The sequence below is a fragment of the Pseudoalteromonas sp. SWXJZ94C genome (genome assembly GCF_015864385.1).
GTDB lineage: Bacteria > Pseudomonadota > Gammaproteobacteria > Enterobacterales > Alteromonadaceae > Pseudoalteromonas.
The window spans coordinates 115,344-173,014 of record NZ_JADYXF010000001.1; the positions used below are offsets into that span (position 1 = coordinate 115,344).

48 protein-coding genes (2 of these 48 cut by a window edge) are annotated in these 57,671 nt (G+C 36.8%); 24 read left to right on the forward strand and 24 right to left on the reverse strand.

Annotated features, from left to right (window positions below):
• A protein-coding gene (locus tag I6F65_RS00525) for a sulfotransferase (RefSeq protein WP_197110992.1) crosses the window boundary here: on the reverse strand, nucleotides 1-1,112 show its 5' portion. 466 nt of this gene lie to the left of the window's left edge; 1,112 of the gene's 1,578 nt are visible here — the first part of the coding sequence; it begins with the start codon at nucleotides 1,110-1,112; the stop codon falls past the left edge of the window.
• A 95-nt stretch (nucleotides 1,113-1,207) separates the two neighbouring features.
• On the reverse strand, nucleotides 1,208-3,625 hold the full coding sequence (locus I6F65_RS00530) for a TonB-dependent receptor (protein ID WP_197110994.1): 2,418 nt from the start codon (nucleotides 3,623-3,625) through the stop codon (nucleotides 1,208-1,210).
• A 479-nt stretch (nucleotides 3,626-4,104) separates the two neighbouring features.
• Between I6F65_RS00530 and I6F65_RS00535 the strand changes: the two genes are divergently transcribed.
• Both I6F65_RS00535 and I6F65_RS00540 read left to right on the forward strand, forming a co-directional pair.
• Nucleotides 4,105-5,199, forward strand: a complete 1,095-nt coding sequence (locus I6F65_RS00535) for an NADH:flavin oxidoreductase/NADH oxidase (RefSeq protein ID WP_197110996.1) — start codon at nucleotides 4,105-4,107, stop codon at nucleotides 5,197-5,199.
• Nucleotides 5,200-5,273: 74 nt separating this feature from the next.
• Nucleotides 5,274-6,470 (forward strand): MFS transporter, encoded by a 1,197-nt coding sequence (locus tag I6F65_RS00540; RefSeq protein WP_197110998.1) that lies wholly within the window; start codon nucleotides 5,274-5,276, stop codon nucleotides 6,468-6,470.
• 69 nt (nucleotides 6,471-6,539) lie between these two features.
• Here the strand turns inward: I6F65_RS00540 and I6F65_RS00545 are convergent, their stop codons facing one another.
• A complete protein-coding gene (locus tag I6F65_RS00545) occupies nucleotides 6,540-7,406 on the reverse strand; it encodes a DMT family transporter (protein ID WP_197111000.1) in 867 nt (288 codons plus the stop codon).
• Nucleotides 7,407-7,830: 424 nt separating this feature from the next.
• Between I6F65_RS00545 and I6F65_RS00550 the strand changes: the two genes are divergently transcribed.
• The gene (locus tag I6F65_RS00550) at nucleotides 7,831-9,018 is read left to right on the forward strand and encodes an iron-containing alcohol dehydrogenase (protein WP_197111002.1); all 1,188 of its coding nucleotides are present in this window, start codon (nucleotides 7,831-7,833) and stop codon (nucleotides 9,016-9,018) included.
• 603 nt (nucleotides 9,019-9,621) lie between these two features.
• Here I6F65_RS00550 and I6F65_RS00555 read toward each other — a convergent pair.
• On the reverse strand, nucleotides 9,622-10,362 hold the full coding sequence (locus I6F65_RS00555; protein WP_024612115.1) for a FadR/GntR family transcriptional regulator: 741 nt from the start codon (nucleotides 10,360-10,362) through the stop codon (nucleotides 9,622-9,624).
• Nucleotides 10,363-11,052: 690 nt separating this feature from the next.
• Here I6F65_RS00555 and eda point away from each other — a divergent pair.
• Nucleotides 11,053-11,670: a bifunctional 4-hydroxy-2-oxoglutarate aldolase/2-dehydro-3-deoxy-phosphogluconate aldolase gene (gene eda / locus I6F65_RS00560; RefSeq protein WP_024612114.1), complete on the forward strand. Its 618-nt coding sequence runs from the start codon at nucleotides 11,053-11,055 to the stop codon at nucleotides 11,668-11,670.
• A gap of 81 nt (nucleotides 11,671-11,751) precedes the next feature.
• Here the strand turns inward: eda and I6F65_RS00565 are convergent, their stop codons facing one another.
• Together I6F65_RS00565 and I6F65_RS00570 are read right to left on the reverse strand one after the other, a co-directional pair.
• Entirely contained in the window at nucleotides 11,752-12,747 is a 996-nt protein-coding gene (locus I6F65_RS00565) for a Gfo/Idh/MocA family protein (protein ID WP_024612113.1), read from the reverse strand.
• Between the two features lie 28 nt (nucleotides 12,748-12,775).
• Nucleotides 12,776-13,783: an AraC family transcriptional regulator gene (locus I6F65_RS00570; RefSeq protein WP_197111010.1), complete on the reverse strand. Its 1,008-nt coding sequence runs from the start codon at nucleotides 13,781-13,783 to the stop codon at nucleotides 12,776-12,778.
• 216 nt (nucleotides 13,784-13,999) lie between these two features.
• Here I6F65_RS00570 and I6F65_RS00575 point away from each other — a divergent pair, with 216 nt between their 5' ends.
• A complete protein-coding gene (locus tag I6F65_RS00575; protein ID WP_197111012.1) occupies nucleotides 14,000-15,604 on the forward strand; it encodes a GMC family oxidoreductase in 1,605 nt (534 codons plus the stop codon).
• Nucleotides 15,605-15,631: 27 nt separating this feature from the next.
• Here I6F65_RS00575 and I6F65_RS00580 read toward each other — a convergent pair whose 3' ends face one another.
• The 3 genes from I6F65_RS00580 to I6F65_RS00590 form a co-directional block, all read right to left on the reverse strand.
• Complete coding sequence (locus I6F65_RS00580; protein ID WP_024612110.1) at nucleotides 15,632-16,447, reverse strand: class I SAM-dependent methyltransferase; 816 nt, start codon at nucleotides 16,445-16,447, stop codon at nucleotides 15,632-15,634.
• Between the two features lie 3 nt (nucleotides 16,448-16,450).
• A complete protein-coding gene (locus I6F65_RS00585) occupies nucleotides 16,451-16,852 on the reverse strand; it encodes a hypothetical protein (protein WP_024612109.1) in 402 nt (133 codons plus the stop codon).
• A 67-nt stretch (nucleotides 16,853-16,919) separates the two neighbouring features.
• The gene (locus I6F65_RS00590) at nucleotides 16,920-17,339 is read right to left on the reverse strand and encodes a DUF3429 domain-containing protein (RefSeq protein WP_166109241.1); all 420 of its coding nucleotides are present in this window, start codon (nucleotides 17,337-17,339) and stop codon (nucleotides 16,920-16,922) included.
• A gap of 281 nt (nucleotides 17,340-17,620) precedes the next feature.
• Between I6F65_RS00590 and ahpC the strand changes: the two genes are divergently transcribed.
• Nucleotides 17,621-18,190, forward strand: a complete 570-nt coding sequence (ahpC, locus tag I6F65_RS00595; protein WP_010555287.1) for an alkyl hydroperoxide reductase subunit C — start codon at nucleotides 17,621-17,623, stop codon at nucleotides 18,188-18,190.
• 138 nt (nucleotides 18,191-18,328) lie between these two features.
• Nucleotides 18,329-19,912 carry an alkyl hydroperoxide reductase subunit F gene (gene ahpF / locus I6F65_RS00600; RefSeq protein ID WP_197111014.1) on the forward strand — a complete coding sequence of 528 codons (1,584 nt, stop codon included), beginning with the start codon at nucleotides 18,329-18,331 and terminating at the stop codon, nucleotides 19,910-19,912.
• A 248-nt stretch (nucleotides 19,913-20,160) separates the two neighbouring features.
• On the opposite strand, the gene I6F65_RS21955 is transcribed toward ahpF, so the two are convergent.
• The 4 genes from I6F65_RS21955 to I6F65_RS00620 form a co-directional block, all read right to left on the reverse strand.
• Nucleotides 20,161-20,295, reverse strand: coding sequence for a hypothetical protein (locus I6F65_RS21955; protein WP_269435948.1), 135 nt, complete (start codon nucleotides 20,293-20,295; stop codon nucleotides 20,161-20,163).
• Between the two features lie 39 nt (nucleotides 20,296-20,334).
• Nucleotides 20,335-22,362, reverse strand: coding sequence for an ATP-binding protein (locus I6F65_RS00610; RefSeq protein ID WP_197111016.1), 2,028 nt, complete (start codon nucleotides 22,360-22,362; stop codon nucleotides 20,335-20,337).
• Nucleotides 22,363-22,564: 202 nt separating this feature from the next.
• On the reverse strand, nucleotides 22,565-22,786 hold the full coding sequence (locus I6F65_RS00615) for a hypothetical protein (RefSeq protein WP_024609595.1): 222 nt from the start codon (nucleotides 22,784-22,786) through the stop codon (nucleotides 22,565-22,567).
• Between the two features lie 9 nt (nucleotides 22,787-22,795).
• Nucleotides 22,796-23,566 (reverse strand): undecaprenyl-diphosphate phosphatase, encoded by a 771-nt coding sequence (locus I6F65_RS00620; protein ID WP_197111018.1) that lies wholly within the window; start codon nucleotides 23,564-23,566, stop codon nucleotides 22,796-22,798.
• Between the two features lie 216 nt (nucleotides 23,567-23,782).
• On the opposite strand from I6F65_RS00620, the gene I6F65_RS00625 reads away from it, so the two are divergent.
• The 3 genes from I6F65_RS00625 to I6F65_RS00635 are packed head-to-tail and all read left to right on the forward strand — an operon-like array spanning nucleotide 23,783 to nucleotide 25,904.
• Nucleotides 23,783-24,070: a hypothetical protein gene (locus I6F65_RS00625; RefSeq protein ID WP_024609597.1), complete on the forward strand. Its 288-nt coding sequence runs from the start codon at nucleotides 23,783-23,785 to the stop codon at nucleotides 24,068-24,070.
• Nucleotides 24,067-25,662 carry a PepSY domain-containing protein gene (locus tag I6F65_RS00630; RefSeq protein ID WP_197111020.1) on the forward strand — a complete coding sequence of 532 codons (1,596 nt, stop codon included), beginning with the start codon at nucleotides 24,067-24,069 and terminating at the stop codon, nucleotides 25,660-25,662. Before I6F65_RS00625 ends, I6F65_RS00630 begins: the two co-directional genes overlap by 4 nt.
• Nucleotides 25,659-25,904, forward strand: coding sequence for a hypothetical protein (locus I6F65_RS00635; RefSeq protein WP_024609599.1), 246 nt, complete (start codon nucleotides 25,659-25,661; stop codon nucleotides 25,902-25,904). Before I6F65_RS00630 ends, I6F65_RS00635 begins: the two co-directional genes overlap by 4 nt.
• A gap of 20 nt (nucleotides 25,905-25,924) precedes the next feature.
• On the opposite strand, the gene I6F65_RS00640 is transcribed toward I6F65_RS00635, so the two are convergent.
• Nucleotides 25,925-26,758, reverse strand: coding sequence for a patatin family protein (locus I6F65_RS00640; protein WP_197111022.1), 834 nt, complete (start codon nucleotides 26,756-26,758; stop codon nucleotides 25,925-25,927).
• A 298-nt stretch (nucleotides 26,759-27,056) separates the two neighbouring features.
• On the opposite strand from I6F65_RS00640, the gene I6F65_RS00645 reads away from it, so the two are divergent.
• Entirely contained in the window at nucleotides 27,057-27,989 is a 933-nt protein-coding gene (locus I6F65_RS00645) for an SMP-30/gluconolactonase/LRE family protein (RefSeq protein WP_197111024.1), read from the forward strand.
• Between the two features lie 46 nt (nucleotides 27,990-28,035).
• On the opposite strand, the gene I6F65_RS00650 is transcribed toward I6F65_RS00645, so the two are convergent.
• Nucleotides 28,036-29,499, reverse strand: a complete 1,464-nt coding sequence (locus I6F65_RS00650) for a diguanylate cyclase (RefSeq protein WP_331461326.1) — start codon at nucleotides 29,497-29,499, stop codon at nucleotides 28,036-28,038.
• A 225-nt stretch (nucleotides 29,500-29,724) separates the two neighbouring features.
• Here I6F65_RS00650 and I6F65_RS00655 point away from each other — a divergent pair, with 225 nt between their 5' ends.
• Nucleotides 29,725-30,621 (forward strand): cation diffusion facilitator family transporter, encoded by an 897-nt coding sequence (locus I6F65_RS00655; protein WP_024609603.1) that lies wholly within the window; start codon nucleotides 29,725-29,727, stop codon nucleotides 30,619-30,621.
• Between the two features lie 65 nt (nucleotides 30,622-30,686).
• On the opposite strand, the gene I6F65_RS00660 is transcribed toward I6F65_RS00655, so the two are convergent.
• A complete protein-coding gene (locus I6F65_RS00660) occupies nucleotides 30,687-35,198 on the reverse strand; it encodes an EAL domain-containing protein (RefSeq protein ID WP_197111026.1) in 4,512 nt (1,503 codons plus the stop codon).
• A 348-nt stretch (nucleotides 35,199-35,546) separates the two neighbouring features.
• Here I6F65_RS00660 and I6F65_RS00665 point away from each other — a divergent pair, with 348 nt between their 5' ends.
• From I6F65_RS00665 to I6F65_RS00675, 3 genes are all read left to right on the forward strand, one after another.
• Nucleotides 35,547-36,101 carry a hydrolase gene (locus tag I6F65_RS00665; RefSeq protein WP_197111027.1) on the forward strand — a complete coding sequence of 185 codons (555 nt, stop codon included), beginning with the start codon at nucleotides 35,547-35,549 and terminating at the stop codon, nucleotides 36,099-36,101.
• 139 nt (nucleotides 36,102-36,240) lie between these two features.
• A complete protein-coding gene (locus I6F65_RS00670; protein ID WP_197111028.1) occupies nucleotides 36,241-37,707 on the forward strand; it encodes a methyl-accepting chemotaxis protein in 1,467 nt (488 codons plus the stop codon).
• A complete protein-coding gene (locus tag I6F65_RS00675; RefSeq protein ID WP_197111029.1) occupies nucleotides 37,691-38,212 on the forward strand; it encodes a DUF6436 domain-containing protein in 522 nt (173 codons plus the stop codon). Before I6F65_RS00670 ends, I6F65_RS00675 begins: the two co-directional genes overlap by 17 nt.
• A 653-nt stretch (nucleotides 38,213-38,865) precedes the next feature.
• Here I6F65_RS00675 and I6F65_RS00680 read toward each other — a convergent pair.
• Nucleotides 38,866-39,993 (reverse strand): zinc-binding dehydrogenase, encoded by a 1,128-nt coding sequence (locus I6F65_RS00680; protein ID WP_197111030.1) that lies wholly within the window; start codon nucleotides 39,991-39,993, stop codon nucleotides 38,866-38,868.
• Nucleotides 39,994-40,075: 82 nt separating this feature from the next.
• Nucleotides 40,076-40,753, reverse strand: coding sequence for a glutathione S-transferase family protein (locus I6F65_RS00685; RefSeq protein WP_166109253.1), 678 nt, complete (start codon nucleotides 40,751-40,753; stop codon nucleotides 40,076-40,078).
• Nucleotides 40,754-40,977: 224 nt separating this feature from the next.
• Between I6F65_RS00685 and I6F65_RS00690 the strand changes: the two genes are divergently transcribed.
• Together I6F65_RS00690 and I6F65_RS00695 are read left to right on the forward strand one after the other, a co-directional pair.
• Nucleotides 40,978-41,901 (forward strand): LysR family transcriptional regulator, encoded by a 924-nt coding sequence (locus tag I6F65_RS00690; RefSeq protein WP_197111031.1) that lies wholly within the window; start codon nucleotides 40,978-40,980, stop codon nucleotides 41,899-41,901.
• Nucleotides 41,902-42,131: 230 nt separating this feature from the next.
• The gene (locus I6F65_RS00695) at nucleotides 42,132-42,326 is read left to right on the forward strand and encodes a (2Fe-2S)-binding protein (RefSeq protein WP_002960627.1); all 195 of its coding nucleotides are present in this window, start codon (nucleotides 42,132-42,134) and stop codon (nucleotides 42,324-42,326) included.
• A 64-nt stretch (nucleotides 42,327-42,390) separates the two neighbouring features.
• Here the strand turns inward: I6F65_RS00695 and bfr (I6F65_RS00700) are convergent, their stop codons facing one another.
• The 5 genes from bfr (I6F65_RS00700) to I6F65_RS00720 all read right to left on the reverse strand — a co-directional run bounded on the left by bfr (I6F65_RS00700) (nucleotide 42,391) and on the right by I6F65_RS00720 (nucleotide 47,843).
• Nucleotides 42,391-42,855, reverse strand: a complete 465-nt coding sequence (gene bfr / locus I6F65_RS00700; protein WP_024609513.1) for a bacterioferritin — start codon at nucleotides 42,853-42,855, stop codon at nucleotides 42,391-42,393.
• A 14-nt stretch (nucleotides 42,856-42,869) separates the two neighbouring features.
• A complete protein-coding gene (gene bfr, locus I6F65_RS00705; protein ID WP_024609514.1) occupies nucleotides 42,870-43,340 on the reverse strand; it encodes a bacterioferritin in 471 nt (156 codons plus the stop codon).
• A 265-nt stretch (nucleotides 43,341-43,605) separates the two neighbouring features.
• Complete coding sequence (locus I6F65_RS00710; protein WP_197111032.1) at nucleotides 43,606-45,741, reverse strand: TonB-dependent receptor; 2,136 nt, start codon at nucleotides 45,739-45,741, stop codon at nucleotides 43,606-43,608.
• 72 nt (nucleotides 45,742-45,813) lie between these two features.
• Nucleotides 45,814-46,884, reverse strand: coding sequence for a PepSY domain-containing protein (locus tag I6F65_RS00715; RefSeq protein ID WP_197111033.1), 1,071 nt, complete (start codon nucleotides 46,882-46,884; stop codon nucleotides 45,814-45,816).
• Between the two features lie 98 nt (nucleotides 46,885-46,982).
• On the reverse strand, nucleotides 46,983-47,843 hold the full coding sequence (locus tag I6F65_RS00720; protein ID WP_197111034.1) for a cation diffusion facilitator family transporter: 861 nt from the start codon (nucleotides 47,841-47,843) through the stop codon (nucleotides 46,983-46,985).
• A gap of 261 nt (nucleotides 47,844-48,104) precedes the next feature.
• On the opposite strand from I6F65_RS00720, the gene I6F65_RS00725 reads away from it, so the two are divergent.
• The 7 genes from I6F65_RS00725 (at nucleotide 48,105) to I6F65_RS00755 (ending at nucleotide 57,409) form a co-directional block, all read left to right on the forward strand.
• The gene (locus I6F65_RS00725; protein WP_197111041.1) at nucleotides 48,105-52,868 is read left to right on the forward strand and encodes a PAS domain-containing protein; all 4,764 of its coding nucleotides are present in this window, start codon (nucleotides 48,105-48,107) and stop codon (nucleotides 52,866-52,868) included.
• 10 nt (nucleotides 52,869-52,878) lie between these two features.
• Nucleotides 52,879-53,361, forward strand: a complete 483-nt coding sequence (locus I6F65_RS00730; protein WP_024610388.1) for a GNAT family N-acetyltransferase — start codon at nucleotides 52,879-52,881, stop codon at nucleotides 53,359-53,361.
• A gap of 76 nt (nucleotides 53,362-53,437) precedes the next feature.
• Nucleotides 53,438-53,944, forward strand: a complete 507-nt coding sequence (locus I6F65_RS00735; protein WP_024610387.1) for a hypothetical protein — start codon at nucleotides 53,438-53,440, stop codon at nucleotides 53,942-53,944.
• 12 nt (nucleotides 53,945-53,956) lie between these two features.
• Complete coding sequence (locus I6F65_RS00740) at nucleotides 53,957-54,568, forward strand: superoxide dismutase (RefSeq protein WP_024610386.1); 612 nt, start codon at nucleotides 53,957-53,959, stop codon at nucleotides 54,566-54,568.
• A gap of 74 nt (nucleotides 54,569-54,642) precedes the next feature.
• The gene (locus tag I6F65_RS00745; protein ID WP_197111043.1) at nucleotides 54,643-55,995 is read left to right on the forward strand and encodes a DNA-3-methyladenine glycosylase 2 family protein; all 1,353 of its coding nucleotides are present in this window, start codon (nucleotides 54,643-54,645) and stop codon (nucleotides 55,993-55,995) included.
• Nucleotides 55,995-56,465: a methylated-DNA--[protein]-cysteine S-methyltransferase gene (locus I6F65_RS00750; RefSeq protein WP_024610384.1), complete on the forward strand. Its 471-nt coding sequence runs from the start codon at nucleotides 55,995-55,997 to the stop codon at nucleotides 56,463-56,465. The genes I6F65_RS00745 and I6F65_RS00750 overlap by 1 nt, the downstream gene beginning before the upstream one ends.
• Before the next feature lie 359 nt (nucleotides 56,466-56,824).
• Nucleotides 56,825-57,409, forward strand: coding sequence for a thymidine kinase (locus I6F65_RS00755; RefSeq protein WP_024610383.1), 585 nt, complete (start codon nucleotides 56,825-56,827; stop codon nucleotides 57,407-57,409).
• Here I6F65_RS00755 and ltaE read toward each other — a convergent pair.
• Nucleotides 57,392-57,671 carry the final stretch of a low-specificity L-threonine aldolase gene (gene ltaE / locus I6F65_RS00760; RefSeq protein ID WP_197111045.1) on the reverse strand. Its footprint extends 725 nt past the window's final position, so the window shows 280 of its 1,005 coding nt (coding positions 726-1,005); its start codon lies off the right edge, out of view; it ends in the stop codon at nucleotides 57,392-57,394. The genes I6F65_RS00755 and ltaE overlap by 18 nt on opposite strands.

Here is a 57,671-nt window from a genome sequence, read left to right on the forward strand (position 1 = left end):
AACGGGAGCTTATCAATAAAGTGTTTATGGCTGCCCGTTATTACACGCGTTGCGTTTAAATACGTGCTGCCAAGCTGATTAAAATCAAGCTCGTACGCTTTACTGAGTGTTTGGTTGTCGAGTACATGGGGTGTTTGTGTTTGGCTGAGCTTTTTAACACTTAAGCCAAAGTCTTGTAATTCACCTGCCGACTGCACGTCGCTGTGGCTCGATAAAATACGTTCAACCAATGTGGTGCCAGAGCGGGGCATGCCTAATACAAAAATAGGTTCTGCCGTTGGGTTACCTTGTACTCGCGCTTGTGTGTGCTGTTCACTTAAGCGTTTAATATGTTCAAATAACGCAGTTGAGCTTTTATGATCAAACGGCTGCACAGCACGTTTTGTTGCTTTACCTTGTTCTAACGCGTTAAAAGCCTCTGAAAACTCACCTAAGTCTTGGTATTCTTTTGCTAAAGCATGGCCAATATGTAGTTTTGCATCGGGGTGTGTTACTTGCTCAAATACATTTTTTAAGCGTTTTATATGGCTGTTTTGTGCGGTTGCTCTAGTTAAGTCGCTTAGTGCAAAATGACTTTGATGATGAAGTGGGCTAATCGCTATAGCATGTTCGAACGCATCTTGTGCTTTATCAAATAATCCTAAAAACTTAGCGCTTACGCCGTAGTTATAATAAAACTGGGGCTGGGCTTTGTTAGCTGCTTTAGCCAGTTTAATAGCGCATTCAAAATAGTTAATTGCGTGTTCGTGCAAGCCTGCTTGAGTAAGGGCTACGCCTAGGGTGTCGGCATCAAGCGGTTTTTGTATTTGTTGAATGGGTATAGTTAAGGCGGTGTTTTTTGCTTTTTGTAATTCGCCCGTTAGTGCGTAACACTTTGCAAGTTGCGCGGTGTATTCAATGCTTTTGCCAAGCGTTAGGGCTTTTTCGATGAGCTTAATTGCTTTGTGTATTTGCCCAACAGTTAAATTAACCATCGCTAGCAAAAAATACCCATCAGCAAAGTCGGGCTTTTGCGTAACCAAGTCTACCAAGGTTTTATGGGCTTGTTGTATTTTACCTTGGTTTAAAGAGTAAATAGCGCTTTGATGAAGTTGCTTTAAGTTTGGTTGCATAGTTTTTGGTAATTATTATTGTTTAGTTACGCGTTAATAAAGTAAAAAGGCTCAAATAAATTTGAGCCTAAAACATTGCTTAAAAGTCGCTTAAATTATATTTCAAATTTATAGTTAAATTTAACACCTACCGTAAGTGGGCGGTTAATATAATAGCCATAGTTACGTTGTATTTCGGCGCCATTAGCTGATGTTATGTCCTCATCTGAACGACGAACTGAGGTAACTGCGTATTTATTGAATAGGTTATCAACATATAGTGTAGTTGACCATGCATCGGCTGTTAATTTAGCTGATATATTGCTTAAACTGTAACCCGGTAATGTTTCGCCGTTATCATGAAGTCCTACTCTTGAAAGTACATCGCTTTGCGCAGTTAAACCGTAGTTAATATCAAGGGTTTTATCGCTTAGGACTTCTGTTTGATAGTTTACACCCATCGAAAATTGATTTTCAGGCGAGCCTGGTAAACGGTCGCCGTCTTCTGCGCCATCGGTACCGTCGGCATTAAACAAAAATGGTGCATCTGATGTTAGCTCTGCTTTTGTATAAGCGTAGGTTGCATACACTGAAAACGAGTCAGATAAAATTGCACGAGTTGATATTTCTATCCCTTTTGCATTAGCACTGCCGGCGTTTGAAAGGTATGGCAATTGCCCAACTTCGGTTGCACCTGTTATTTGTGCATCATCCCAATCTATATTAAATAACGCGGCGTTAAAGTGTAGTTGGCTTCTAAACCACGTGCTTTTAAAGCCTAGCTCGTAGTTTGTAGTGGTATCGGCATCAAATAACAATTCGTCAGGTTGACCACAGCCAGTTTGTTGATCCGCAGGTAGTGGATCAGGGCAAGACACTAACCCATTTGAACCACCAATTCTAAAACCTTCGCTTACCGTTACATAGCCCATTACTGAATCAGTGAACTGATACTTAGCATTAAATTTAAATAAGTTACCGTTATCGCTGGCTTCATCTTTTTCAAATGCAACAGTGATTTCATCAGGACCCGCGCCACCATACAATGTATTTGCTAGTGGGAAGTCAAAAGCCGCTTGCGATTCTACATCGTATTCGTAAAAACGCGCGCCAATTGTGATATCTAACTTATCAGTAACTTGGTAGCCAACTTCACCAAATAGTGCAGACTCAGTGACGGTGCTTTTTGTAAGCTCTAAGTATTCTAATGAGTCAGGTCTTAGTTGTTCGCCACCAAAGTTGTCTATGGCAAATTGATCAAAGCCAGGCGTAAACTCTCTGCTTGATGCTTCGGTTTCTGTTTTGTTGTAAAAGCCACCCACAATCCAGTTCAAATCGCTGTCGCCTTGCGACACTAAGCGGATTTCTTGGGTGAAGGTATCTTCTTCGTCAATTTCACGGGTAAATGTTGAAAACGAAGGAAACTCTTCATAGCCGTAATCAAGACGAATAAGTAAGTCTGTTTGGTCGCGTTGGCCGTCGGCATCAAAGCTCGAAATACCGGTTGCCGATACGAGCTCTGCAAAGCCTAAGTCGGCTTTTAGCTCAAGGCTTAGTAATTGATCTTCTTTTTCGCGAGGCTCTTCAAAGCGATAAGCTGATTCGTATTTGCCTATTACGTCGCTTAAACCGTTGTTTGCATTAAGGCTGTTGTAATGAACGATTGAGCGGCCTTCGCTGTCTTGGTTTTGGTAAAAGTAGTTAAGCGTACCTTCAAACGATTCATTTGGTTTAAAGCGTACAGAAATACGACCTGTTGTGGTGGTCTCGCCGTTGGCATCTTTTACATTTTTAAGGTTGTTGTTAACCGCTGAGCTATCGCTCCAATCTGGATCTGGCAACGATACGCCAGGTTCGCGTACTACGTAGCCGTAATCGATAAAACCTGGGTCTTCATATACGTTTAAGCTGGCGCGTACTGCAAGCTTGTCTTCAATTAGTGGAAGGTTAAATATAAAGCCACCTTCGCCGCCTACAGAATCACTTTCTTTGGTTTGAAATAGGTCGCCGTAAACTTCAAGCGATGTAAAATCAAGCTCAGGCTGCTTTAGCATATAACGAATTGCGCCACCTAGAGTACCTGCGCCATATAGTGTGCCTTGCGGACCGATTAATACTTCAACACGCTCAATATCTACAAGGCGCATATCTACCGAAACCGGAATTTCGTTTATATAAGTAGATACCGTGCCGCCATCTGATGATGGACCAGAAGAGTTTGTATTTAAACCACGAACAATAATAGGTGAACCAGAGCGACCACCTTGATCAGTAATTGTTAAACCAGGTACCCAGCGTGCTATGTCGGCAAGTTCGCTAATGTTTTGATCTTTCATTATATCAGCGTCAAGTGCGGTGATATTTAATGGTGCATTTTGCACTGAGCCGCTGCGTCTTGTTGCTGTAACTTCAATTACTTCGAGTGATTTGTTTTTAGCGGCAACTTCTTCTTGAGCAAGTGCAACATTTGGTAATAAAAATGCGCTAGAAACGACGCTCGAAATAGCCAAGGTTAACAAGCTTGGTTTAAACATAAAAATTGATCCCCAGATTCAAAAATTTAACATCAGTTAATTAAGTAAAGTAGTTTATCAGGGAGTGAAGTAGCTTGGAATATCTAAATTGAATTTTAATTCACTTTTAAAGAATAAATATGGATTTAATTTGGCTTTGCTATTTTATTAATAGGTAACATAAGCAATGAGTTAGTTTAATTAGGTACAAATTAGTTAAAAATTACAGTCTTAATTAAAAGTTAATAGTCATGCATTTTTAAATGATGGCTTTGTTCTGCGTTTGTTAAACAAGTTATTACATAAAAATTGATAGCTCATAATGTCATTACTTATACTTTTATCAGCACTATTAAAGTGTATTTTGATCCCCATTTAGAGTGTTAAGTCGATATTATAAGCGACAGTATAAGTTATTGAGTGAGCGTGTTTGATTGCCGCTTCGTATTCTCTTTTTTATTTTGTCCGTGCCGTTGCGCACGTGTTTTTAAGGATTAACAATGAGCCAACTATTTTCACCTTTATCGCTTGGGCAACTAACGTTAGATAACCGTATTATTATTGCGCCAATGTGCCAATATTCAGCCAACAACGGCGCTGCTAGCGATTGGCATACAATACACTTAGGTCAATTGAGTTTAAGCGGAGCCGGTTTACTTATTTTAGAAGCGACGGCAGTAAACCCAGAAGGGCGAATTAGCTATGGTGATTTAGGGCTTTGGAATAACGAAACTCAACAAGCTTTAGGCAAAAGCTTAAAAGCAGTTAGACAGTACAGTCCTATGCCTATTGGTATTCAATTAGCACATGCTGGTCGTAAAGCCTCTACGGGTAAACCATGGGAAGATACTGGCGCTATTGCACCCGATGAGGTTAACGGTTGGCAAACAGTGGCACCTTCTGCAATTGCTTACGACGATACCAGCCCAGTACCAAAAGCAATGTGCCAAGACGACATAAATTCGTTAATTAAAGATTTTGTTAGTGCAGCTAAACGCGCTGATGAACTGGGTCTTGATTTAATTGAGCTACATGGTGCTCACGGCTACTTGTTACACCAATTTTTGTCGCCTCTTTCAAATAAACGTGACGATAATTATGGTGGCAGCCTAGAAAATAGAATGCGCTTATTACTGGAAGTGTTTAAAGCTGTAAGAGCTGTATTCCCTAGTGAAAAAGCGGTGGGGGTACGTATTTCGGCAACCGATTGGGTTGAAGGTGGTTGGGATTTAGAACAATCGATAGAATTATCTAAAGCTCTTGATTTATTAGGGTGTGATTTTATTCATGTAAGCACCGCAGGTTTGAGCCCAAAACAAGATATACCGGTGGCTAAGAATTTTCAGGTGCCATTTGCAACGGCTATAAAAGAGGTTGTTAAAATGCCTGTTATAGCAGTGGGTTTAATAACTGAGGCGCAACAAGCCGAAGACATTATTAGTGATCAGCAAGCTGATGGTGTAGCGCTTGCGCGTGGTATTTTATATAACCCGCATTGGCCGTGGCATGCAGCAGCAGAGTTGGGTGCTAAAGTTACTGCGCCAAAACAATATTTACGTTCAAGCCCACATGGGCAGCCATCGCCAATAAAATAAAACATAGTTTTTTGTAAAAACCCAATCTGCGTTTGCAGGTTGGGTTTTATTATTTTTGTAAAGTAGAGATAATCATGAATCAAACAGGCGTTTCACCGCAACCACTTAGCAATACACTCGTTACTATCATTGCTTTATGTTGCGGCCTTATTGTTGCCAATATTTACTATGCTCAACCAATTATTGAATTACTTGCTCCTGAGGTGGGATTAAGCCTACACAGTGCTAGTTTTATAGTGTCGCTTACGCAAATAGGTTATGCCTTGGGGCTATTTTTTTTAGTGCCACTGGCTGACTTAGTCGAAAATAAAAAATTAATGCTGATCACGTTAGTTGTGTCGTTTTTGAGTTTAATTGGCACTGCTTTAGCTGATACACCTAATGTAATGCTTATTTTGTGCTTAATGATAGGTATTAGCTCTGTTTCTGTTCAGGTGCTTATTCCGCTTGCCGCGCATTTATCGTCAGATGAAAAGCGCGGACAAGTACTTGGCAATATTATGGCGGGTTTGTTGTTAGGTATTTTGCTTGCAAGGCCTGTATCGAGTTTAATTGCCGATCATTTTGGTTGGCGTGCAGTATTTTATTTTGCAGCAGGGTGTATGGTATTTATTGCCAGCGTAATTTACTTTGCAATTCCAAGCCGGCAGCCTACGCATAAAACCACGTATTTTAAGCTTTTAAAATCGTTAAAACAGTTAATGATAAGCCAACCCGTTTTGCGCCAACGATCACTTTTTCAAGCGTTAATGTTTGCATCGTTTAGCTTGTTTTGGACCAGTGTACCGGTTGTGCTTTCACGCGAGTACGGTTTATCGCAATCAGAAATAGCATTGTTTGCTTTAGTGGGAGCCGCCGGTGCTATAGCTGCGCCTATTGTAGGGCGCTTGGCTGATAAGGGATATACGCATCAGGTGTCTTTATTAGCAAAAATAATTGCGGTGCTGTGCTTTTTACCAAGCTTGTTTGAGCTGCCGTACGGTATTATTGTGTTGGCGTTAACAGGTGTGTTTATTGATTTTGCAGTTCAAGCAAATATGGTGTTGGGTCAACGCGCAGTATATGCACTAGAACCTCAAAGCCGTGCACGTTTAAACGCTATTTATATGACGAGCATATTTGTTGGGGGCGCAGTAGGCTCTTTAATTGCAAGCCCACTTTACGAAGCTGGAGGCTGGAATAGCATTGCTTTAGTTGCTGCAGGTATGCCGCTTATTTCATTGATTGGCTATTTGGCAACCAATAAAAAACAAAGTAGAGCGGCTAGTTAAAAACTATCGCTGAGAATATAATAAAGTCACTATGCTATAGGGTGACTTTATTTATTTTGACTGCTTTTTTTAATCAAGCGCCTGCTTTTTAGAACTAGAAAATGAACTTCCTACAGATGCAATAATAACAAGTAAAATAGCGAGCCATTGCCACAAGGTAAGCAACTCACCTAAAATAATTAACCCAGCGAGCGATGCAACAGCGGGTTCTAAACTCATCATTATGCTAAAGCCTTGTGAGGGCATATTGCGCAGTGCAACCATTTCAAGAGTATAAGGCAATGCGCTTGATAAAATAGCAATGCCGATCCCCAGTGGAATTATTTCCCAGGTAAACGCTGCACCTTGCATAATTCCGCCATAAGGCACTAGTACAATAGCTGCAACTGTCATACCTAGCGCAACAGTTACTCCGCCGGAGCCTTGTACGCCCGTTTTTTTCCCAAATAATATATAACCTGCCCAACATGCACCCGCACCAAGAGCGAGTATTACACCAACTGGATCAAGGCTGTCTTGCCCACTCATATCGGGTAATAAAAGCAAAATACCAGTAATGGCGCATGCAACCCAAAATAGGTCGCGTTTGCGACGCGATGATAATAATGCAACAGCAAGAGGACCCGTAAATTCAAGCGCTACAGCAATACCTAGCGGAATTCGTTCTATTGCGTAATAAAATAAAATATTCATACCACCAAGGCTTAAACCGTACACAATAATAGGGAGGCGGCTGCCTTTTGCGGGTAAGTGTTTCCAAGGTCTAAATACCAAGCAAAGTATTAGTGCCGAAAAGCCTAACCTTAAGGCAGTTGTTCCTTCTGGTCCTACAATAGGAAAAAGCTGTTTAGCAATTGATGCGCCAGATTGAATGGTCATCATAGCGAGTAGTACACATATAACGGCTAATAAAAATTCTTTAGAAGGTGATTGCATGTTTATCCTTGGTTACAACCGATTATTTTTGCATGGTACATTCTTTTATTGATGTGCGTAAGTTTATTCTAAGAGCATTTTTATGGGTAACTTTACTTATTTTAAATAAGGAAAACCAAGTGCTTATAACTACTTTACCGGCTGTATTAGAGCAATAGACTTACCTTGTTAAAATCAATAATTGTTCGGCTCATTAGTCGTATTAAAAAGTCATTCAGCTTAAGTTTTGGTAATGCCTTTCTCTTTGATTGGTTGACAGATTGGTTTGTGTTAACTATTATTTGGTCTGCTTTGTTTGTTTACCAATATTTTTATGGGTTGTACTGTTGGTGGCATATTAAATATTAAGTGGTGAGTAAATTGGTTATACCAGTAACTTGTTTTACTAAAAAAATAAAACGTAATACAAGTAAGGTAAACGAATATGACACCTTTTAATTGGTGCTTTCCCACTAAATTAATCTATGGGCAAGGTAGGGTTTGCGAAGTCGGTACTATTGCAGCCCAATATGGTAAAAAAGTAATGATAGCTACTTATACCCCAGGCTCAGCTCTTGACCCCGTGATTAATAAGGTAAAAAGTGTATTACTTGCTGCGGGTTTAGACGTTACTGTATTTGCTGGAATTGAGCCTAACCCTCGTACCCAAGCCATTGATAAAGCAGTTGAAATTTTTAATGCCGAAAAATGCGATCTAATAATAGCACTTGGTGGTGGTAGCATTATTGATGCTTCTAAGTACATTGCTGCAACTGCATTTTCTGGTGGTAAATCATGGGATTATGTTACATGTAATGAACATGTTGGACGTGAATATACAGGCGCGTTTCCTATAATTACTATTCCAACAGTTTCAGCTTCAGGTTCTGAAGTTAATGCGTCTGGGGTAATTAAAAACACAGAAACTAAAGAAAAAACGCTTTCTTATTCGCCATACTATTTACCAAAAGTAGCTATTGTTGATCCAGAGATTTTAGCTTCTGTGCCACTGCGATTAACTCAAGATAGCTGCATTGATATTTTTTCGCATTTAGTAGAGCTCTACCTTTGCGATGAGGATGAGTCTGAATTTTCCGACCGTACAACGGAAGGAATGATTTTATGCGTTAAGGATAACTTTGAAAAAGCTCTTGATGATTTAGGTGATGCTAAAGTACGTGGAGAACTGGCTCTTTGTTCTGTATATAGCCGCTCAAATTTTAAGGCACGAGAGCATTTAGGTTGTATGTCGATGCATGCGATTCAAATGCCATTAAGCGCTCATTACGATTTACCGCATGGTCGTGGCATGGTTATTATTATTCCTGCGTATTTGGAATATTTAGCAGACGTACTGCCACATCGCTGGGCTAAACTAGCACGGCGTTGTTTTGGTGTAACCGAAACTGACGATAGTAAAGCCGCTAAAATGCTTTCAACCGAAGTTGTTAAGTGGTTTAAGAGTACTAATTCGTTTTTAACATTGGGAGATGTAAGCATTCCTGATGAGAAGTTTAAAAAAATGGCGCAAGACGCTGTTCGTATACACTCAGTTAATAGGGTCAAAAGCCACAAAGGCGCGCGCTCAGTTAGCGCAGCAGATGTGTTGGCTATATATAAACTTTGTAAGTAATAAACATTTATTGAAAATCTAATTTAAAAAAAGCTTCTTGCACACACTGCAATCGCTAAAGCGTCCTCTCACATAGATTCTTTAGCATCCACTGCAGTGAGAGGAAACCAAATCCCCGTATGGGGATTTTTTTATGCCTGATGAAAATAATTAAGCTTATATTTCATTTAACCTGAACCTGATTAAGGTATTCGCCAAGGTATTCAACTGCAAGGATATTGATGCTTTATCTAGCCAATGGTTTTAGTGGCAATAGGTTAATTGGCACGTCAATAGCTGGACTGTTGCTGGTAAATGCACCGCAGTTAGGTGTTAGCGTGGAAAACAGCTGCTTGAGATAGATTTATCTTGAACTTAAGTTACTTGGTTACTCATTTTAAGGGAGTGTACTAATTACATTAAAACTGCGCGTAAATGCATTTGGCGTGTTTTAAAATATTAGCTTCTAACTGTTCGAATGTACCATTAAAATTGCTTAGGTTAGCTTGTAGAGATTAATAATAGGTATATGAGGGTTTATTGTAGAGCGTTAATAACGCTGATAAGTATAAACGTGAATACTAAATTAAAACTAGCCAGCACAGGGCTGACTAGTTTTAGAGATTAATGAGCGCTTTTAACTAGACCGTCAAGTGAATAAAGACCGCGTTTTTCGCTATTTTTTCTTTTTATTTCTTCAAGTGCACGTGCTTCAACAGCATCAAATAACGCATTTATTAATCTATTAAAATGCTGGTGCATTGCTGAGCGTGCAGCATTGGCGTCGTGTTTTTGTAATGCATTATAAATAGCGGTGTGCTCATCCATTACACAATCGTCATTATTTTTACATACGCTGTTATAGTCAGCCACAATTTGCGAATTGGTTAAACGTAAATCCCACAAGTTAGCAACAGCAAACTCGAGTGCTCTGTTGCGCGTTGCGCGAGCTATTATTTCATGAAATTCACGATCAGCTTGTTCTACATACAGACCTTCTTGCATTGCTACTAATGTTTTATGTAGCTTAGCTAGTTCTTCTTCTGTAATGCTTTGCGCTGCTAAGGCTGCAATTTCACCCTCAATTAACGCGCGAGCTTGAGTTAACTCAAACGCACTGATCTCTTGAGACTTTATTGGCGCGTCGTGTTTTTCAACAACGTAAACGCCAGAGCCTGTTTTTACTTCAACACGGCCGCGCACTTCTAATGCGATAATAGCTTCTCTAATCGTAGGGCGACTTACGTCAAACATTTCTGCTAGCTCTCTTTCTGGGGGTAAACGACTCCCAGCAGAAAACTCACCTTGGTTTATTAAAGACTCAACTTTATCAACTATGCGCCAAAATAAGCGACGATTTCCCATATTTTACCTTCATTACCTTAAGGACCATTGGCGCTAAGTCCTATAAAACCTAGAGTATAGACCAAATGTTAAGACGAAAGGTTACCGTAAAGTTAACCACAATGTCAAAAATCAAAAACGATGTTATTACCAAAAACTACAACATATTATTGGTAATTTTATCATATATTACCAATTTTAGTTGAAAATAAATTAATTGGTAATCTTGATTGGTAAATTTTCATGTGCTATTTTTGCTAACTAAATAGAGTTAGCTTATTAATTTTAATATGCCGATGGTAAGGTTTAACTGGCTAAAGGTTGTTTTGATAAAAATTATAAAAACAATATTTGAGTAACTATACGTATAAAATTTATTTATAACTCAAATAATTTAATGAACAACAAACCAATAAATTATTACATAAAGAGCATAATAAACGCACAAAATGCATTTTATATCTGGCTTTTACGTCAGTACGGCTTATTAATACCAAGTATTAAGTAAAGGTAGTGTACCAATATAACTTTTACAAAACACGGTGATTTCTGCAAAAAGCGTTGTTAGCAAAGCTTGTTAAAACGTGAGTATCACAAACAAAATATGACAGATGTAATTAATTTCACATCTAGAGCGACCAAAGTGACTATAAAGCACTAAGGCGCATTAACTGATAGGCACGTATTTTACGTGACTTAAAGAGGTAGGTTATGTTGTTTTCTGAGTATATGAATGGTCAAAAACTATTACCGATCATCCAAACGGATTGCCCAAGGACGGGAGTTTCTATTACCCAAGCTATGCATGCTGCAGGAATAGATTTAGTAGAAGTAGTGTTACGTCACGAAAGCTCTCTTGAAGTGCTTGAAGCAATCAAATCGGCTATGCCAAATTTAAAAGTAGGTGCGGGTACAATTATTGATACGCCTATTTTAAAAGATGCGCTAAATGCTGGTGCAGATTACATTGTAACACCTGCTGTAACCCCTAAATTACTTGATGCACTAGTACAAAGTGGTGTGCCGGTATTACCGGGTGTTTCTAATACGTCAGATATTGCATTAGCTTATCAAGCTGGCTTTAGAGAAATGAAATTATTTCCGGCAAACCTTGCTGGTGGTATTAACTTTTTAAATGGCGTTAAAAGCGTATTTAGAGAATGCCAATTTTGCCCTACTGGCGGTATAAACGGTGCTAACTTTAATGACTTTTTAGCGCTTAAAAATGTATTTGCTGTTGGCGGTACGTGGGTTGTAGATGCAAAACACGTTGAAGACAAAAACTGGCAAGCAATTACAGATGCTTGTAAGCCAGTGTTGTCGCTTTAAAGTTAAATTAGACTTCCCATGGGCGTTGATTGTCGTTGGTTAACGCCCATCTTAAATTTAGCTATTAAGGCAACTTATACCTTAAATTTGCTTGTCATTTGGATAAATAACCCCTAATTGCGCTCGTGCTTCGTCAAGCACATTCATAACATTTAGTGAAAGTTGATGTGTATTAACATCTGATTCAAACTGATTTTGACTCGCTAATTTCATAAAATGCTCAACTTCAAATTTCATAAAGTGCTCATCAAACGCGATAGATACTAATTCACGCTCTCCATTATTTGCAATAAATTCTACTTTTCTAAGTTGTGATACAGCTTCGATACGAATACGACCAAGTTCACCTTGTATCTCGGTTATATTATCGCCTTGCGATATTTTAGAGTAACTAATAACCGCTTGTTTATCAGCGTAGTTTAGTAATACATCACCTGCGCCATCTACACCGGTATCAAGTAATACACCGCTTGCACTTACATTATTGGGGACTCCCCACAGTGCTATTAATAAATAAAGCGGGTAAATGCCTAAATCGACTAGCGCGCCGTTAGCAAACTCAGGTAAAAAAGTATTTGGGCGTTCACCATTTTTGTATTTATCGTAGCGAGACGAATACTGACTGTATTGCCCAATATATTTACGCGGTGTGCCTATTTTAACCATTGCTTGTTGTAATAGTGCAAAGTTTGGCAGGTGGGTAGTCATCATCGCTTCCATATATAAGCGTTGATGCTTTTTAGCTGTAGCAATGATGGTTGTTAGTTCTTTAGAATTTGCTGCTGATGGTTTTTCGCCAAGTACATGTTTACCAGCTTGCAAACACATTACGGCGTATTGTTTATGCAAGCTATTAGGGGCGGCTATGTATACGGCATTAACATTATGATCCTGACATACTTGCTCTATTGAGGTGAAGATTTTTGCTTGTACATTTTGTGGGTGCTTGGCTAAAAATGCTTTTGCGCTTGATTGTGCACGTGAACACACTCCATATAAGTTAAAACCATTTAATGTATTTGCAGCGGCTAATAAAGTGTCGCTAATAAAATTGGTGCCAACAATAACAAAGTTCATACCCACTCCTTAGAAAATAAAAGAGCGTTTATTCTATCATTTTTTTAGTTCTATATGCTCTAGGAGAGCAACCAAACCAGCGTTTAACATTAGCACTTAGGGTTGCTTGCTCTTGATACCCTAAAAGCTCTGATATGGTTGATAGAGTATATTGGTTTTGCGCTAAATAATGCGCAGCTAAAGCACGGCGTGTGGCATCTTTGAGTTTTACAAAGCTTGTATTATGTTTAGCAAGCTCCCGGTGTAAAGTACGCGGATGCATGCCAAGCGCAGCTGAAATAGTTTGGTTACTACATTGATAAATAGGGAGCATGGGTCTTATTAACGCACTGACTTGATTAGGTAATTGTTGTGCGTGCTCTGCATTTTTTGCTAAAAAGCTTAGCGCTGCCCGTACTTTGCTTTGTTGTGTATGTTCAAGCTTAAGTGCTAAATCACTTTTTGTAATTACAATACCGGCGCTATTGCGATGCTCTATCACTTTACAGCCAAAATAAGCGCTATAAGCACGTGTATTAGTACTTAATTTTTGGGGTAAAAATACTTTAATTGGTTTACAGCGATTATTACTCAGCTTTTTAATAATAGCTAACGCTAAACCAATGGTTAGTTCAAACGCTTGGTTAATATTAGGTAAGGGTTTTAGGTTAATTTCGAATGATAAAAATAAGCTTTTTTCATCCTCTAAAGGATGAGACGTTAAGCTCAGTGCCGGACTGTGTAAATGTAAGTATTTAACAACCCAGCTAAGTGCATCACCTAAATTAGTTCCGCTTTTTGCTGCTATTGCAACGTGCCCTAAAATATCAAAACTTTGCCTACTGGCAAGCTTAATACCAAAACTAGAGCAATTGAATTTACAAGCGCAGTACTCTAATAGTTCAGCGTAATAACGATAAGGTAAATATTGGTTTTCGAGGTTTTTAAAATCAACGTTAATATTACAGCTTTGCAGAGTTGTATGCGGATCTCCGCCTAATTCTAAAATTAGCGTATCTATACCCTGCAATGCCGTAGCTCTAATCAGACTGCTCATAGTTAACCTTAAGTATTGCTAAAAGTGCTAAAAAAATATCGAAAAATCACTGAAAAAAGCACTGCCAATTTATTAAAAATTAATAGTGCTAGCTAGTTAAATAATTAACCAGTTTAATACATTTACTGCAAGCCATGTCTAAAAATATCAAGTTTTACTGGCTTTTAAAATGCATTATTGCGGCTAAAGCGGTTTGAATTTTACTTAGGGTACACCATGAGCATCACAACATTTGACTACATTGTAATTGGCGCAGGCAGTGCCGGTTGCGTAATTGCCTCGCGGTTATCTGAGGACAAAAATGTAAGTGTGTGTTTAATTGAAGCTGGCGGTAGTGATAACAGCGCGTTTGTACAAATGCCTGCGGGTATTGCAGCGAGTGTGCCTTATGGCATTAATAGCTGGCATTACAATACCGTACCGCAAAAAGCACTTAATAATCGTTGTGGGTTTGTACCTAGAGGCAAAGTGCTGGGTGGGTCGAGCTCTACCAATGCAATGGTTTATATAAGAGGAAATAAATACGATTACGACCAATGGGCTTTTAATGGTAATACGGGGTGGGATTTTGATAGTTTATTGCCTTATTTTATTAAAGCCGAAAACAATAAAACGTTTATACGTAACGAACTGCACGGTGCAAAAGGCCCATTACATGTACAAGATTTAAATAATCCAAGCCATGTAAACCAGTATTTTTTAAATGCCTGCGCCGAGCAAGGCGTTAATATTAGCGACGATATAAATGGCAAAGAGCAAAGCGGTGCACGTTTATCGCAGGTAACTCAGCATAATGGTGAGCGCTGTAGTGCGGCAAAAGCGTATTTAACACCGCATTTAAACCGATTAAATTTAACTACATTAACGAATAGCCACGTTAATAAAATAAATATAAAAAACCACACCGCAAAAGGAGTACAAATAGAGCGTAATAACCTGGTTGTTGATTTGATTGCAAAAAAAGAGGTCATACTTAGCGCCGGTGCTATTAATTCGCCACAAATATTAATGCTTTCAGGCATTGGACCTAGGGAACACTTAAAAGCGCATAATATTGAAATTGCCGTACCGCTTGAAGGTGTGGGTGCTAATTTACAAGATCACCTAACGGTAGTGCCATTATTTAAAGCTAAATACAATAAGGGTACATTTGGAATGAGCCCATTAGGTATAGGGCATATTTTAAAAGGGTGTGTAGATTGGTTTAGTAAACGACAAGGGCGTTTAACCAGTAATTTTGCAGAGTCGCATGCATTTATAAAGCTATTTGAAGGCTCACCTGCGCCCGATGTACAACTAGAGTTTGTTATTGGGTTGGTTGATGATCATAGCCGTAAACTTCATTACGGACATGGTTGCAGTATTCATAGCAGTATTATGAGACCTAAAAGTAGAGGCACTATAACTTTAGCCAATAGAAATCCACGTAGCGCACCACTTATTGACCCTAATTATTTAAGTCACCCTGATGATTTAAAGGTAATGTTATTGGGGCTTAAAAAAACACTCGCTATTATGCAAAGCAAAGCCTTTGATAATATACGCGGAAAAATGGTTTATCCGCTTGATATAAATAATGATGATCAGCTTATCGCCTTTATTCGCCAAACTGCAGATACCGAATACCATCCGGTTGGTACATGTAAAATGGGGCAAGACTCAATGGCAGTGGTAGATAGCAGCTTACGAGTATATGCAATGAGTAATTTGCGCGTGGTTGATGCGTCTATTATGCCAAATATTATAACCGGTAATACTAATGCACCGGTTATTGCTATTGCTGAAAAAGCAGCTGATTTAATTAAACGCGAAAACGTATAATTAAATCAACTGTAGTAGGGCTATTAATTAGCTATAAAACTCATTTAACCATTGTTGCCAATCGCTCTCAAGATGCAACATTTGCTGATGCTTTTTAGCGTTTAAATGTTTAGTTTCGTCCTCGCTTGCCATGTATGGACCAACGCGGCAAAGCGAGCAATGATTAGGTGTTAAGTAAGCAGGCTTTGTGAGCTGTGGGCTTAATTCACTAGTGTGTGTATCAATATTTTTAGGGCTAAATACGTAGGTTATACCGCTGGTATCTTTTACGTGCTTATCTCGGTCAACATTACGAATTTTATAGCCTTCAAAGTGGCTAATATCAAATTGCATTTGTCCACAATATTCAATGTTTAGGCGATCGTTTAAACTGCCTTCTATATTCCACTCACGATACGGTTTAACATCTTTAGAGGTGATGTAACATAGCATTGGACCACCAGGGTCTAGTGCAAACTCATTAGCGTATTTAATAAATTGATGTAGCAAGGCGCGGTTAAGTACATTCATACTGTTTTGGCGTGTATTGCTTTCAAACGCTTCGCGCCCTACAAAAGCAGGAATTAACGGAAACTGAAAAATCACCACATCAAAGCTATTTAAATACCCTTTTAAGCCTTGCCAACACGCCGTATTTGTAACATCAAAGCTATTAAGTACGTGAACGTTACGCGCCTTTAGGTTGTTTAGCGCGTTGTTTTGGTATTTTTGCTCAATGGTAGTTGCGTCGTCGTAGGTAGAAGCAACTAGCGTTTGTGGGTTTACATGGTTACGGATGGCATTTGAAAACGATAAGTCGCCATCGCCCACCGTAAGGATCCGCCATTTATTATTTAAATACATAATTTACTTTATATTTTTACTTTCTGTCGAACTAACATTGTCACTATTAGTTTGTGCTTTTGCTGCTATTAAACGGTGAAACGCGAGTCTGGTTTTTAATCCTTCAATCGCGATTTGCTTAATAATAAGATTAAAAGTAATTAAAATGGCAAATGCAATATGGATAGGACCATGGGTAAACCCTGCATTAGTGTCGTAAAGTGTTAAACCGAATAATAAAAATAGCACGACTAAAAAGATTTCAAGTAATTGGCTTGAATAAAAACTTAAACGACCTTCGCTTTTATGGTCTTTTTTAATGCGTATAGCACAAAAAAATGGGATCACTTTGATTTTAAATGCAGCGTTTTTTTCTACGTAGTTTTCGCCAAGTTCATCAAGTTGTTGGCGTAGTTGGTCAATCATGGTGTGTCCTCAAATAGCAGTGCGCGGATATTACCTTATTACCGCGCAATGTTTAAGTTTACAACCACTATTTAGGGTAAATACTCATACCAATAGTAAGGATATGACAAACAAACACAACGGAGGTAAGTACAACACGCATTTTTTGATAATCTTTGTGGTAGCTTTGCCACTGAGGTGTGGTTTTTTCAAAAATAAGTACTAGCCAAAAACTGGCGCCTAACCATGCAAGTGTCCACTCGGTAGGTATAAACGATAAAAATGGAATAGGAATAACAGGCAATACAGCTTTAATTGCATTGCTATAGCTTTGCTCGCCCGCACGCCATAAATTACCCGCCATAAAAGCCAATATAGCAATACTGTAAAAAGTAAAAAACTCTAAGTTAAGGCTATTACTGCCAAACATGAGTGGCCAACCTACACACCCTAAAAAAGGGATTAAGCCCAAGTAACCTAGTTGGATGTGGTTAACAAATTTTTCCATTACGGTGTGCCTTATATTTAATGACTTATTTGAAGCGCGGCTATTGTAGCAGTATTGGGATTAGCGATCTTAATAATTCGCCAACTTTACAATCCTAAGAATGGTTACGGTAAAAGGTATTATAAAGTTCAATCCAAAAAATCGATTGTTTTAATCTAAACAATCAATTTTATTTAATTCCTCATTAGCCGTATTGTACTAATCAAGCCAACGCGACAGGCCACTTTAATTGGCAGCGTTGATTACTTTATAAATACTTTAAATATAAATGAGGAAATACCATGAGCACTTCTTTAATTAATACAAAAATACAACCATTTAATGCAACCGCTTACCACAACGGTGACTTTGTAGAATTGTCTGAAAAAGATGTTCTAGGTAAATGGTCAATCTTCTTCTTTTACCCAGCAGATTTTACATTTGTATGTCCTACTGAACTTGGCGATGTTGCAGATTATTACGCACAACTTCAAGAAATGGGCGTAGAAGTTTACTCAGTATCTACTGACACTCACTTCACTCATAAAGCATGGCATGACACGTCAGACACTATTGGTAAAATTACTTACCCAATGATTGGTGACCCAACTGGCCGTATTACACGCAGCTTCGGTGTAATGATTGAAGAAGAAGGCTTAGCACTTCGCGGTACATTTGTAATGAACCCTGAAGGCGAAATTAAAATTATTGAAACTCACGATTTAGGTATTGGCCGTAGCGCTAAAGAACTAGTTCGTAAAGTTCAAGCTGCACAGTACATTGCAACTCATGACGGTGAAGTTTGCCCTGCATCTTGGCAGCCAGGTGAAGACACACTTGCACCTTCACTTGACCTAGTTGGTAAAATTTAATTTTAATTAAACCAACGTTATAAATTAAGGCAGGAAACTGCCTTATCCTTTGCCATCAATATTTACTCTGAGATTTAGCACATACATTGATGGCATGGGGTTACTGCTGTTTTATTTATCCATTAAAGGGCTTAAGCCATGTTAGACAACAACATTAAAAATCAATTAAAAAGCCATTTTGAATCGCTTAAACATTCAGTTGAGCTGCTTATCGCCTTGGACGACAGCAAAAAATCAACAGAAGTAGAAAGTCTCGCAAACGATTTAGCATCGTTGAGCGACAAAATTACAGTAATAAACAACCCAGACACAAGCGCACGCCGCCCGTCTATGGTTGTACATTCGCCTTTAAATAATACCCACATTACGTTTGCGGGTGTACCAATGGGGCACGAATTTACAAGTTTAGTGTTAGCACTTTTACATACAGGCGGTCACGCAAGTAAAGCAAAAAGTGAAGACATTGAACAAATACAATCGCTTACTCAAGAGCTTAACTTTGAAGTATATATAAGTTTAAGTTGCCAAACATGTCCGCAAGTAGTGCAAGCACTCAATACGATGGCAGCGACAAACAGCAATATTAAAGCCACGATGATTGATGGCGCATTATTTCAAGCAGAAGTAGAAGAGCGAAACATTTTAGCGGTACCGGCTGTATATTTAAATGGAGAACCATTTAGCCAAGGTGCACTAAGCCTTACTGACATACTTAATAAAGTAGATAGTAAAGGTGCAGAGCGACAAGCTGCATCGCTAAGCAAAAAAGACAAGTTTGATGTGCTCGTGATTGGCGGCGGGCCAGCAGGTGCATCGGCCGCTATTTATTCAGCACGAAAAGGTTTAAATACCGGTATTGTTGCCGACCGATTTGGCGGACAAGTTGCTGACACACTTGCCATAGAAAATTTTATATCAATTAAAGCAACAGAAGGTCCAAAATTAGTTGCTCAGCTTGAAGAACACGTTAAAGAATACGATGTAGATGTAATGCATAATCAGCGCGCAGCAGGGCTTACTAGCGGTAGTAATGGTTACGAAATTACGCTTGAAAATGGCGCAGTGTTAACTGCTAAATCGTTAGTGCTTGCAACCGGTGCGCGTTGGCGCGAAATGAATGTACCTGGCGAGCAAGAATACCGTGGTCATGGTGTTGCATATTGCCCCCATTGTGATGGTCCTTTATTTAAAGGTAAACCTGTTGCAGTCATTGGTGGCGGTAACTCAGGAATAGAAGCCGCAATAGATTTGGCAAATATTGTTGAGCATGTAACCGTGCTTGAATTTGCAGATACACTTCGCGCTGATGAAGTCCTTATTCGTAAAGCAAATAGCCTAAGTAATATTACTATTATTAAAAGTGCTCAAACAACAGAAGTACTTGGCGATGGTAAAAAAGTTACCGGTTTAAGTTACACAGACCGTGTTTCAGGTGAAAGCAAACAGCTTAACCTTGCGGGTATATTTGTACAAATTGGCTTAATTCCAAACACTGAGTGGTTAAAAGACAGCGAACTTGAACTCAGTAAGTTTGGTGAAATATTAATTGATGCTAAAGGTGCTACTTCGTTACCTGGTGTATACGGAGCAGGGGATGCAACCAACACTCCGTTTAAACAAATTATTATTGCAATGGGCAGTGGTGCTACAGCAAGTTTAGGCGCATTTGATTATTTAATTCGTCACAGCGATGAAACAGAACAAGATCAGAACGCTGCTTAATATTATTTAATAAAAAATTTAATAGAAATCTCTCTTGATATAACAGCGTTCACCCATCGCTGTTTGTTCACCCAAGCCGCCCTTCTCCAAAGGCGGCTTTTTTATGTCTGTTTTAAATAAGTACGAATATTTAAGAGTGTTTAAACTAATCACACCCGCCACCAGAATCACTACCACTGTAATCATTATGTGATGCGCTACTATCTGTATGATTTGACGAACCACGGTTTGATTTAGCAGTCGTTGTACTAATAGCTCGTTAATAGTAAAAACCCAGATACAGCAATAATTATAATCAATGATTGCCACTCTTGAGTTGAGAAACCTTTAAATAGCGCTATTGCTAATACAGTAAGTAAAACAATTCTAAATATACTTTTCATTGTTATTCTCTATGTAGTTCTTTAGTTCTTAAATTTAAGTTAATTAGTTTCAATTTTTAACAGTTTTACGGCGGATGCAATTGCCATTTCTAATGAGTGCATTTTAAAGGGTTTAGATATAAACATATCCATACCAGCTTGCTTACATGCAAGCTTGTCTTGCGATGAGGTATTTGCTGTTAATGCAACTATGTAAGTAGCCTCTACTGTGCATATATTTTGTGAGCGCAGTTGTTTGGTTGCCTCAAAGCCATCCAATATTGGCATAATACAATCCATAAAAATAAGATCGTAATGCTTTTGTTTGCATTTAAATATGGCGTCTTGTCCATCTATAGCAAAGTCTGGCTTTATATTGAGTTTACTTAACGATGCATCAAGAACTAATCTATTTATATCGTTGTCATCCACCACTAAAACAGAAAGCTTACAGGCATTAATATTTATTTTTGATAACGGATTTAATTCAACTGTTGTCTCATTTCCAAGCTCGATAGGGATACGCAACGAGAAAGTAGTGCCTTGATTAACAATACTATTTACTTTTATTTTGCCACCCATGTACTCAACAAGCTCTTTAACTATTGCAAGCCCAAGCCCTGTGCCACCTTTACTGTTTTTAGCATCGACTTCCTGAGTAAAAGGAGAAAATAAAGATTTAAGAAAGCTACTCGTCATTCCTTTACCTGTATCGCTTATATCAATGTTTAGCGTTTGTTTATTTTTTGCCTTAGTTATAGATGTATGCAGCTTTACCAAACCACGCTCGGTAAATTTTAACGCATTACTTAATAGATTGGAGGTAATTTGGCTGAGCCGAGCGTTGTCACAGTAAACCCAACAATTATCATTAATTTCATTGTTAATTATCAACTCTACATTGCCGTTTTTAAATAAAGGTGTGTATAACGAGCCGAGATCAGTAAAAATTGTTTTTAGCAAAAAGTTGGTTGGCTCTAGCGTTAACTCGCCATGGTTTATTTTTGAAAAATCCAACACTTCATTAATTATACTAAGGAGTATATCGGCGCTACGCAGGGCTATTTTTATTTTTTCGGATCTTTTTTCTTCGCTATGTTCATCTATAAGTGTGGTTAGCATTCCGGTAATGCCATTTAGAGGTGTTCTTAGCTCATGACTTATTTTAGCAAGCAGCATACTTCGATCCTCTAGCAAGCGTTCTGCTTCAATTTTTTTATTTTGCAGTTCTTCTCTTAGTATTACTGACTCGGTTACATCTTGAAATGTGCCAAATAGGCGCACGCATTTATCCTCGTTAAACTCTGCCTCACCAAACGCAGACACCCATAAGGTATCTTTATTTGCTGTTACAAGCTCAAGCTCTAAATGCCATTTCTCACCATTTTTTATAGCTGACTCGACAGCCGCGGCAATACTTTTTCTGGATTTCCCTTCTTTGTAAAACTCGATGGTAGAGTCAAAGTCTGGCGTAAAAGAGTCATCTACTTGATGAATACGTTTAGTTTGCTTACTCCATGATACCTTTCGCTTAATTAAATCAACTTCCCAGGTGCCTATGTTAGCTACCTTTTCTAATTTAATAAGTGTTTTACTGTTTTCTATTAATTGAGTTTTAGTAATTGCTCGAGCAAACTCTGAACCTAACCATTGTGCAAATAGTTCAATGTAATCGTAGGCTTCATCGGTAAATACGGGGGATTTATTAGCTGAAGAAAAGTTAACGGTACCAAATATATCGGACCCAATTTTTATAGGTGCACCAATATATGATTCAAGCTGAAAATTAATATAACAAGGATGGTTTGCAATCGTGCTTTGCGAGGCGTTATGAAATGCAAGCGCTGAATTTGCCTCAAGTGTGTGTACACAATAGGTTCCATCTAAATCAAACGTTGTACCTGTAGGTAATGAGTTATCAGGGGTAATTACGTAGAGTACGGTGTACAAATTATTTTCAACTTTACTAATAATAGCTAAATCAAGGTTAAAAACCTCAAGCCCAAATGCCAAAAGGTTTTGAGTTTTGTTCTCAAAGTTTAGGTTTTGGTTAGATACAATATCGTGAAAGCGTCTTAGAAAATTCAATTGAAAACATCCTGTTATTTTTGGAATTTATTTAATAATTTATAGATATTATTAAATGCTATATGGCTAAAATAACCTTGGTTTTAGTTGGTTCTAATCCGAATTGCTTATCAGTTATAATAGTTATTAGATTTTAGTTAATCAAATTGACAATAAATTAAATACACTGTAAATAAGGCTTTATTCACTGTGTATTTTTAACTTAGTACGTTGAGTTTGGTGTGTACTCTGGGTTTATGTCGCCACCCACTTCGTCGGGATCTACATCGTTTATAAGTAGGGTTTCGCGAACGGCTTCTATGTGATCAAGTACGATTTGGTAACGCTCTCCGTATTCGTATTTAGTTACTTCAATAGCTTGAGGCATGTAAGTAAATGCAATTTTAAGGGCGTGGAGTGCTTCTTCGTTTATTTTTTCGCTCATAATATTCTCTTATGTGTAGGCTATGGTTAATAAAATAACACCAAATATGATTCGATAAAATCCAAAACTTACAAAAGTGAAATTTTCTAAAAAGCGTATAAATAATTTGATTGTAAAATATGCAACTATAAAAGCAGTGGCAAACCCAACGGCAAGAGCGGTTAGATCATCAAAAGTAAATAATTGATAATGTTTTAGTAAATCGTAACCAGAGGCCGCAGCAAGTACAGGTAAGCCAAGTAAAAACGAAAACTCTGCACTGGCTTTACGATTTAAACCACACAGCATAGCACCAACAATAGAGCTTCCTGCGCGACTAGTACCTGGAATAAGCGCAAATACTTGTGCTACGCCAATCCAAATAGCTTGTTTGTAAGTAACTTGCGTTACATCAGTTGTGGTGCAGTTAGGCTCTTTATAACTTTTCTCTAGTAGTAAAAAAATCACTCCACCGACAATAAACATTACGCCTACTACGGGCACACTAAAAAGTGTTTTTATTACATCGCTAAATATAAAGCCAATAATGCCTAAGGGAATAAATGCAATGGCGACTTTAAACCACAAGTTTAAATATTTAGGGCTGAATTTGTCTTTGTAATTGGCAAGTACTGCCAATATAGCTGCTAGTTGAATAATAACTTCGAATGCAAGATTTGCGTCGGTTGACTCTATCCCCAACCATTTTGATGCGACAATTAAATGCCCAGTTGAAGAAATGGGTAAAAACTCAGTTATACCTTCGATAATACCTAAAATAATTGCGTTAATAATGTCCACGCTCAATATGTTCCTAAATAAAAATGTACGCAGGGTGCGTACTTAAAGCCAAAAGTGTCGCGTAGGATAAAAGTTTATAGGCAATATCAAAAGCGCTTTTACAACTAAAATTTATTTAATGAATTGCATTAATACACAAACAAACAATACAATAACAATAGTTATCATTTGTATGTGCGGCTTTGTGTATGTACTCGCTAGTTTTATGGATAAATAATGAATAATAAAAAAACGTTTAACGCAACGCGTAGACGGCACTTTTTGGCATGTGTGCTTGCACTTATTACTGCCGTTATAATAATTCCTGGAATGACTACTTACTTACCATTTGGAATGAATGAGCAAATTTTATTGCCGATTTTATTGTTTCCAATAATTTGGACTGCGTTATTTATTTATGCTTATTTAGCGCAAAAGGTGTGGCAACCTTTTGTAGTTATGCTTTTTTTGTGTGCTTCACATGGATTAATGAGTTTTTGGGCGTTAACGCAGGGGCAAGGATGAAATCGATTACTTTAAAAAAGCTATTTTTATTACATAGCTGGGTTGGCATAGTTACTGCCGTATTATTATTTATTATCGCATTTAGCGGTGCATTGGCTGTGTTGTCGCGACCTGAATTAAAAATTTGGGCAAACCCTGAATTACAAACAAGCCAATACGTACCAAGTACTCAAGTTAGCCGACTCGTGAACGAATACTATAAACAAGTACCAAGCGAATTTGGCGAGAATATTCATGTGTATATGCCAAGTGGGCATAATTTTTACTTATTAACGCTGGTGTATGAATCTCATCATGGCGATGAAAATTATAGCGAGGAGGTTGCAAAGGTATTTCAGTTTCATCCAGACACTTTAGCGTTAGTAGATACATATTACGGGCCGAGCAAAGCATTTTATGCTGGTAAAAAAACCGATGCCCCTACTTATATTGGTGAATTTCATGCTGATTTACACTTAGGACGACCAATAGGTTTAATACTTACTGGGTTTTTAGGTTTAACGTTACTCGTTAGTGCAGTGACGGGCTTGTTTATTCACCGTAAATTGATAAAAGAATTATTCACTTTTAGGCGTGGTAAAGGGCTTGAAATAGCAATAAGTGATGCTCATAAAGTAATTGGTATTTGGGGAAGTGTATTTAATGTCGTTATTGGTTTTACAGGTGCATTTTTAGGACTAGCAACCATTATTTTATTACCAGCGGCTGCATTTGTAAGCTTTGGTGGTGACCAAGATAAGTTAATAGAGACTTTTACTGCAATTCCTGAAACAGTGGTTAGTCACGTTAAGCAACCTACAAAAATAGACACTATTTTAGAAAATGCCCACAGTCGTTACCCCGATGCAATAGTTAGAGATGTAACAATAATGGCGCATAATGATGCAAACGCGCAGGTATATATACGTTTGTTAGGTGGTGAGGCTGTCGCATCTCAGTTATTGCATTATCAAGGAAATGGTGAATTTGTACAATCGATGAGTAGCTTTGGTGATATTTCAGGTATATCGATAAAAGTAATAGAGCTGATGTTTCCGCTGCACTTTGGTAATTTTTCGGGTATTTTTGTTAAATTACTATGGGTATTACTCGGATTTAGTACGGCACTATTGCCTATATCGGGAATGATGATGTGGCTAGCGAAACGTACTCGTGGCAGTAACCCCACTTTAACATTGAGTGCTTATGCTCGTTGGAACCGTTTTATAATTGGTAGTTGTGGTGGCTTAGTGTTGGCAAGCTTTGTATTATTTCCAGTACAAGTAATACTAAATTACAGTGTAAGTGGTGCTGCACAAAATGCTTATTTTGGACCGATATTCTTTTATAGTTGGTTAGGGTGGTTACTTATTGGATTACTTCCTATGCATTATAAAAACTACTTTAAACTAACACTTTTACTTTGTGGCTTGGTGCTTAGTGCTGTATTACCGTTAAATATTTTATTTGGTCACAGTAATATTATTAATTTTAATAGTGGGCTAGTCGCAGTTGTCGATGCCAGCTTTATGCTGGTGGGTATAGTATGTATTTGGTGTGCTTTAAAAATAAAAACGTCAACAAAACCATATTTAGAGGCGCAAGTTCCATGAATGAATTATTGATACTGACAGCTATGGTGAGTTTATTATTAATGATGCTGAACCTGCGTAAAAATACAATAACACGACCGATTAAAGCATTGTTTTGCACTATATTATTTATAATATCAGTAATGTGCTTTACAGGTGTTTATGGTTTTATTGGTGGCGTAATTTGTACCATCGCAGGCGCAATGGTTGCAGGGCTACTAACTGCAATAATTGCCGGTAAAGCCCCTCAGTTATTAGATTAGATTTATTTTATAATAGGGTGTTAGCCTAAATATGTTTTAGCGGCTTCAATACCCATATTATAACCACTATTAAGTATTTCAAATTTTTTAGTGGTGCGTCCAACTTTAAAGTTACTAGGTGGTGCAATAATATTAATTTTGCAGTCATTAGGCGGATTCATAATGAAGTCGATGCTTTTATTATAAAAATCAGCTCTGCCTAATGTTGTTTGTATTAGCCCTGGGTAGTCTTTATATATTTTTTTAGTAAGCCAAGGTGCTTTACTTGGCTTTTTACGATACCCCAAACACTGAGATAAAATAACGGTTATTTCGCGTGCACCCATTTCATACGCTTTTATTACAGGGATTGAGTTGGCTACACCGCCGTCGGTCATTGCTATATCGTTAATTATTGGATTGTCTCTGTATGCAATTGGAATTGCGCATGAAGCTTTTAATTGATGGACCATATCGTTACTGGTGGCTTTTAAGTATTGTGCATCACCTGATTTTATAGCAGTCGCTACAATGTAAAACTCATGTGGGATTTGCTCAAATACTTCGGTATGCAGACGCACTTCGCGGATTGTTTCTTGCCATAGCCAGTCTAAATCAAATAAGTGACCCCCTTTAATAAAGCGTGCTAAATTAATAAACTCAGGACGACAAGAATAATCGGTAATTACCTTGTAGTTACGCATAGGTTGTTTGCATAAAAATGCTGCGATATTGGTTGCACCAGCCGATACGCCAAAGTAGCGCTCGAATGGTTGATAGTTTTGCTTTAAAAACTGATCAAGTACACCTGCAGCAAATATACCGCGCATAGCACCACCTTCAACTACAAGCGTATGTTTTGTGTTATTAATCATAATCGTAATTCCCTTTTATTCATTATTTATGGTATCAATTAACCGCCAAAAGAGCGAGAGAAGGTATGTGCGCACAAATATAAAGTAAGTTCAGGGCTAAAATTATTTATAAAATTAATGCCGTAATAAAGAGTAATTTAGCCAAGTAAGCATGAGAGGGGAACTCGATAGGTTTTTATATATATACTTAAAAACACTGCATATATCAGTATTTATACAGCTTATAGCGTCGCACAGCTTAATGTTTTCTGATAAGGTTTAGATCTTCAAGTTTTTGTTAATAAACAGAATAATAATTATGCTAGATTTTAAAGTAACAGTATTTAATAGCACGCAAAATCGATTGGGAGAGAGCCCTCTTTGGCATCCTCTGCTTAATACGTTATTTTGGGTAGATATTGATAAAAAAACTCTGTTTAGCAAAAAAGTAGATAACGCTTCAAAAAAAACTTTAAACACAATATCTACCGATATTAAAAATATTGAGTCGCAAACTCTCCCTATTATTAATCAAGTAACGATGCCAGATACAGTGACTGCTATTGCTTGGTTAAATGCCGACTATTTAGTACTTGGCACAAATACGGGTATTTATCGTTACCATATAATTAGTAATACGCGAGAGCTAATAATAGCTATAGAGAACGATCAGCCAAATACTCGTTCAAATGACGGACGTGCCGATCCTTGGGGAGGTTTTTGGTTAAGCACCATGCACGTTAATGCTGAAAAAGGGCAGGGTAAAATTTATCGTTACTATAAACAGCTAATTGAATGCGTAGTAACAGAGTTAACAATTCCGAATGGGTTATGTTTTGATAAACCTCGCTTGCGTGCCTACTACTGTGATTCACTAACAAGTTGTATTTATATGTTGAGCCTTGATGCGCAAACTGGAGCGCCAAACAGTGCTGCACATGAGTTTTATCGCTTTGACAATACAGATATTGACCCTGATGGTTGCGTTGTCGATAGTGAAGGTAATTTATGGTTAGCAGTATGGGGAATGGGTTGTGTTATATGTTTGTCGCCAGAAGCGAACATAATAGAAACTCTGGATATTGCAGCAATAAAACCAACATGTACGGCATTTGGCGGTGAAAATGCACAATTGCTATTTGTTACCTCGGCTTACGATAGCGTCGACAATTTAACCTGTGATGTACAGGGCACGGTATTGCAAATTTCAGGTATAAAAAGCGGGCAGTTTGAGCCGCCAGTTGTACTTTAATCTAAATATTGCCACTCAATAGTAAGTTGTAAACAGTAAAGCCGATTTATGAATTTTTATTTTGGTTACTTATTACAAATTCAGATACTTTATTTCGACCCGTTTCTTTAGCTATATATAACGCTTTGTCGGCATTATGAATAATGCTCTCTGGGGTCGTTGTCTTATCAGGTATTAAAGTATAAAACCCTATACTAAGTGTTACGTGTTTAGCTACGTTTGAATAGTTATGGTTTATTGCTAACATGGCAATTTCTTTTTGAATAAGCGCAGTAAACACTTTGCAATTTGTACTATTGGTTGCAGGCAATATAATAGCAAATTCTTCACCGCCATAACGCGCGGCTAAATCGCCTTGTCGCTTACATAAATTGTGCAGTGAACTTGCAACTCGTTTTAAAGTTTCATCGCCTCGCTGATGCCCGTAATTGTCGTTATAAAGCTTGAAAAAATCGATGTCGCATATAATCAAACAAATTGATTGTTTGTGGCGTGCGCAACGTTTAATTTCATTTTTGAGCGTTTCATCAAACCGGCGACGATTAGCAATATTTGTTAATCCATCAGTGTTTGCCAACTCGTTAAGCTTTTGATTGGCATTAATTAGTTGCCGTTGAGTCTGCTCAAGCTCTTCTTTGTAGTTAATGTTTTTAAATGCATTTGCGATCATTTCGCCAACGAGCTTTAACCGAATTAGGTCAACATCACTCCAATCTCGTTGTTTTTTAACGCAATCGCAGCCAATAAAGCCGACTATTTCTTTGTCATACCTTAATCCAATACAAAGCACTGATTTGATTTTTTGTAATTCAAACTCATCTTTTTCAGCTTTAGCTTGTTGCGGTAATTCGCTTGTATCACTGGCTTTAAAAATATGTGTAACGTTCATAACATCAAAAAAATAGGGGAGTTCGCTATCTGGCACATTTTGTAATCGATCAATAAAAGGAGTTACCCCTTCGTTGACCCATTCATGTGTATTAGACATGCTTTTTCGATCGTTACTAAACTTAAATAAATAGCTGCGATCTGCATGGCAAACATTGCCAATAGCTTTTAAGGCATAATCAATCTGATCGTTTATATTATCGTTTTGTATATCTATTAATTCGGTTGAAATTTTAGAAATAATATTATCAAAGTGATTCTGTTCATCAATATGCGTATGAATATGCTCAAAAGTAATCAACGAAAGAGTGTTACTGAGATTAGCTAGTTTAGCGTTTAGTCGTAATTTGTCTTTTTTGATATTTAAGATTATGTGGTTATCTGTATGCGGATTTATGTAACGATCGAAAAGCGCATCAATAGAAAATCGCTTTTTACTTTGAGGGCTCATAAACGTTATATTAACTTGAGCACGGTTACATAATTTTTCTTCATCTATATGAAAGAGCTTTTGAGCCGATTTATTAGCATAATAAGAATTAGTACTATTATCATGTAGTAAAATTGCAAGAGGGAAGACAGATAAAGTATCTCGCATCTTATTTATTGAATATACCTCCACTCATCTCTCCATATTTATATATCTAGTTATTATGTAAAGTATTTTTACACTATGATTTTTATACCTGTTTAATTACTTTTAGTACAGTATTATCCATTTAACGAATTTTTTAGTGCGTTTATTTAGTCTACGTATTATAATTGATACTGTATATCATTACTCTTTTCTCAATAAGCCTTTCTAAAGGCTTATTTGCATTTTTAGTATAGGTAATTCAAGCATTTCATGACAGAAATCACTACACACCAGGCTTCTCGCCGTCGGCTATTAATTGCTTTGGCGATCACGTGTTCGTTCATGTTTATTCAAGTCATTGGCGCATATTATTCAAATTCACTCGCGGTACTAGCCGATGCAGGGCATTTGTTTGTTCATAATAGTTCGCTTTTTATAGCTTTAATAGCTTCAAGCTTAGCGATCCACTTTGCTAAAACCTACAACGATGGGCATCAACGGGCAGAACTGATTGGTGGACTCATCAATGGCTTTTTATATTTAGCAATTAGCTTAGTCATTTTATACGAAGGTGGCGAGCGCTTTATCCATCATCATGAGGGACATGAACTCGCTATAAATAGCTTTTTAATGTCGACTATTGCTGGTATTGGCTTTTTGTTTCATGGTGCAGCCGCTTGGGTTTTATACAAAGGACGTAAAGCGAGCATTAATATTTATGCAGTATTTTTACATTCGTTTTTTGATTTAATTTCAACGGTTTCGACCTTTGTTGCTGGCATACTTATTTACTTTACTGGTTGGGATATCATTGATATTTTATCGAGTATGCTAATCGCATCTTTTGTATTGTTTACAGGCGTTAAAGTTATTATTAGCTGTATAAAAGGGTTGCGATTAAATAAAGCAAAACTTCCTAAAGTAACTGACCTAGAATACGAAATAACCCATATAGAGCATGTTCATAACGTGCACAATGTCACTGTTACGCGTAAGTACAAAGATATTGTTGTAGGTGCTCACGTTGTGCTTAAACAACACTGTACGATTGAAAAACATGATGAAGCATGTCGCTTAAAAGTAGAGCAACTGTTATCTGAAAAATTTAATGTTAAAAACAGTGTATTACAAATAGAAAGCCACGAAGAACATCAGCATATTCACTAACTATCTAAGTTCAATAATTATAGCTCATAGGCTTTTTAAATAAGCGTATGAGCTATTTTTAATACTTAAATTAAGTCGATAATCTTTATAAAACAATCACTCGCGCGTAAATTTTTAGCGCTCATGGGTTTAGCAAAATAATAGCCTTGCTGTATATGACAACCCATACTCGTTAAAAATGTCATTTGTTTACGTGTTTCGACTCCTTCGGCAATACAAGACAACTCTAAATTTTCAGCTAATGAATATATTGTTTTAATAATCGATTCGTCGCCTTTTTCAATCCCGATACTGCTTACAAAGCTTTGGTCAATTTTAATTACATTAATAGGAAACTGGCTCAAGTACGTAAGCGAGGAGTAACCTGTTCCAAAATCGTCAAGTAGTAGCTTAAATCCTATTTTTTTCAGTTTCTGTAACTGTTTTTCTGCTTTAACTTTATCTTCTAGTAAGGTGTTTTCTGTTATCTCGAGACGAAGTTGTATTGGGCTTATTTGCTGATCACTAATAATAGACAGCAAGCGCTCTGCTATATTTCCTTTTAAAATATGCTTTGGTGATAAATTTAAAGAAATATAAAACAAAGGGTTGTTACTTAAAATTGGAGCCAATTCAATCAGCGCGCGTTTTAATGCTTGCTCAGTAAGTGACTCTATTAGCCCTGTTTCTTCGGCAATAGGAATAAAATTAGCAGGAGAGACAAGCTGCCCTTTATTTTTCCAACGCATAAGTAACTCAACGCCATTAATTGTTCTTGCTTGTACGTCGATAATTGGTTGGTAATTATTAAAAATAAGATTGTCTTTAGCTGCGTCTTTTAAATCGTTTTCAAGAAGTAACTTTTGTTTTATTTTTTCATTCATTTTTTCGCTGAAAAACTTAAACCCATTTCTACCATTTTGTTTTGCATGCATCATTGCTACATCAGCGTTTCTTATTAGAGTATCGGTTGAATTTGCATCAAAAGGGTACAGTGCTACACCAATACTTGCCGATATATTGATAGAAAAGTCCTCTATAACAACTTTATTAGCAAATTCATTACTTATACCTTTAACCATTTGGTTTAAAGAGTGTATTGACTCTATATTTTGAATAAGTACTAAAAACTCATCACCGCTTTGTCTCCCCAAAGTGGCGTTGCTATTAAGGGTTTTATTTACACGCTGAGTTATGTTGAATAGTAGTTTGTCGCCAATGGCATGCCCAAATGAATCATTAACGGGTTTAAACTTGTCTAAATCTATGAATAAAACAGCACACTGAGTATTATTTTTTTGAGCTTCCTTAATCGCGTTTTCAATTTTTTGATACATTAAACTACGATTAGGCAAGTGCGTTAAAGGATCGTAATTTGCTAAATAACGAAGTTCATCTTCGGCGCGTTTTTGCTCGGTTAAGTCAGATATAACAACCACATAGTAACTTACTTGATTGTTTTCTTTAGCAACCGCAGTAACACTTAAGTGAATAGGATGATTTTTATTTTTTGTTGTATTTATATATGTATCTGTTCGCCAATTTTGTTTTGGTTTTAACGATTTTAGTTTAGCAGTAAACTCTTTACACTTTGCTTTACCCATTGCATTAATAAACAGTTTAGGGCTAAGTTTGGTTGTATCTTTTGAGTTTGAAAATGTATCAATAAAACTATTATTAGCTGAAAAAGGCATTAATCGATCGTCTAAAATAAGTAGCCAATCGTTTATTTGACTAAATGCCTCACCTAAAATACTTGCCTGTTGCTCGTTTGCACGTTGATCGGTAATGTTTGTATATATACCAGACACATACATAGGCTCTGCTGACGATGTTTTATATATAACCTGCCCGGTATCTTGGTACCATAACCAATGTCCCGTTTTGTGGCGTAAACGATAAGTGGCTTGCCAATGTTGCTGTGGCTTATTTTGCGTTATATAAGTAACCCACTGGCTTTCGAATCGTCTGCGATCATCTGGGTGTATTATCTCTAAAAAGTCCGTTAACGGTATTCTATCTGGTAAATCAGGATAGCCTAACTCACTGCCTCGTTGCGTGTTTACCGAGCCATCTTTAAAGCTATAGTCCCATATACCACTTCTATTATTACTTAGTGCTAACTTAGTTTGCTTTTGTGAGTTTGCCGTTGCCCTATGGGCTTTTCCAATCTCAATTTGTCGACTTCTATATTGCCAAAAAATAAGCAGTAAAATAACAATGATACACAATGTATAAAAAATATAGGCTATTGGTGATTGCCAAGTTGCATAAGCAACATGAAATTGCAGTGCATTAGATTTGTTATAAGTAGTGCCATTTAAATTGTGTGACGACACGTTAAGTTTATAATCGCCAGGAGGGAGTTTAGTAAAGAAGATTTTATTTGATTTTAAATTTTCATAATTTAATGAGGTTGGTCCAATTAAAGAAACATCGTAACGTGTTTTATCTATGTTCTGAAAGTCAAAGTTAGAAAAACTGATTTCTAAACCAATATCATCATGTTTAATTTCCAAAGGTATTAGTGAGTATTGAGAAGGGTGATAACTAACTTTTCGTGATAGGAGAGTTACATCTGTTATTTTAGTTTGCAGTGGTTCACTATCAGTAGGTTGCTCTATAAAATCAGCAGCATTAAATGAAAGCGCGCCATAACCGCTGCCAAATACGAGGTTGTTGTTATTTAACTTTCTAGCAGCAACAACATTAAATTGACTCACCGAGAGCCCATCTTTAATAGTGTAAGCCGTAAGTGCTTGTGTATCTACATTGAGGCGGTAAAGCCCATTTTTACTACTAATCCATAAAAAAGAATATTCATCGAGTAATAAGGAGTAAATAGACTCTGTTTTTAAGCCATCTCGCATGCTCAAATGGTATTTTCTTTTATAATTATTAGCATCTACACCAACCAAGCCTTCTTTCGTTGTTGCAAGCCATAAAATATTGTTTTTATCTATAATCCAATCGTCAACAGTATGATAATTTTTTCCTTGTACGTTTTGTGCTGTATATATTGTTGTTAGGGTTTGTGTTGACTCTTTATATCTATATAAATGAGTTGAAGTGCCTATTAGTAATTCGTCTGGATGAGTGCTTAGCGGTTTATGAAAGGTATACGCGGTTAAAGGGTTTACTTGATCTTTAAGCCCTTCGATAACAGTTGTTTTTTCTGTTTTTGCATTAAAAATAAAAAAGTTATCATCGGTAAAGTAAGCAAAAATATCATCGCCTATTTGTGCAAGTCCATAATAATTACGAGGCATCCCTTGTTTTTCATCTTGATGTTTTTTAGGGATTATTTTTCCTGTTGTTTTATCAAATAATACCAAGTCATACATGCGCACTAGCCACAAAAATTTTGACTCAGAAGTTAAGTGAGCAGGAATAATATTAAATATAGCAAAATGACCATACTCTGCTTTTTTATCGTCTGATTTAAGGTAGGTTTTAGATTTTTTTGAATTATTTAATATATGGGTAATACCATCATCAGTTCCAAACCAAATTGAGTTATCGTTATCTTGGTAAATAGTATTAATAACGTTGTTACCGTCCAACATTATTTTATTAAATCGCCTAGTTTGAATTGCCCATGTAAACACGCCTTGAGTACGCGATGCCAGCCAAAACATGCCCGTTTTATCTACCATTAAACTGTTTATGTTATCTTCGGTGATATTAAATTTACTGCTACTAAAATTTAAAATAAGCTCGGTGCTGCCAGTATCCCGATAATATTGAAAAAGCCCTTGTTCTGTTGCTATAAATTCGCCATAGGGTGTGTTTTTATAATCTGAAATATTATAGCTAGAGATAAGTGTAGATACGTTAGATGTGTCTAAAAGGCGATAATTATCAAACCCTATAGCGTACATACCTTCAACTGTACCTACTAACAAACCAAATTGAGAATCTATTGCTAAAAACTTTATATTATTACTGTCGGCGGTATCGAGGGTAGTTTGATGCAGGTTTATTTTAGCAATACCAACACTGTCTAATTGTTTAACATATAAGCCATTACTTGTTCCTATATACAAACTATTTTTATATATATTTAAAGCGCGAATAAAATTAGTCTCCTCTAACATGCTAACTTCAAGAGTGAGAGTATTATCGCTTGGGTTGAATATGTAAACTTGATTACGTATTGCAAAATAAAATACGTCTTCTTTTTGTGCCATTGCTGAAATTGAAGAATATATACTTGATTCTGTAGGAGGTTTTCCGGAATAAATTTTAGTGGTAGCTAGAGTGGTTGGGTTAATTAAATAAGCCCCCGAGAGCTCTGTTGAAACAATTATGTGCCCATCATTAGTTTCAAATAAAGTAGCAACACTGTATTCATCTAAGCCTAAACCACCATCAAAGCTTTTTACATGGTAGCCATCAAATCTATTTAAACCTTGCGCGGTGGCTATCCAAACATAACCTAAATCATCTTGTAATGACTTGGTTACATAGCTATGAGATAAACCTTCCTCGGTTGAAATTCGTTGCAATTGCTGAGCATTATCTTGGGTTGCAGAAGCATTCCCTGTACAAATAATTGCAAAAGTAATGATAGAGAAAAATAACTTGCTAAAGCTCACTAACAGACGCACCTTATTAGAATTGTTGTACCTGAATAAATACTGAATATAGCATAACTTTTTATATTAAATATACTTACTTAATATAGAGTTGCAACAGTAGATTGAGTTTTAAGTCGTATGTTTGTTTTTAGCTAAAATTAAGTCAGTACTACATAGTTATAACGCACTTAACAATAATAGCTGTACACAGAGATAATGCATGTATTGAGTTGGTTATGTACTTTACGTTTCTTATGGATGAAAAGTTAAAGCTTTGTTCAACTTTAATATTTAAATGTAGGTGCGCATTATATTAATTTTGGGTTAATCTGTATAAATAATAACTTAAAGTACAAGTGAAGCTATATGAATATTGTACGTAATGTAGATGCTACAAAAAGTGTATTGTTGATTATTGATTTACAGGAAAAATTAGCCCCTGCAATCGGTGGCTTTCCTGATATTTTAACCAACACACTAAAATTATCGCAGGCAAGTGTTATTCATAATGTACCTGTTTTAATTTCTGAGCAATATAAAAAAGGCTTAGGTGGTACGCTTCAACAAATAAGAGATGGTTTACCGCAGGCTAGTTACTTTGATAAAACACATTTTAGCGCATGTGCTGAGCCTGGATTTTTAGAGTTATTAAAGCGTTATGAACGTCCTCAAATTGTAGTTGTTGGAACGGAGGCACATGTTTGTGTGCTACAAACATGTTTGGATTTATTACAAAGTGGTTTTGATGTTTTTGTCGTTGCTGACGCTGTTGGATCACGTAACAAAAACCATGAGCAGATTGCTATCGAACAATTAAGACAAGCTGGTGCTGTAATTTCATGTGCGGAAACGGTTATTTTTCAGTGGACTAAAAAAGCAGCAACGCCTACATTTAAGAAAGTACTCACTGTTATTAAGTAAGTTACTTATATGTTGGCAATAAGATAAAGGTTTATAAAATGTACCATTTATTATTTTAACTTATGAACTATTTTTAATTTTTTACGTATTATGCTCGTCAGCTTGTTAAAAAGTAATATAAACAAAATTTAAGGTTTTTATGTCTAGTGTCAGTCGGTTATTTACAATTATATTTAGTCTTTTATTTGTCGAGTCTATTGCTATAGGCTTGTATTTTGACACGTTATTACAAGCTTTTATGATAGGTTTACCACTATCATTATTACCGATATGGCTCTTAAACACGCAACAAAATAGCTCTATAACTCCTCATGTAGTTGCTGCTGCGATAATGATGTTCTCTTTTTTACATATACAACAAACCTTTGGATTAATTGAAGTACATTTTGAAATATTCATTTTAATGCCAATGTTAATCGTATTTGTGCAGTGGCGTGTATTTATTACTGCGATTTTGTTTGTGGCAGTACATCATTTATCATTTTATTACTTGCAGACACAAAACACCGGCTTTTATGTGTTTGACCCAGATAGACTTGCTTTTACAACTGTGCTTATTCACGCTGGTTATGCAATAGTGGAAGTGGTTGTTGTAGCTTACATAGCAATAACGTTAAAACAAGAACGCAGCGCAGGGCTTTCACTTGGTTTTGCTACAGAACAAATAATGCAAGACCCTGAACATATAAAGCTCTCGTTACGCGCAGATGATACACAAAGCGAAGCAGTAAATGGTTTTAATACACTACTTGATTATTTAAGTAATGTAATTAAGCAAGTGCAAACCCAATCAGCGTCTTTGCAAACAAACTCACAAGAATTAATTCAGGTACATGACCAATTAGCAGATGGTGCTCAACAGCGCACGCAGCAAACAGACGAAATTGCTAATTCAGGCGCTCAAGTTGCTAATGGTTTCAAACTTGTAGAAGAAGAAAGTGAAGTTTTAAAGCATCAAGTTGATAATATTACCCAAGCAGCAAGCGGTGTTTTAAAAGATGTATTACAAACCGACAGTAAAAGTAGAGAATTACTAACACTTTTAAATCATACTGAAGAGCAAATTAACCACTTAGTTGCAGCTGGAGATGTTATTTCGGGGTTACTTAATGAAATATCAGGTATTGCAGAGCAAACAAACCTCCTTGCGCTTAATGCAGCAATAGAAGCCGCTAGGGCGGGGGAGCATGGTAGAGGCTTTGCAGTTGTTGCATCTGAAGTACGATCGCTTGCTAATAATAGTAAAGCGACCACAGATAAAATTGGGCTTACGCTAAAAGATCTAGTTAATAACAGTAAAACGTCAACACAGTCTATGAGTCAATGTGTCGATTTTGTTGTTGATTTAACAGCAATAAGTACTGCAATGAAAGAAAATATATCTGCGATGAGTGAGCAAATTAAAGCCGTGTCAGTGAGTACTGATTCAGTTGCTCAAGTTGTTGCAGAGCAAGCTATTAATACCGCACAAATAGCACAAGGGACTGATTTTATGCGACAAAATCAGCACGAAGATACAAAAGTAGTGCAGCAACTTACCGCTAAAGTGCAACTAATTGATGTGAGTATTGATGTGTTAGAGCAAAGTATTGCTAAGTTCAAATAGCCCTCATTTTTTAAAGCTGATCATTTTTCTGTGGTTGGCTTTTGTTGTATCTGGGCTTGTGTACTTTCAGGCTGGGCAGTTAAAAGCTTTTGATGGTAACCAAATGCTATTACAAAAGAGCTGGTTTGCTGATTTTAAAAAGCAATTAGCATGGGATGATGGCAATGCTGCCTCGCTTGTATTGGTTATGGAACCAAGTTGCGGTTGCGCAAAGCAAGCAAAAAACCACATATCATCACTAAAAAAGTTTGCTAAAAATAATGGGATTAACATTGTACAGTTACCTTTCTCGAAAAATTTAAAACACGTTATACCAGCTACACCGGCTGCGGTAATTATCGATAAAAATGGGGGGTTTGTTTATGCAGGCCCTTTATCTGAAGGTTTAGCGTGTTCACAAGGCAGTGGTTTTGTTGAAACAGTAATTACAAACTTAGCCGCAGGTTTTAATTCGGAATTATTAATTGCTGATACAAAAGGGTGTTATTGCGTAAGTGATGTATAAAAAACAAGAAGGACTACTGAGCATTTGAGGTTAAATTTGTTCAAATTAGGGCGGCTTAGTTGCCGATAATACTTGCTACAACATCACAAAGTTACCATACACATGGGTGCAATTGTGTTGATAAACTTATTCATTAGTTTAATACAGTTGTATTTTTAGCAGGCTACTCCCCAAAGAGGCGGGCATCATTTCACAAATTGTGTACTCGGTAAATATTCAATATGGCATTTAGTTTTACAACGTTGGGGTTGTTTTGATCGTGTGTGATTAGGGTCTGTTGACCTTTTAGGGTTAGAATTTATTCTAAACAATAATCATTGTTTTAACACCAAACGAGGGTTGATATGGTGAGCTTTTTGTTAGTTGTTAGTATTTAACATTAATCTGCATAAGTATTTTAATAATTGAACGAATTAAATCCCTCCAGATCGCTGTAAAATTTTCATTTAGAACAGCTCGATATAAGATTTCCCCTTACTATAGAGCAATTTTCTTATTGTGAAATAGACCCTATATCTAAGCAGGTTGGCATAATAATAGAACTTGAAATACTGTTTTTTATTATGAACAAGTAAAAAAGCAGACACTATAATTAGTATCTGCTTTGAATATTTAAAACCGGTTAGCTAATAAATAACAATCGAAATGTTTAATTAAGCCTGAGGCTTAATTAAGTATTTTTCACCTGTAGCTTGCTTAGAATAAGCTTCTATCGACTGTAATTGTAATACCTCTGCTAACGACACTTCGTGTGTGTATTTGCTTGCAAATGTTGTGGTAATTTCATTTGCTATACGTTTACGCATAGCCATCACAGTGTCCGTTCCTAATTTACCTAATGCATTAAATAATAAGAATCCATTTACGGCCCAAGCAAAACCAAAGTTACGATTTAGTGTAATAGGACCGCGGTCTAATGCACCATAAATATATACTTGTTTAAAAGTATCAGAACCATAAATTGTATGCTCTTTCATATCACGCGCTGCTGCAACTTCCATACAGTTAAGAATGTCACTAGTTAATTGACCACCGCCAATAGGGTCAAACGCAATAGTTGCACCTGTTTCGATAATTGCTTGGGTTAAATCAGCAAGGAAAGTTTCACTACTTGAGTTAACAATATATTTTGCACCCATATCACGTAATAGAGTTTCTTGTTCTGTTTTACGTACAATGTTAATCAAATCAACGCCATCGGCAATACAAATACGGTTTAGCATTTGGCCAAGATTAGATGCAGCCGCTGCATGAATAATCGCTTTATGACCTTCAGCGCGCATAGTTTCAACCATTGCTAAAGCCGTAAGCGGATTAACAAAAGACGATGCGCCTTCTTTAGCCGTAGTACCTTCTTTTAGCTCTAAGCAACTTTGTACATTGGCACATATAAATTGACGATAAGTTCCGCCACCAATCACTGCAACAGTTTTACCCATTAAGGCTTGTGCTGATGGCGACGAGCCTGCTGCTACAACAGTACCAGCACCTTCATTTCCAACTGGTGTTGCTTTACCAACACGCGTTTTAAGTGATGGCATAAACTCAGCTGGAACATCAGCAGTAATTATAGGGTTTTGATCGTTACCAGACTGTACAGCGGTAGACATATCAGCAGCACTGAATAAAACCCCTAAATCAGATGGGTTTAGTGGAGCCGCCTCAATACGAATAACAACTTCATCGGCACCAGGTTGTGGTATTTCGATGTTTTTTAAAGCAAGTGTTAGTTTATTATCTTCGCTAATTGTTGAAGTAAGTTGGATGTTTTTATCGCTCATTTGGTTAAACTCCTGAAGTGATTAAATTAATTGAGCCAATAACTTTATTGCATTGGCTATTGTTTAGTTAGGTCAACACGCCTTAGTTAGCATTTGCCGCTTGAATCTGTATTTTTACTTTTTGAAGAAATTCAGGCATATTTGCTAGGCGATCAGCCTCTACTTTTTTAGCGAGAGCAGTTTGGCTCATAGAATCATTCCACTCTTTCATTCCTGGTATTTCTGCAAGTACGTCCCAATCAAGTTGGCTTGCACCAAATGCGCTAACGATGGTATTAACGTAATAAACGTAAATGTCAGCCATTGAAAATTGCTCACCTGCAATCCAAGGTGAAAACTTACATAAGCTACTTAATGCAATAACGCCACGATTTAATACTTGTCGTACTTCGGCTTTCAGCGATTCGGGAACTTCAGTGCCTGAAAACACAAAAGGTATTAATCGTCTGCTTGGCAGTTCAAAATAAAGCTCAGCTATTTTCATTATTTGACGAACAACAGCACGTTCACCTGCATTTTCTGGATATAGCGCAGTGGCGGGATAAGTTTCTTCAATAAAGTCACAAATTACACTCGACTCTGAAAGATTAAGACCTTCAGACGTAGTGATAGCAGGGACTTTACCTACTGGGCTGATTGCTAGTAATTCTTCGCTACCACCGTAAATTAGGTTTTCTTTAAATGGCAGTTCCTTATATAAAAGTACATGTTTCACTAGGTTGTAATAGTTACTAGCGGCAAAACCGTGCAAAGTAATCATAAATCAGTTTCCTATCATTTACGTAAAGGCTATTTTTAATTGCAACAAAAGTGCAAATTAAAGTCCCTGTATTTAATACGCTGCAACAAGTCTGGGTTGCAATGTTTATGCTAAATACATTATTACCTGTTTTAATTTGATTATATATAGGGGAAAATACCAATCACTTTTGTTTTTAAAACAATAATAAGAGCTGTCAAAAACTTATTTAATGGAGAAGTTAGTTGGATCAACTACGGGCAATACGGTATTTCAGTAAAGTAGTCGAAACGGGTAGTTTTACTAAAGCTGCGAGTGTATTCAATGTGCCGCCATCATCATTATCTAGGCGAGTTGCTGATTTAGAAAAAAGTTTAGGGGCAACGTTACTAAAGCGTTCAACACGAATCGTTAAACTGACCGAAGTAGGGCAGATTTATTATAACGACATGCAGCAAATATTAAATCAGCTAGAGCAAAGTAATGAAACAGTTCGTAGTTACCAAACAACGCCAATGGGGCGTTTGCGCATAAGTTCGATGGTGGGTTTTGGCGAAAAAATATTACTTCCTTTGTTGGATGAATTTAGCCTGTTATATCCAGAAATTACATTAGATGTCAGTTTAAGTGATGAACTATCAACACTTGGACGTGACGATGTGGATATTGCTATTCGCGGAGGGTATGCTCCAAACGAGCGCGTGCTTGCAATAAGGTTAATGGATAATGGGTTTATTCCTGTCGCTTCACCCAGCTATTTAGAAAAATATGGCATGCCTTCTAATGCGATGGAATTAAAGCATCACAATGGTCTTTATTTTAAAGCACCATCGGGACCAACCCCTTGGTTATGCAATATGAAAGGGCAGTGGCATGATGTTTCCGGACCCGCTGTCGCTATTTCAAATAACGGACCATGGCTTGCAAAAAAAGCTTGTAACGGTGAAGGTATTTTAATGTCTACTCGATGGGCGTTAGCTTCATATCTAGAATCGGGTAAGTTGCAAGAGCTTAAATTTGAACATGAGCTCGCTATAACTCAACACTCTAATATGGCAGTTTATTTGTTGTATCAAAAACAGCGCTACTTAGTGCCAAAAGTAAAAGCAGCCGTAGACTTTTTAGTGCAAAGAATAAAAGTAGAAAATGAAATTAAGAAAAGTGAATAAAGGTTAGCGACACGTGAATCAACTTTGGTTTGTATTCGCAAACATCTAAGCTATCTTTAATAAACACCATTGATGAATATTATTTAGCTTCAATTAGTCGCAAAATCTCAGTTTGTGTCACTCGAATAAAAAATTTTAAAATGATATATGTTAGCTAATAAAATAATTGATAACTATTTTCGTTTAGATTACTATGTACATACTAAATGTAATGAGAGTGGTTTGTATTCATGTATATTTGTCTATGTCACGGTGTGACCGATAAAAAAATTGAGCAAACAATTGACGATGGTGCAACAACCATGCGTGAATTAACTAAAGAGCTTAAAGTGGGCAGCCAATGCGGTAAGTGTTGTGGTTGTACTAAAAAGATCCTTAATCGCAGACTTATTCAAATTGCAGATGTAACGGATCAAGTTGCTTAATTACATTTTAAAAATTTAAACATAAAAAAAGCAGCCAAGGCTGCTTTTTTTATGTTTGTTACTTTTACAGTTGAGACTGTAAGTAGTTTTCAATACCCGTATTTTTTATGAGCAATTGTTGGGTTTCTAGCCAATCAATCTGCTCTTCTTGTTCATTTAAAATATGATCAAGTGCTTCACGAGTAATGTAATCTTTTTTGCTTTCAGCAAGTTTAACTGCACTACGTAACTCATCAATAGTATCGAGTTCAAAACCCATATTGGCAGCAATCATTTCTTCGCTATTTTCACCAATACGTAATCGACCTAAGTCTTGGAGATTTGGTAACCCTTCTAAAAACAAAATACGTTCGATTAAGCGATCAGCATTTTTCATTTTTTGAATTGATACTTTGTAATCTGCTTTATCTAGCTGAGTAAAGCCAAAATCTTTAAACATACGTGCATGTAAAAAATATTGGTTAATACCTACAAGTTCGTTAGCAAGTATTTTGTTAAGCGCCGCAATTACGTCTTTATCGCCTTTCATATTATAAACTCCTACTAAGCCATTTGTGCTTGATGATAATTTCCAGAACCAATTTTATCAATTAAGCCAAGTTGTTGTTCTAACCAGTAAACATGGTCTTCTTCGGTATCAAATAATAGTTTTTCTAAAATGGTACGAGACTGATAATCTTGTTGCTCTTCACATATTGCGATTACGTCTTTAACACAGGCAACTACTTCTAGCTCAAGTGTTAAATCGTTTTGCATCATACTTTTTACATCGTTACCGATGATTAAATCACGACGTTTAGTCATATTTGGAACACCTTCTAGAAACAAGATGCGTTTAATAAGCCAATCTGCGTGATCTTTTTCTTCTTCCATTTCGTGGTTAAGGCGCTCGTATAGCTTATTTAAACCCCAGTCGTCATACATGCGCGAGTGTATAAAATACTGATCGATTGCCGCTAATTCGTTAGCTAACAATGTATTAAAAGCATCGATTACTTTTTGATTACCTTTCATGATAAACCGCCTTAACTATTTTAATTGTAAGCAGTGTAGTATAAATTGAGCAGATTGCAAGTTTTCTCTATAAAAATCATTGTGTTAGTATTGGTTTTGATTCTTATTTAAGTTTGCGTTATTGCTTGGATTATGGACAGTTTTTTATTTGTATTAGCATCTAAGAACTGGTTGTGGTTTATAAGTAAAAACGGTGGGGTGTATTTATGGGGAGTGTTAAAAATATAGGCATGTAAAGCATGCCTATATTGGGTGTGTTTATTCGTTAAAATTGGTATTTAGCACCTAAAGTGGCTGTGGCGCCTAATCCTTTAATGTTGTATCCGCCGTAGGTATAAGATTGTGCACGGGCAGGGTAGTAATCACTATTGAAAAGGTTTTCTATACCAAAATACCCACTCCATTGTGCGTTAACATTGTATTGACCACTTAAATTAAACGTGTTGTAGCTACTAACCGGACCTTGATCCCCTATGTACTGAGCTTGTTCGTTTTTATCAAAACGTTTTCTGTCGCCTACATATAAAAAACTCATCGCAAGTGATAGCTTATCATTTGTTTGCCATGTTAAATTAGCAGTGGCTTTAGGTGGACTGATTTGACTTGCGCCTAAATATTCATCGGTTTCGGTGTTTTTACCTTCAACATAGCTGTAAGTTGCGCTTAATTTAAGGTCTTGCGTAATAGTGTAGTTAACTAACCCTTCGTAACCCCATATTTCTTGTGGTGCGCGTACAGGTTCGTAAACACCCGTTATTTCATTATATTCACTACTTGTACCAAGCTCAGAGGTGCTTCTGTAAAGAGCAAATTCAAAACGCACGTTTTCAAACTGAGAAGTAAAACCAACTTCGTAATTATCAATTATAGAAGCTTGTGTTTGAATTAGCGCAATATCTTCAACCGTTGCAGATCTAAGTAAACGACCTATATCAGAAATGTCAGAACCCTGTGAATAACTAAAAAACGGGCTAAATGCATCTGTTAAATTGTATTTAATACCTGCATTGTAGGTTGTTGCATCGTAATCAATGGTGTCGCCACTTACACTTAATGGCACCGAGCATTGTGTGGGAGAGCTACAAAGTTTTAAGGTTTGATAGTCATTCACGCTTAAATCAATACTTTCGTTTCTTACGCCGACCTTTAAAATAATATCATCGTTTATTACCCACTTTGTTTGTAAAAAGCCAGCAACACTTTGCATGTCCATCTCTGGTACCCATATACGACCATCGACTAAAGGTTGCGATGTTTTATCGTTTAGGGCATCAATTCCATAAATTAAAGTCGCGGTTACGTTTTCAAAATCAAACTGGCTATTAAATGTGGCTCTTGCCCCTTGTTTGTCTGATTTAATTACAGACTGACCACCGGCATAACCTTCATCAAGATTGGCTAAAGCGGTTGAGAAAAAGAACACGTTTTCTATATTTTGCTTATATAAGTCAAGGGTCATTTGTGTGTTATCAAGTAACGCGTAATCAATATATTTTAGGGTTATATTTTCGTTACCTTCAGGTCCTTGCGGTTTACCTTGCTTTTGAAGCTCTGCAGGTACATGGATGGCGTATGTTTTTTCACCTATATTGACATTCCCAGTTACATCACCTAAATCAGTTTTTTGCTGTGACCTATAAAAATTATAGCTAAACTGAAGTTGTTTATCATCGTCAAAATCGTAACTTAGTTTGGTAAAATAATTTTGTGTTTCTGAGTCTGATAAACCATATTGCAAACCTAAAATATCGCCTTCGGCGTCGCGTTGTACGCCGTTTTCTTCATAACTTGCCGTTAATAGGTAGCTAAGTTTGCTGAGCTTACCGTTTACTGCTGCCGATATTCTACCGCCCCCAGTCTCTGCTAATTTAACTGTACTAAAGCGACTTGAAATACTTATTTCACCTTCAGGCTTTCTATCACTGCGTGCTTGTTTAGTTATATAGTTAATAATACCGCCCGAAGCACCATTACCATAAATTGAGGTAGCACCTTTTATTACTTCAATGCGTGCTATTGCGCTGGCGTCTAACGTTTTTACACCTAAAGCTCCATTGCGAAGAGGGGTTGATTGCGGTACACCATCAATCATTATTAAAGGAGCTCGGCCGCGAAGTGTTTGCCCCGAATTGCTTGAACTACCTGTATCTGGTGCAAGCCCAGGAACCATTTGCGCTAGTAAGCTCCCCAGTTCTGAACTTACTTTTAAATGCTGTTGTATTTGTTGCTGATTAATAACGGTAATAGAGGCGGGTACTTCATCAATGCTCTCTGATATACGACTACCAGATACAATGACATGTTCTAACTGATCAGAAGTGTATTCATTTTTATTCTTTTCATCTGCTAATGTGTTAGTACTCATTGCAACAGCAATAAGGCAAAGCGAAGTTTTTAACATGGAAAGTCTTAGTTGATAATAATTTACGTAATGGTAATTATTATCAACTAGCGAATCAAGTGTTAATGAGATTTATTTCCATTTATGGCGTTTTAACCAAAAGTACACACCACTTACAATAAAAAACGCTAATGAAAGTGCTATTAACAGCCATAAAAATTGTACAATCGGACCTGCAAAAGCACCAATGTGAAATTTATACTTAAAGTTCCATGCTTGCGTTGTAAAATTAGTTTTACTGGCATCAAATGAGTTTAATACTTTACCAGTAAACGGATCTGTCCAAACCCAACTATAAGCATGGTTTTCGCCAGGGTTTTGCATTCTCAGTGCAATTGCATCGTCATCTTTTTTAGGTAAATAAACTCTATATAGCTTGCCATCAGGGAATATATTTTCAGCATTTTTAATTGCTTCGTTATAGTTTAAAGCAGCTTGAGAGGGGTTTATTACTTTTGGTGCTTTAGGTCTTTGTTCTACTTTGTTAAATGTTACAAATTCTAATACAGACTGAGTTTGTGTTTTCCAATTAAATGCCATACCAGTAAACGCGATAAGTACGAGGGGTATAAAAAAATATACACCAAGCACTGTATGCAATTGGTACATCAATACTCTAAATTTAGCTTTTGGTTTTATAGCTAAACGTTTAATTCTGTTTTTAGGTTTTACCCATAAATAAAAGCCGAAGAATACATTTATTAAAAGTAGTAATGCACACACTGACATCCAGTTTTTAAAGGTTTTATTACCGTCACTATCTTCAAATAAAAGCCAACGATGCAATCCCATCGCAAACCCATAAATAGTATCGGTAGAATCGTAGGTACTTAATACAGCCCCAGAGTAGGGATTAACGCTGGCATAGTTTTTATCAGCTAATCTAAATTGCCAAGCCATATTAGCGTTTTGCTCAGGCATAAAAAAAGTGATTTTTTGCTTAGTTTGATCTTGTACACTTTGTATAAGCTCATCGTAATGCATTGAAGTAGCTTGCGGTATTACTTGCCATTTTTCAGGTTCTATTAAGTGCTGAATGTCTTTTGCGTAAATCATAACAGCACCCGTTAAGCTCACTATTAATAAAAATAGTCCGCTAATAAGGGCAAGGCCTAAGTGAATTCTTCTTAACCAGAGTTTCAACAACAATATCTCAACGATGCGTTTAATGTCTTTTATTGTAAATGATAATACGAGCTGTTTTCAATTAAATAATTCAGTTGTTAAATATATGACCAAAATCATATTTTTTGATTTTCGATTATGCAGTTTTCAATATTAAAATGGTCGTGTAAATAATGCTTAATAGCTTCTAAATCTATTTGGTTTTGCGTGTTAATAACTAATTCACAGTGGGTGGTTTTATCGTCGAGTTGCCACGCTTTAATACTAGCGACGTGTTGTATCTGGAATTTTTTAATTAGTGCTTTAGTTACAGCTGCATTATCAAAATGTGAGGGAGCGGCTTGCATTAAAATTTTACAGCTCTCCTTGAGAAGTAATACGCCGTGATAAATAACATAAACAGAAATTAAAATTGTCGCTATTAAATCAACTATATACCACTGATATAAAATGATTAAGGTACCCGCTACAATTACAACAATAGACGCCATTGCATCAGATACATTATGAATAAATGCAGCTCTTATATTCATACTGTGATTTGCGCCAGCTCTGTACGTTAAAAACGCTGTTACTAAATCGACTACTAGCGCTATTGCTGCAACCCAAACAACAATCCAACCATTAATTGGCTGGGGATTAAAATAGCTCGAAATAGATTCGAAAACTAAATACACACCAATTATTATTAATGTACTGCTATTAAAAAGAGTAGCGAGTATTTCGGCTCGTTTATAACCAAAATGATGGGTGTCGTTGGCAGGTTTATTGCCAATCTTGCGTGCTACTAAAGCAATAAATATTGCAGCCGCATCGCTTAAGTTATGCAGTGCGTCGGCTATTAACGACAGGCTCCCCGAAAACACACCGCCAATAACTTGCGCTACTGTAAGCAAAACGTTTATAACAACAGCAACAGTAAGTTGTTTATTACTTTGATTTTCATCTACATGACTGTGCGAGTGATCGTGGCCCATAATGCTCTCAAAAAAACATTTTATAATAATATATGCTTATATCATGACAAGTTTACAACCGCTATAAGCACAATGTTGTGTATGAATTAATACAAGATAAAAATGGTTATAAACGTCTATTATTTGTAATCCTAAATGATAGACGTTTATGCGCTAAATATCGATTTTTTAAGGAGTTTACAGTTCAAAACTTGCGTCTTTACATATTTAATGCATTAATATAAGCAATATAAAATAACTAAAAGTTGCTGGAAATTAAGCATGGATAAAGGTTTGAACTTTGGTGAGTTAACAGGTAAAGGACAATCTGTTCGAAGTAAATTAATTATAACCTTTATAATCATTGCGTTAGGACCATTGTGTTTGCTTACTTGGTTTAGTTTTCAGCATGTAAATAACACCCTTAAACAAAATGCAAATAGCGAACTTAATGAGTTAAGTAATATAGGTAAGCAATTTGCCAATATTTGGTTTTCAGATCATGTTAAAGACCTTTATTTACTTAAATCACGGTTAGGAAACAACCCCACTAAAAAACAAAACTTAATTAACGAGTTTACTAAACAGTATGACTTTGTAAATCATGTTGAGTTTATCGATACTTCATCTGCTGAAATTACGCCTAATGTTTCCTTTTTTAATCAACCCATACAAAGTGATTTTATAAAAATATACGCTGAAAAAAACAATATTCAGCAAACACTTTTTCGCTCTATTGTAATGAATGGACGAGAGCACCACGTAGTTTCATTACCGATATTAGATTCAAACAAGCAGTTGCAGGCAATATTACTCGCTGATGTAAATTTGCAAGGGTTACTAAATAATCTAAGTCAAATACATGCCGCCAGTACCAACATTACGTTTTATGTAATGCATAATAATAAAATTGAAAAGCAAGCAACTACAACAGCGTTAAAGCCTCAGTTTTTTTCTCAAAATAGCTCTCCTTCAAAGCAAGTATTTACATATAAAAATAAGAGTGAAAATACATTTTATGGCTACATTAGCGATTTAGACTTTTTGAGTGAGCAAGGTTGGCAGTTACTTGTTTCAAAACCAACTAAAGTTGCCCTTCAGGGGAGTGATTATTATAAGCAGCTTGCTATTTTAACAAATGCAGGCGCTTTGTTACTTATTTTATGCTCGTCTTGGTGGTTTGGTCGCAGGTTGTCTCGTCCTTTAATTCGGTTAACCAAAATTGTTGAAAATATTACAAAAGGACAAGATGTTAAAGTTCCAATATTAAAAGACAGTACTGAATTTAATCAGCTATCAATTGATCTTCACAAGCTAGTAAAAGCGAAGGAAGAGCAAAAAAGTATTTTACAAAAACAACGTTCTGCTCTTCAAATAGCGTTAAAACAATTAGCAGAACAAAAAGCTGCACTAGATGAGCATGCCATTGTTGCTGTAACTGATTTAAAAGGCACTATTACTTTTGTAAATAAAAAGTTTTGTGAAGTAAGCGGCTATAAAGAACATCAGCTATTAGGCCAAAATCATCGACTTCTCAATTCAGGTACGCACCCTAAAGCGTTTTTTAAAGAGATGTATAAAACGCTGCAAAAAGGCGAAATTTGGAATGGGCAAATATGTAATAAAGCCAAGCATGGCGGTTTTTATTGGGTAGATACAACCATAGCGCCATTTTTAGATGATGAAGGTAAACCACAAAGTTATATTGCAATACGTACAGATATGACAGCATTAAAATTGCAAGAACTTGAACTAGAACAACATAAAACACAGCTTCAGTTGGTGATAGACAGTACAGCTGTCGGTATTTGGGATTGGTACATAGATACCAGCAGAATAACCTTTAACAACCGCTGGGCTGAGATAATTGGTTACAAGCTGAGTGATATAGAACCTTGCACTATTGAGACTTGGTATAAGTATGCTAATCCGGAAGATCTAATCGAATCCGACTTAAAATTAAAAGAACACTTTGCAGGAAAAACAGATTACTACGTTAGCGAAACACGTATGAAACACAAACTCGGTCATTGGGTTTGGGTACTTGATACTGCAAAAGTAGTTGAGTGGAACAATGATGGTTCGCCAAAGCGAATGATTGGCACGCATTTAGATATTACAAATCAAAAAAATACTGAATTTGAATTACAAAGTAGTAGTGATCGGTTTGCATCATTGGTTGCAAATATTCCAGGTATTATTTATCGATGTACGTTTGATGATACATGGACCATGCTTTACATGAGTGAGCAAACTACAGAAATTACCGGCTATACACCGGATGAATTAATTAATAATAAAGATTTGAGCTTTTTTAGTTTAATGCATGAAGATGATAATGCTGAAGTTGAAAAAGAGATCCGTAAATGTATTGCTGCTAAAAAGCCTTGGTCGGTGGAATATAAAATAAAAATAAGCGACGGTACATACCATTGGATGAATGAGAAAGGTCGAGCTATTTATGATGCCATGGGTAATGTTTTATATTTAGATGGATTTATATTAGATATAACAGAGCGCTATAACACTCAATCAGAAATAAGCCGTCAGCAAAGTTTACTAGAGTCGATGAGTAAACAGGGTCGAATAGGCGCATGGGAAATCGATTTAGAAGCACAAACACTTTATTGGTCAGATGAAGTAAAAGTGATTCATGAATTGCCTGTCGATCATGAGCCAGATCTCGCAACCGCAATTGATTTTTACAAGTCAGGAGAGCATCGAGATAAAATATCTCAACTTTTTGAAAAAGCAGTTTCTTTAGGAGAAAGTTGGAGTATTGAGCTTATTATTTTAACCCATAAAGGAGCAGAGCGCTGGGTTAAGTCTATGGGGCAAGCTGAATTTAAAAATGGCAAATGCATACGTGTGTTTGGTTCATTTCAAAATATTGATGCACATAAGCGACTTGAGTTAGAAAGTGAAAAAGCAAATAGATACAATAAAAACCTTGCTCAGCTAACAATTGCACCAGAGGTACAAAATAGCAATGTTGAACAAGTTAAAAAGCTAATTGTTAAATCAATGTGTGACGTATTAGAAGTAGAGCGTGCAACGCTATGGATATTTAACGATACCTGTAATGCTATGACCTGCCATAGTTTGTATATTAAAGACCAAGGGTTTGTTGAATCTGACGCAGTATTAAATGTTATCGATTATCCTGATTATTTTCATGCTCTTCGCAAACAAAACTTAACGGCAATTAACGATGTGAATAACCATCCTGCTACGGTTGAGTTTATCAATGATTACATAGAACCATTAAATATAAAGTCTATGCTTGACGCGGTTATTTCTATCGGAAGCAGTGAGCTGGGCGTTTTGTGCGCCGAAAAAGTAGGTGAGAATCACAATTGGACACAAAGCGAAGAGACCTATTTACGCTCATTAGCAACACTAGTGGGTAGCACGCTTGTATCACAACGTCGTAAAGAAATTGCCGAAGAGCTTAAAGTTGCGCTAATAAAAGCTGAAGATGCTGCAATAGTTAAAAGCCAGTTTTTAGCCACAATGAGCCATGAAATTAGAACACCAATGAATGGTGTATTGGGTATGCTCGAGCTTATTCAGTTAGAACCTTTATCAAAACCTATAGAAACCAAAGTTGGTATTGCTAAAAGTAGTGCGCATTCATTATTAGGTGTTATTAATGATATTTTAGATTTTTCGAAGGCTGAAGCAGGTAAAATTGAGCTCGAAAATATTAATTTTAATGCACAAGATTTAATTGGCGAAATTGCCGCAGCGCAAGCAATTACTGCACAAGGAAAAGGCATTGAAATTATTCTTGATTTAGTTCATCTCGAACCTGCACAACTATGTGGCGATCCTGGTCGAATTAGGCAAGTTCTTACAAATTTATTAAGTAATGCGGTTAAATTTACAAATGAAGGTGAAGTCGTTATTAGTGCTCAAGTAGATAAAGTAGAGCAAGGCTTAGCGTTTAAAATAAAAGTAAAAGATTCTGGTATCGGGATCAATGATAAAAAACAACAGCAACTATTTACACCTTTTTCGCAGGGTGATGCTTCAACAACCCGTGAGTATGGCGGTACAGGGCTTGGTTTAGCTATATGTAAGCAATTATGCGAGCTGATGAGTGGCTCTATTTCTCTTACAAGCGAAGCTGGTAAAGGAAGCGAATTTACGGCGACCATATTGGTAACTCAAGGCGATCAAAAAGAGCGTTATATTCAAAAGCTCGATATAAAAGGTTTATCAGTATTAGTTGTTGATGACAACGAAACAAATCGTATTGTTATATCTCAACAGTTAGAAAATTGGGGCGCAGAGGTAGCGCTTGCCAGCGATGCTTACAAAGCATTGGCAATGTGTGAAAAACGCATTACTAATAAACAAGGAATGTATGATATTGCAGTACTTGATATGCAAATGCCTGGTATGGATGGCATTATGCTTTGCAAAGAACTAAAAGCACATAGTGATTATAAAAATATGCCACTGGTAATGATGACCAGTATAGCGGGAATGGAAGGGGCTCAGCGTTATTCAGATGCAGGATTTCAGGCTTATTTTCCTAAGCCAGTAACAACTGCTGATATGATTTCTGCACTTTCTGTTATTACTAATAATAAACACAATGATGTATTGCCATTGGTAACTTCTGGCTATATTTCGTCTTTGCGAAAAGAAAAACCAGCAGAAACAGCACATATATTACTAGTTGAAGATAATCTTATTAACCAACAAGTGTCTACCCTAATGCTTAAAAAGCTAAACTGCGACATTACACTTGCAGAAAACGGTCAGCGAGCAGTCGATATTTTAGGTGAACACGAGCGTGGTTATTTCAAAATTGTATTAATGGATTGCCAAATGCCAGTAATGGATGGTTTTGATGCAACAACCGCTATTAGAAATGGTGATGCCGGTGATAAGCATAAAGATATTAAAATAATTGCGTTAACAGCTAATGCTATGGAATCGGATAAACAACGCTGTTTTGATGCAGGAATGGATGACTACTTAAGTAAACCAATTCAACTAGATACTTTAAAAGATAAATTAGATCAGTACATTTAGGGAAAATTAAATGAGCAAAGTAATTGAAATTCGTGATGCAAAGCCAAGTGATGCAAAAACAATTTTGCATTTTATCAACGAACTGGCAATTTACGAAAAAGAACCCGATGCAGTTAAAACTAACGAGCAAGCTATTTTAGATACATTATTTTGTGAAGGTGCAACTGCGCATAGTATTTTGTGCTTAGATGGTGATGAGGCAATTGGTTTTGCAGTTTATTTTTATAACTACTCTACTTGGCTCGGAAAAAATGGTCTGTACTTAGAAGACTTATATGTGAGCCCTGATAGCCGTGGTAAAGGGGCTGGCAAAGCAATAATGAAGCATTTAGCTAATACAGCACTAAAAAACAATTGCGGTCGATTTGAGTGGGTTGTACTTGATTGGAATAAACCCGCAATTGATTTTTACGATAGCATTGGTGCTAAGCCACAAACAGAGTGGATTATTTATAGATTAACAGGACAAGAGTTAATAGATTTTGCCAAATAGATAATGAAAATCATTTGCATTTGCGTTTGTTGGTGTGTAAGTTAATAGCACATTAGATAAACGCGCAGATGATTTTATGATCTCAGGTCAAAAACAAACCCACCCAGATTTACTTTATCTTGAGCAAGCATTAAGTCCTTGGCAATCAAATATAATGCAGGGCAATTACGCTTTTGAGCAGGGCGCTTTACTTGAAGCGCGTGATAAATATTTTTTAGCTAAAACTCTCGCAAATCGTTTATTACAACAGTTTTTATGTGCCCAAATAAATAACAATGTTATTTACGCTATAGAACATTGCTTACCAGCACTGGTTGTTGCATCTCATAATTTAGCCGATACCTATATTGCAATGCAACAGCCCGAAAATGCCTGTAAATGGTTATGTGAAGCGCATTTGTCGTTATCTCCGCTTATTAATCATACTCATTATGAAGTTCAAAAAGCGAGTAGGCATCATTACCTCAAAACATCTGCTGAACTTGTCGCATTTGCACGCCGGTATCCTTCTTTTCCAGAACTGATTGAGCAAGTTAATTTTTGTTTAAGCTCAAACACACCTTCAAACAAACAATTGCACTAAAAAGGACTATTTATGACGTTTACTTTACCTAAACTAGATTATGAATACGATGCACTAGAACCTCATATTGATAGTAAAACAATGCATATTCATCATACTTTGCATCATCAAACGTATATTAATAAAGCCAATGCAGCTTTAGCTGACACGGTGTATGCAAACGAAAATGCTGAAGAGTTACTTAAGGGAATAAATGAGCTACCAAGTGATTTGCAAAAAGCAGTGCAAGAACATGCAGGTGGGCATTTTAATCACAGTTTATTTTGGCAGGTTATGAGCCCGCAAGGTGGTGGAGAACCAAGTGGTATTCTTGGCGACGTTATAAATGAGGAGTTGGGTGGTTTTAGTGAATTTAAAGATAAATTTACTACAGCGGCTTTAAGTCAATTTGGCAGTGGTTGGGCGTGGCTTTGTGTAACGCCAAATAAAAAATTGGTTGTAGAAAACAGCGCAAATCAAGATTGCCCATTAATGCAAGGTAATACACCTATTTTGGGGCTCGATGTATGGGAACATGCTTATTATTTGAAGTATCAAAATAAACGCCCTGAATATATTGCTGCTTTTTATAATGTAATTAATTGGACTGAAGTTGAAAAACGCTACCTAGCTGCGGTAAGTTGAGTTCCGAATATGGCTAGTAATGTGAGTTTATTTGTATAAGCTAGGCTTTATTAGGTTAACTTATAGAGCCGTTTATGGACACTTCACATTGGCAAAAAGCACGTCAGAGTCGCGATCCTCGCTTTGACGGGCTTTTTTACGTAGCGGTAAAAAGTACCGGCATTTATTGCAGGCCTATTTGCCCAGCACCAACGGCTCACGAAAAAAACGTTGCTTATTATCAATTTGCTCATAACGCGGCGCAAGATGGCTTTAGACCTTGCATTCGTTGCCGGCCCGATAGTGCCCCAGGCAGTGCAGCATGGCAGGGGACAAAAACTACTGCACTTAGAGCAAAACAGTTAATAGATCAAAATGATGAACACGACTGCGAAAATTTAGCTTCAAGATTAGGTATAAGCAGCCGTTACTTAAGGCGTTTATTTAAGCAGTTTTTTGGCGTGTCGATCACGCAATACAGGTTATTCAATCAATGTCATTTTGCAAAAAAGCTACTACAAGAAACAAACTTACCCCTTACCGAAATAGCGTTTGCAGCTGGCTTTAAAAGCATTCGGCGTTTTAATGATGCATTTTTACAGCAGTTAAATATAGCACCCTCAAAAATACGTAATAGTGATAAAACACCAACTTCTACAATCACACTAATTTTGCCATTTAGACCCCCTTATAATTGGGCTGCCTTGCAAGGATTTTTAGCTAAGCGACTTATTAAGCCCATGGAGTGGATAAGTGATACAAGTTACGGGCGCACGTTTTCAGACAAAAACTGCAAGGGTTATTTTAATGCAAAATTTATAAGAGATAAAAATCATTTTAGTGTTGAGATAAGCATAAGTAATACGCTTTACTTACAGCCTATTATTAATAATATACGGCGCGTGCTTGATTTAGATGCAGACATTAATTTAATTGAAACGCACATTAAACATAATATAAATGGTGCTTTTAATGTAACAGAAGGTTTAAGGTTACCTGGTATTTGGTCAAGTTTTGAAGCAGGAATTAGAGCCGTGCTGGGTCAGCAAGTCAGTGTTACAGCCGCTCATAATTTAGTTACCAAACTTGTAGATGTGCTTGGTGAGCAGCATGATAACGCTATTTATTTTCCGGAGGCAGAGATAGTTGCTAATAGTGATTTTGGTTTTTTTAAAATGCCACAAGCACGTAAAAATGCACTGCATAACCTTGCTCAATATTGTAGTTTAAATCCTAATACAGATGATTTAGACGAATGGCTAAGCTTAAAAGGAATTGGTCCTTGGACCGTAAATTACGCTAAACTGCGAGGCCAAAGTCAGCCAGATATTTTACTAGATGGTGACTTAGGGATTAAAAAAGCACAGGCGGCTGCCACTCCTTTTGATGCAGTTAACTGTGCACCTTTTCGCTCTTATTTAACGTTTCAACTTTGGCAGCAATTGTAATGATAATTCAAACAAAAATACCAAGCCCAATAGACGATATAATTATTCAGGCTAGTGACATAGGCGTAAGTTACGTTGGATTTTATCCACCAACCGAGCATACAAATACTCCTTTCAGTAAGGTTACTAACAAAGCAATACTTATCTGTGCTGCGCAATTAAACGAGTATTTTAATAAAGAACGAACCACTTTTAACGTACCACTTGATACCAAAGGTACGCCATTTCAACAAAGTGTGTGGGAAGCATTGCTAACGGTGCCTTTTGGTCAATCTCAAACATATGGTTATATTGCTAATGCTTTAAATAACCCAAAAGCAGTAAGAGCAGTCGGTGCTGCTAACGGTAAAAACCCGATTAGCATAATTGTACCGTGCCATAGAATCATTGGTGCAAATGCAAAGTTAACGGGTTATGCGGGTGGACTTGATAGAAAACGTTGGTTATTGGAGCACGAAGGATTAATGTAAATTCATCACTCGCCACTAAAGAGTGTGACCTTTGTGGATTGAAATTTGTTCAATCTAGGGGCGATTTAATCACGACGCAAGGTTTGTAATCTAGTGGGCTTGATAACTGCTTCTGGGTTACTCTACGGCCTTAGAACCATGTAGGAATAAGTAAAAACCGAGCAAAGCTTCCGCGTCCTGCTTATGCCCCTTATCTAGATTAATGTATAAAACAAAGAATCAATCGTCCTAGGAATAACCCAAAGTTCAACGCGCCTTAGTGTTTAATAAATAAATATTATTGGCAAATTAACTATGCAAATTGGTATTAATTTAATATTAGGGTAGCATTAGCGCACTTTTTATTAAATGGCACCCCAATGGCTCAATTATACTTTTACTACTCTGCAATGAATGCGGGTAAATCAACTACGTTATTACAATCAGCATTTAATTATAAAGAACGTGGAATGGAACCTGTTATCCTTACCGCAGCCATTGATGACAGACAAGGCGTGGGTAAAGTATCGTCTCGTATAGGCTTACAAGCTGACGCGCACGTATTTGATGCTAGTAAAGATGTTTTTGATCTTATTCAATCGCTTAACAGTGATAAAAAACGCCATTGCGTGTTAGTTGATGAATGCCAATTTTTATCAAAAGAACAAGTAATGCAATTAACCGACGTGGTTGATGAATTAGGTATACCGGTATTATGTTATGGCTTGCGTAACGACTTTAGAGGCGAGTTATTTGTAGGATCGCAATACTTACTTGCATGGGCTGATAAGTTAGTTGAGCTTAAAACGGTATGCCATTGTGGCCGTAAAGCTAACCACGTACTGCGTACAGATGAAAACGGTGAAGCAATAGCCGATGGTAACCAAGTAGAAATTGGCGGCAATGACCGATATGTTTCGGTATGCCGCAAACATTATAAAGCCGCTTTAAATATGGGTCGATAAAGCATTTATAAATGTATCAATATTTTCGCGCGTAATATCTAAGTGCGTTACTAGCCTGAGTTGTTTACTTGGGCTAAATAATATTCCTTGGCTTTTAAGTGCTTCAGCAATCCCTTCTATGTTTATGCTACTTTCAAAAGTTGTGTAAACCATATTAGTTGTATTACTCATATCAACAGTAAAACCACTTAGCGCACTTAATTTTTGAGCAAGATATCGCGCATTTGCATGATCATCACTCAAGCGATTTACATTATGCTCA

Excerpts from the sequence above, each read along its gene's own strand:
- I6F65_RS00530 (WP_197110994.1), bottom strand. The coding sequence starts at position 3,625 with ATGTTTAAACCAAGCTTGTTAACCTTGGCTATTTCGAGCGTCGTTTCT.
- I6F65_RS00535 (WP_197110996.1), top strand. The coding sequence starts at position 4,105 with ATGAGCCAACTATTTTCACCTTTATCGCTTGGGCAACTAACGTTAGAT.
- I6F65_RS00540 (WP_197110998.1), top strand. The coding sequence starts at position 5,274 with ATGAATCAAACAGGCGTTTCACCGCAACCACTTAGCAATACACTCGTT.
- I6F65_RS00545 (WP_197111000.1), bottom strand. The coding sequence starts at position 7,406 with ATGCAATCACCTTCTAAAGAATTTTTATTAGCCGTTATATGTGTACTA.
- I6F65_RS00550 (WP_197111002.1), top strand. The coding sequence starts at position 7,831 with ATGACACCTTTTAATTGGTGCTTTCCCACTAAATTAATCTATGGGCAA.
- I6F65_RS00555 (WP_024612115.1), bottom strand. The coding sequence starts at position 10,362 with ATGGGAAATCGTCGCTTATTTTGGCGCATAGTTGATAAAGTTGAGTCT.
- eda (WP_024612114.1), top strand. The coding sequence starts at position 11,053 with ATGTTGTTTTCTGAGTATATGAATGGTCAAAAACTATTACCGATCATC.
- I6F65_RS00565 (WP_024612113.1), bottom strand. The coding sequence starts at position 12,747 with ATGAACTTTGTTATTGTTGGCACCAATTTTATTAGCGACACTTTATTA.
- I6F65_RS00570 (WP_197111010.1), bottom strand. The coding sequence starts at position 13,783 with ATGAGCAGTCTGATTAGAGCTACGGCATTGCAGGGTATAGATACGCTA.
- I6F65_RS00575 (WP_197111012.1), top strand. The coding sequence starts at position 14,000 with ATGAGCATCACAACATTTGACTACATTGTAATTGGCGCAGGCAGTGCC.
- I6F65_RS00580 (WP_024612110.1), bottom strand. The coding sequence starts at position 16,447 with ATGTATTTAAATAATAAATGGCGGATCCTTACGGTGGGCGATGGCGAC.
- I6F65_RS00585 (WP_024612109.1), bottom strand. The coding sequence starts at position 16,852 with ATGATTGACCAACTACGCCAACAACTTGATGAACTTGGCGAAAACTAC.
- I6F65_RS00590 (WP_166109241.1), bottom strand. The coding sequence starts at position 17,339 with ATGGAAAAATTTGTTAACCACATCCAACTAGGTTACTTGGGCTTAATC.
- ahpC (WP_010555287.1), top strand. The coding sequence starts at position 17,621 with ATGAGCACTTCTTTAATTAATACAAAAATACAACCATTTAATGCAACC.
- ahpF (WP_197111014.1), top strand. The coding sequence starts at position 18,329 with ATGTTAGACAACAACATTAAAAATCAATTAAAAAGCCATTTTGAATCG.
- I6F65_RS21955 (WP_269435948.1), bottom strand. The coding sequence starts at position 20,295 with ATGAAAAGTATATTTAGAATTGTTTTACTTACTGTATTAGCAATAGCG.
- I6F65_RS00615 (WP_024609595.1), bottom strand. The coding sequence starts at position 22,786 with ATGAGCGAAAAAATAAACGAAGAAGCACTCCACGCCCTTAAAATTGCA.
- I6F65_RS00625 (WP_024609597.1), top strand. The coding sequence starts at position 23,783 with ATGAATAATAAAAAAACGTTTAACGCAACGCGTAGACGGCACTTTTTG.
- I6F65_RS00630 (WP_197111020.1), top strand. The coding sequence starts at position 24,067 with ATGAAATCGATTACTTTAAAAAAGCTATTTTTATTACATAGCTGGGTT.
- I6F65_RS00635 (WP_024609599.1), top strand. The coding sequence starts at position 25,659 with ATGAATGAATTATTGATACTGACAGCTATGGTGAGTTTATTATTAATG.
- I6F65_RS00640 (WP_197111022.1), bottom strand. The coding sequence starts at position 26,758 with ATGATTAATAACACAAAACATACGCTTGTAGTTGAAGGTGGTGCTATG.
- I6F65_RS00645 (WP_197111024.1), top strand. The coding sequence starts at position 27,057 with ATGCTAGATTTTAAAGTAACAGTATTTAATAGCACGCAAAATCGATTG.
- I6F65_RS00655 (WP_024609603.1), top strand. The coding sequence starts at position 29,725 with ATGACAGAAATCACTACACACCAGGCTTCTCGCCGTCGGCTATTAATT.
- I6F65_RS00665 (WP_197111027.1), top strand. The coding sequence starts at position 35,547 with ATGAATATTGTACGTAATGTAGATGCTACAAAAAGTGTATTGTTGATT.
- I6F65_RS00670 (WP_197111028.1), top strand. The coding sequence starts at position 36,241 with ATGTCTAGTGTCAGTCGGTTATTTACAATTATATTTAGTCTTTTATTT.
- I6F65_RS00680 (WP_197111030.1), bottom strand. The coding sequence starts at position 39,993 with ATGAGCGATAAAAACATCCAACTTACTTCAACAATTAGCGAAGATAAT.
- I6F65_RS00685 (WP_166109253.1), bottom strand. The coding sequence starts at position 40,753 with ATGATTACTTTGCACGGTTTTGCCGCTAGTAACTATTACAACCTAGTG.
- I6F65_RS00695 (WP_002960627.1), top strand. The coding sequence starts at position 42,132 with ATGTATATTTGTCTATGTCACGGTGTGACCGATAAAAAAATTGAGCAA.
- bfr (WP_024609513.1), bottom strand. The coding sequence starts at position 42,855 with ATGAAAGGCGATAAAGACGTAATTGCGGCGCTTAACAAAATACTTGCT.
- bfr (WP_024609514.1), bottom strand. The coding sequence starts at position 43,340 with ATGAAAGGTAATCAAAAAGTAATCGATGCTTTTAATACATTGTTAGCT.
- I6F65_RS00710 (WP_197111032.1), bottom strand. The coding sequence starts at position 45,741 with ATGTTAAAAACTTCGCTTTGCCTTATTGCTGTTGCAATGAGTACTAAC.
- I6F65_RS00720 (WP_197111034.1), bottom strand. The coding sequence starts at position 47,843 with ATGGGCCACGATCACTCGCACAGTCATGTAGATGAAAATCAAAGTAAT.
- I6F65_RS00725 (WP_197111041.1), top strand. The coding sequence starts at position 48,105 with ATGGATAAAGGTTTGAACTTTGGTGAGTTAACAGGTAAAGGACAATCT.
- I6F65_RS00730 (WP_024610388.1), top strand. The coding sequence starts at position 52,879 with ATGAGCAAAGTAATTGAAATTCGTGATGCAAAGCCAAGTGATGCAAAA.
- I6F65_RS00735 (WP_024610387.1), top strand. The coding sequence starts at position 53,438 with ATGATCTCAGGTCAAAAACAAACCCACCCAGATTTACTTTATCTTGAG.
- I6F65_RS00740 (WP_024610386.1), top strand. The coding sequence starts at position 53,957 with ATGACGTTTACTTTACCTAAACTAGATTATGAATACGATGCACTAGAA.
- I6F65_RS00745 (WP_197111043.1), top strand. The coding sequence starts at position 54,643 with ATGGACACTTCACATTGGCAAAAAGCACGTCAGAGTCGCGATCCTCGC.
- I6F65_RS00750 (WP_024610384.1), top strand. The coding sequence starts at position 55,995 with ATGATAATTCAAACAAAAATACCAAGCCCAATAGACGATATAATTATT.
- I6F65_RS00755 (WP_024610383.1), top strand. The coding sequence starts at position 56,825 with ATGGCTCAATTATACTTTTACTACTCTGCAATGAATGCGGGTAAATCA.